The organism is Bacillus sp. Hm123 (assembly GCF_051842975.2).
Taxonomy (GTDB): Bacteria; Bacillota; Bacilli; order Bacillales; family Domibacillaceae; genus Bacillus_CE.
Map to the genome: position 1 here is coordinate 3,144,841 of NZ_CM200277.1, position 57,671 is coordinate 3,202,511.

The window sequence follows — 57,671 nt, forward strand, 5'->3', positions numbered from 1 at the left end:
CACCTACGCAGAAATCGGACGACAAATGAACAGAAGCATCAACAGCATCACTCGGCGCTATGAGCGAGTGGTGAGAGAAGTAGAAGTATAAACATACGAAGAATAACTCCTAACAAAGGCCGTCCGAAAGCTGTGTATCGGACGGCCTTTGTTGGTTTATAGCACTGACACTCTTAACCTAAATTATTTTCTTCTATTCCATCTGGATTGCTACGGAGGTCCTCACCATTCTGGGGGTGAAAATACAAAGACTTATGAAATGCGCTAAACAATAAAAAGCCAAAGCAAAGCTGCCTTGACTTTATGTTTAATATCCAATTTTGCATATAAACACCTATGACGATGCGGAACAGTCCTTACTAGCAGAAAGTCTAAAGACTAAACTTCTACTGTGTATCTAATCATTCGTCAACAGGGACACGGTATCTGTCCCTATGTCCTGGAAATGCTCCCACGCCTTCTGAATATGCTTTTCTTTAAAAATATTTTTCTTTCTTTCGTTCCAATTATGGACTTCTTCGATTATATTTTTAACGTCCTCTGTCGCTTCTGGCTTTTCATTGATTACCCAATGAACCGTTGAAAGCAATTCTAAACCATAGGGAGTTTCAAACCCTTGAATGATATCCCGTACCTTTTCCAAATGTTCAAACGCTTCCCGCTCACCCTTTAAAAACTGTTCGGCTTGTTTTATTGCATCATTAATTAAATAAATTTCAGCATCCCGGCTCCTATCACCAAAACCTCGAATAAAATGACCATCTAAACGTTGCAATACATGGTTAAGGTTGTCTGCATAGGGACCGAATTTTCCTTTTTCAAATCTTAGTCTTAGCGGCTCACCAACTACTTGGAGGAAATAAGCCAATTTTTGAATTTCTAATAAGGACAATCTATATCCTGGTATCGAATAGTCGTTCATCAGCATTAAGAATAACGCTCTTGATCTTGTCATTTTCGGACGACCTGTTCCAATTTTTATTTCATCTGGTTTCGGACTTCCTGCTGGTTCATATAGATGCACTTCCACGTCTTGCAATTTCTCAAAAGCTGATTCTATTTCGAGCCGTACATCAGACCATTTCAAGCCACCATTCCCGCACCCTAACGGTGGAACCGCAATAGATTTTATACTTAATTCTTCGATCACCTTTAATGAACCTCCCCCACCTATCGCTTCGCACTTGAGGTAGTGGTTTCTTGTCTATCCCCTCGATATCAGAAGCTGGACGATGTCCATAGGTGTACACGACACCCTCGTCTTTCTCGGGGACTGACGCTCCCATATGGAAGCAGTGGTCTTGACGCAAGAAGTCTCTCGACGGATTGCTGCCACTGTAAGCAACAGAGAGAGAATCAAAGACACGGCCATCTCCCTCTGGGGCGGTTCTGCCCATCTACTACGCCTGTACAGGACGTAGATACGTGATGTTAGTTAGCATCACTTCTCGAAACTTCCCGTGCAAATATTGGGATAAGATATTCGCTGCACCGTGGACATCCCGATGCCGTTCATAGCCGCAAGAGCAGTGATAGTTTCGTGAACGGACTTTGTTTCGTTTTCCACAAGCAGGGCATGCTTGCGTCGTGTAGGCTTCGTTTTCTTTTGATAAGGAGACGCCAACCGCTTCTAATTTATAAACCAACTGTTTCTTGAGTTTTCCAAAGCTCCAGTTGCTGAGTTTTTGGTTCACTTGTTTGGAGCGGGGGCGTTTTCGTTTTTTGTTTCGCTTGCTTGTGTGTCGCTGGACGCCTTCCGCATCGCCAAGAGCAACATGCCCGACTTTTTGTTCCACGCACCAGTTCACAAAAGCATGAGTCGTCTTATGCAAGAGATCCCCTAACTGTCGTTCGCTTTTGGAGAGAATGTACTTTTTTGTTCGATTGTATTGGCGCCATTTTCTCGACCCTTTTTGACATCGGCTCATGAGAATTTGCAGCTCTCTCACTTTTTTGTTTCGCAACCGATGAACGCTGCGCATCTTCCTCCCCGAAATCACTAGCGCTTGTCCGCTCGTACTGACGGCGGCAATCGTATGAATCTCACCTGGATCAATCGCAGCTGTATGCCCATCTTGAATCGGTACAGGCTCGACGCCGTCTTCATACGACAAACAAGCATGCCACCGACCGTCATAGACGAGTTCTACTTCTTTGATCACGCCAGTCGGAACCGAGGCAAGCTTCAACACGAGCGGTGCCTGTTGTTTTCCCTGCCATCTTCCTAAGCTAAGTAGTAGTTTCCGTCCCTCTAAAACGAAAGATTTGTCGACCCATTTAGGAGGAAACACAAACTTTTCCTTGTATGGATACCGGATGGACTTGTTCATTTTCCGAGCTTGGTGAACCCCTTCTCGGGCACGCAAAAACTTGTGGCACACCGCTTGGATCGTCTGACTGTGAAGAGGATACAAGCCTTTGAGTTCAGCTTGAAGGTCACTTTTGTTAATCCACTTGCCGTGAATCCGGTAATAATACCGAGCCAACTGCACACAGTCATTCCAAATCGTTCCGCAAATTCGACGTAGATGAAACAACTGTTGAAGCGTGGACTGTGGCACTCTAAAGCCCGTTTTCAACGTTCGATACATGAGATCCCCCTCCTTTGTCATCATTATAAACAGAATGCATGTTCCCATCAAGAGCAAATGGAAAATTCCATCCTTTTTTCTTTCGACAAAGTTCGGGAGGTCCTCAACGAAACGCTTTTCGACTGTGCCGAACCGAGATTCATCCCCTCCCTACTCGCTGGGCTGTGCCCTTCACGCTCCTTGAGGAAGAGGACTTCTCTCGGATTATGTTAAAATCAGTAATATGATAGAGCAACTTTTCATTAGACATTCTCTGCACATCCACATCATTATAAAATAAGTACACTTTGTTCCTGTATTCAATAACTCTTGCCTATGTTCTATTATACAAATTTCATATCATTTGACTTTATTATATCATGGTTGAGGGTGAACACAAACATACGCTCGTATTAAAAACAAGACTACCTTGACTTTACGTTTAATATCCAATTTTGCATATAAGCCCCTATGTTGACGTTAAGCGAGACAGGGGACCTGACCCTACACTCCTTTCAACCCATGGTAAAATAAGGGTATAAGAAAGGTGGAGAGGAGATTGAAAAAAACTATTCTGGCTTTACCCTTTACTCTTTTTGCTTTGGTAGGTTGTACAAATGATAATGTGACTAATGATATTTACTTAATTCCAGAAGATTATGAGGGGTATGTATACGCCTTATATAACGTAAAAGATGCGCCTGAAATTAAAAAAGAAGGCGATTATAAAGTATATCTTATAAATGATGAAGGCTACTATGCTACTTCTACTCCAGATATGGATTACGGGATAGTGACTGATAAATACTACTATGTAGATTCGAATGGGAAAAGGACGAAGATTGACGAAGAATGCATTAGAGGACTGGGGACAGGCAGTTTTGAAAATGACCCGGACAGTCCTGACAATATTAACATTCATTATACTGGGATTGAAGTAACAAAAGATGGATGTGGTCAAGAGTTCACACAATCTGGTAATGGCATGAATCATGCAGATTTAGATCCCGTTCTTGCGGAAGTAGCGAAAAAACATTACGGGGTAGAGTTGATGGATAGTGATTAAGTGATTTTAGCTACGTTTCCATTTCGAACCGAACAACAGAACGTCCCCTAGCCGAAATAATAAAAATCCTCCCAGCAACACTTGATTTGATATCAATTTACATTTAATATATCTAGGTATATTTAATTATAACTAATCATAATTACTTATAACCAAACACAACAACTAGAGTTCACCGGCGATATTTTCATGCCTGATGGAATGACTTTTGTTAAAACAGCTGAGGAGAAAGGGCATATCCAAACGATCGAAGGCCCTATCGCTTACCATACACCCGTCGTTATCACACCGAAAGATAACCCAGCGAATATTCAATCTATCTATGACCTTGCCAATGAAGACGTTGAATTAATTGTACCTGAGCTGGAATCAACAGCGTTAGAGAAAACAGCGAAAAAAATCTTTGAAAACGCCAAGCTTGGCGCAGAAATTGAAAAGCAAATTCTTACATCGGTAGAAACCGGACCAAAAGTAGCTGCTACGTTGCAACTTGGACAAGGGAATGCCGCTCTTGCCGAATATAGCGCTTGGTCGAAGCAGAAAGATCAGTTTCACCTCGTTGAAATCGATCCAGCTATCAATTTAGTCGATGAAATTCCGTGTGCGACGACTACATACTCCGAACAGCCAGAAACAGCAGAACAATTTGCTAAATTTGCAGCCGACAAAGGACCAGAAGTATTCGAAAGCACGGGTATAAACCGATGGCAGATCAACGTTCCTTTATCTGAATGGCAAGAAACAAAACACCAAGTAGGCGATCAAATCATGCTCTACATTCACAAAAAAGATATTTTATTTTTTCACAAGGAAGGAGAATTAACATGACCATCACACTAGAAGCCATCGGCACGATCTACACCCCTTTTACAGAGGCGAAAGGAATGCCGATTCAAGCAGTCGCAGCTAAAGAAGCAGAAGGGTATATCGAACTAAACGAAGAGCTCGTTCCTGGCCTAAAAGATATCGAGGAGTTTTCTCACCTAACGCTCATTTATCACTTACATTTAGTCACAGATATCTCATTGGAAGTGAAACCCTTCCTTGATAACCAATCCCACGGCGTGTTCGCTACCCGTTACCCGAGACGCCCGAATAAAATCGGCTTATCCACCGTCCGATTACAAAGGGTGGAAGGCAACCGCCTATACATCTCTGAAGTCGATATACTCAACGAAACACCACTGTTAGACATTAAACCGTTTGTTCCTCAGTTTGATCATCGAGAAACCGATCGAATCGGCTGGTTTGAAGAGAAAGTTGGAAAAGTTGATTGTACGACGGCTTATGAGGGGGAGTGAATAGGAAACTGCCAGCATCTCCATTCGATGCTGGCAGTTTTTCATTGGTAATGAAATCTATTTCCAACCCATTAACTGTTCTACTTTCGCACGATCAACTTTTCCATTAGTCATAAATACATTGGGAATACCTCGTCCATAAACTCTAATATTCCCCGCTCCAAATAAAGATAATAACCGCTTATACATGTCACTCAGCTCTCCTGAATGGTTTTTCATAAAACCTTTCATATCTTCATGAAACATCCAAACTGATCAACCTAATACTAAGATGAATGTTTGAATAAATCATTAATTAATATATGTCGTTTTAATTGGCTTTCAAAGGGACTACATCTACAGCATTCTAGTGAACTTACCTTTTTGACTTTATAATAAAGGTCTTCTAAGCGAACTAATTGATATGCATTTAACTCAGAAGCTTTTAGCCTTTTACCAGTGTTATGGTAGTATTTTTGATATAGCTTCTTTCTAATCCAACAATCTAGAGCGCGTAATTGCTGAACATCTGTTATTATAGAAAAATAATTAAACCAGCTTCTTTTTGCCTCATGAAGATTGCAACGTTGACAAGTTCTCAACTCAATAGCTTCATTTCCTAACAACTTATATGTGAGTTTAGAAATAATAGGATTTAACTCTTTACTACTTTGAAATAAGTTTGTTTCATGAATAATTTTATTTAATCTATATTTAAAGTTATTTATGTTAGCTTTCTTTATACGAACACCTGAAGGAGAAATCGAAAAGCCAACAAAATTCACAATTTCACCCTTTTCTTTCAGATCAATTCGTTTAGTTTTTTCTTTACTTGGATGCAACGTTAGTTTCATTTCACTTAATTTTCTACTAGTTAACTCTTGAATCTTGGTCACGTTTTCTATATTTCTAGTTAAAATAACAAAGTCATCTGCATATCGTATATATTTTAAATCAAATTTTCTTGAAAGTTCTGTCATTATCCAAATGTCAAATGAATGAAGAAATAAATTAGCTAATAATCCTGATAACACTCCACCTTGTGGAATACCTTGTGTTCTAATCGTACGAATTGGTTTTTTATTGTGGAAACTCTTATAATCTCCTTTATAATGTTCCCATTTTACTCGGTCAACTGAAATAAACCTCTTGAAATATGTGTGCAGTAAATTATTTTCTTTCCCTAATAACTTCTCTACTCTTACTAACAAATCTTCATGAGGTATACAGTCAAAGAATTTCTCGATATCAGCGTCCAATACAGCAGTATACCCTTGTTTAACATATTTATATAAAAGCTGTGCTGCATCAGGCGCCGACTTTCCTCTCCTATACGCAAAACTCACATTAGACACTTCGTTAAACAAGGCTTCTGCCTGATCATTTACTGCTTTATACATTATTCTCTGCATTAAGACATCCCTAATACATGAAATTGAAATTGTGCGTACTTCTTTTTTGTGTTTAGCAGAGTCTGCCGAGTTTTTAGGTATCTCTACCTCACGAAATGGTTTAAAAAAATAGCTCCCTTTTCGTACTCGGTTAGATATATGTAAACACTCTTGCTTAATATTTTCCTCAAAAGATTCCCATTTCACACCATCTGCCCCGACTTGAATCTTTATCTTAGGTGGAATTAAAAGATCATCTGTCTTTATTTTTTTATAAAGATAAAATTCTTCTTCTAATAGCCCTGGCATCGATAATGAAAGCAGTTGTTGATCAACTTTCATTGAATCCCCCCATAAAAAAATCCCCTTCTCTTTTATAGCGGCGTTAGAAGGGGAGATATATCAGCCGCGCCTCTAGCTGTTATACTAGAGTAGATTCCTTAAAAGATTACAAGGATGAATTAACTGTGTGATTTATCAAGACCATGATTAGTTCCATCCTCCAATTGTTATCTGGTATGTCTAGTGATAATCCTAGCATAGCAGAAACAAGTGACCCTTAGTAAATAGGGCATACTAATGTATCGACTAAAGCCTTATGCATCTAGTCTCACTAATACCATTCTGTCATAATATTAAGGGAATTTCAATTTTTAAACGGTAGCTTTTTTAAGCTGTTCAAAGTTTTTCACTTCTACGCTCGCTTGACTTCCCTGCAACTTTAAAACATATTCCATTTTAAATTTCCCTGGAATAGTTGATTTTTTCAACTTATCAAACATATCGAAATCGTTGAACCAAGCACTTAGAGGATTGTACCCAACAATGTTTTCATCCTTGTTATATTCTGAATAATAATATACTTTAGTTCCTTGTATCCGTGTCCCTTCATCATTAGTAAAGCTCACTTTTTTTACGCCAATTACTTCTACTTCGATGGAATCCATAGTCTCTCCTCTTTCTTAAAAATAATCTTTTTTCTAAAACAGCTTAGTATTTTAACACCGGTATTCACAGCAGATATATGGATAATTCAACAATGGATGTAGTAATACTCGATTGTTTATGGTATATGATATCTCTAAACCTTAACCATTTTTCTGCCCATGACTTCTTTAGAACTATTTCTATTATAGTTCATTTTACTCATTATTCTTCTATCTATCGTTCGACATTTTCTGATAATTTATTTAAAACAACTGATTTATAACTCTGCTCTAAAAACTAAATAAAGAGGTCAGACCCTATTCGGACTCTGCCCCCTTATATCAGTTAACCTTTAGTTAAAATTCATCATATAAAAATAAAATCAAATTGAAATTTCAGCAATCAATGTATCACATTTTCCTAAAGCAGCCAATTGATTTTCATATTCTTTCTCTAAAAGCGGACTATTAATAAAGTTCCATTGTTGATGTCCACCTGGCTTTTCTTTTGCTAACCAGTATAAATGATTACTTAAAGGATAACGCTGAATTTGCTTAATATAATTCACTTTATAACCAGCTTTTATAAATAATTCATTCAAAGTTTTAGCATTAAATAAAAACAGATGACAACTCCAATATGTAAAGTTGGCAAAAGCACTACTATTAAATAATGTTAACAAAGCATCGTCAGAATTAGGTACTTCAATAACTATCTTTCCATTTGGTTTTAAATACCTTTTCAATTGCTCTAGCATGTTTAGCGGATCAGAGAAGTGTTCAAGGACATGGAATAATGTAATATAATCAAATGTTTCTTTTACATCTTCTATGTTCTTGTAGCATTTTACTCCTTCATTATTAATAACTTTATTTAAATGATTATCTAACTCAACGCCTGCAATGTATTCTGTTTTATTCTTCAGAAAATGGAGTAAACCTCCGCCTCCACAACCAAAGTCTAATAACGTCTTATTTAATATTTGATCTTGTATATACAATGCTCTTCGTTTGTCATCCTTATAAGAGTTATTACGATACTTCTGTATCTCTATTTTCCCATCCATCATACCGGATTGTTCATAGAACTGGTCATTTATGTGATCAAATGATGATAGGAATACTAAACTACAGTTTTTACATTCCATTACCTTTAATTCTTCAGAATCCCTTACTCGACCATGTCTTTCAACAATATGTTCAGAATCACATAAATAACATCCATCACTTATTTTCATTTTTCCAACCTTCCATATTTATCCTCATAACGGATAATATCATCTTCACCAAAGTAACTTCCTAGTTGAACTTCTGAAATCATTAAAGGGTTAGTAGATGATGTATTTTTAACCCTATGTTTGCACCCTGTTGGAATGTAGACATAAGTTCCTTCATAAACTGGCTTTATACTCTCACCAATTGTCATCATACCTTCACCTTTTATGATCACCCAGTGTTCCTCACGCTTTTTGTGCTCTTGTAAACTCAGTTCTTGATTTGGATTAACTTGAATGATTTTTGCTCTAGAATATTCACTTAAAAACACTGTCTTATAATAACCCCAAGGTCGATCATAAATTTCCTGATCTATTTTCTTGTCATCTAAAAGCGAGAAATCAAAATGAAGGTCCCACTCTATTCCTTCAAGTAAAGCCGTATGAAGTTGATTTTTTGTTAAAACATTGGTTAATTTATTCTCATTATTTACAATTGGCAAAAATTCTATTTTAGGCGACTTAAAAAAACTAACTATTTTTTCAAAAGGATCATTTTCGTATAAAAAACCGAAATCATTTGAAATAATTTTAGAAATGGGAGAACCTAGACCTTCTCCTTTTAAAAGAAGCCTCCTAATATCTCCATCTGTAATAGTACCTTTAACTATTTGAAGATCATCAACTACTATGACAAATCCCTTTTTATTTTTTTCAATTTGTGCTAATGCATCATATATTGTTTTAGAGCAATTCAGCAAATAAGAATTTAAATTCATTATTGTCAAGGTTGGTAGGGCAACAGTATATCTGCTATTTCCCTAACAGCCCCTTGTCCTCCTTCTCTGGTTGTTACATAATCAACAATTTGCTTGACTTCGGCTGTAGCATCAGCCACAGAAAAAGCCACCCCCACTTTTTTTAGTAAAGGAATGTCATTTAAATCGTCTCCTACATAAGCTACTTGGTCAAAACTTAAATTATACTTCTCTAGTAGTTCTTCCATTGCTCTGACTTTATCATCACATCCCAAATAAACATGAGAAATATTTAACTTTTCTGCTCTTTTTTTAACTATTGGCGAATCTTCACCTGTAAGAATTGCTACAATAACTTCAGCTTTTTTTAATAAACTTAAACCCATTCCATCCTTAGTATTAAACTTTTTCAACGTATCTCCTTCACTAGAATAGTACATTCCTGCATCTGTCAACACTCCATCACAATCAGTAGCAAATAGTTTGATCTTTTGGAGCCTTTTATCTAGAGAAATAGATTGTTTTTTACGTAAAAGTTGCTCTACAATTAACCAATCTTCAGGTTCATCAATCTCAAAGTATGTTTCTTCAGGCATTTCATAATATCCGATATTTCCTGAAATTCTAGTTTTAGACGTTAACAAAGCCTTTAATGTAGTTATATAAAAAGCTCCATTTTCAACTAAATATCCATCAAATTCCTGCCTTCTGGGGCGACTTTCTGGATTATAATTTATCGGGTTCACTATTCCACTGTCAGTTTCTCTCCAAATAAAACGTTTTTGGCGAACTAAAGATAACAAACTATCATAGTCATTTTTAAAAAAGTGTTCACACGCTTCATCTAACTGATACCACTCTAATAATGGGCTAGTGGCCTGAATAAGAATAACATTTTCAAACTCCGCTTGATTCGCAAATTCTAAAAGAACTGATTCAGTTGATGCCGTATCTGTTGCATTTTGAGGGTTTCGATCAATATACTTGAGCTTATTATAGTCATTCTTGTCATATTGTTGAATACAATGTCTTATTTCTTCACTATCTGTACTGATAATTACTTCATCAATATATTTGCAATTAATAGCAGCATCAATTGTCCAATATACTAAAGGACGACCATTTATCTCTTTAATGTTTTTTAAAGGGATAGACTTGCTACCTCCTCTTACTGGAATAAACGCAACCGTCTTCCCCATTACTTAATCACCTGATACTTTAATTTTTTCCGTTGTACCAGCTCTATATCCAAAATTTCTTCAGACTTATACTGAAGAGCTTCATTCACATCATGTAAGTCCTCGATTAACTTCTTTAATTCTTCTGGCTCAAGTGATGCAGTATGATCCGTACCTTTCCACATTTTATTTAAAGTAAAATGACGTTCAAACCATTCTGCTCCTAGAGTAAACGCAGCAACATCTATAGCGGTACCGAGGTGATGACCTGAGAATCCAATTGATTTTACTACATCTCCAAACTTTTCAATCAACCTTGTAATTTCTTTCAAACGAATATCTTGATAAGGTACTGGATAACCAGAAGTACAGTTATATAAAACAACATCTTTATTACGTTTTTTCTCAACAAAAAAGGAAATAAGCTCATCTATTTCTTTATATGTAGTCATACCAGTAGAAACGTGAATTTCTCCATCATAATTATCACAGAGCCATCCAATCATTTCATAATGATTGTTCAATGCAGAAGGAATTTTAATCATATCCGGCTTTAAAGTGGCTATTTCTTTAGCTGAAGTCAAATCCCATACTGATGTGCTATATACAATATTAAATTGCTCACAATACTCTTTTAATTCCTTATGTTGCTCTAAAGTTAATTCTAAAAATTCCCTGTGTTCTCCATATGTGTCTCCATATGAATTTTTAGGATTAGGGTGTGGTGCATTATATTGTTCTTCAGAAAGTAACTCTTTGTTGTTACGTTTCTGGAATTTCACAACATCAGCTTTACAATAAACTGCCGCTATATTAATCATTTGTTTGGCAATCTCCATGCTACCTTTATGGTTACATCCTATTTCTGCAATTACTTTCGGGTTCATCTTTAACATCCTCTCCACAATTACAATATATTTTGTTCTTTGAGCCAGTCTTTTAATAATAAATATACTTCATTCTTTTCTTCGTATACTTTACTTAGGGAATTTTTATATGCCTGATGTAAGGTAGTTAAATATTCATCATCGTCAACTTTGTTCATTTCTTCAATTAACTTCTCAAAAAACAATGGTTCTGTAATATTTATAGCTCTATGTGGTAAACCAATTTCCTCATACATATCCCCTGATTTAGGAAGTGTAGCAATTCCTAGTGTCGGAATCCCCATAGATATCGCACACACATTGGTATGAAATCTCATCCCGAATATGGCTTCACATTCTTTATAATATTTAATTGTTTCTATTTCTTGTCCCTGTATTATTGGAGTTATAGAAATCCTAGTTCTTAAGTTCCTTTCACTTATAGTTTCTATAATATCAACAAATACTTTATAATCAGTTTGAATATGAGCGATAAAATAAATATTGTAATTTGAATTCAATAAAAAACTTTGTATAACCCCCCCTATTTTCTCTATAAAATAATCATATGTCACCTTTGAATACCGAAATTCTTTTAAATCAAATGCAAAATTAAAACCAATAGATTTGACTTTCTTAACTGGCTGATACTGTTTAATTTTATCAAGTTCACTTACAAAAAATCCGTGATCAGGAATTTTAAAGATTCGTTCTGAACATTTAGGGTAAAGTTTTTTTATAGTTGTGTAAGATCCATCATTTCTAACAGTTATAAAAATATTATCTTTTTTTGTTATTCCTTCTAAGAAAAGACCAAACTTTCGGATTACCTCGTTTGATGGATTTCTACTTATATCTACGCCTATAGCATTAATAAAGATTGGTGTATTAATCTGGGCCAATACTTCACAACTTATATCTAATGAGGTTCCTGTAGCAGAGTAATCCCAACATAAATCAAAAAAACCTCCTCCTCCTATAATTAGCAAATCGTACTTATTGGCGAGATCCGCAAATTCATTATCAAATTTCATTTCTCTCCAATTTTTATAGAACTTTCTCATTTCCAATTGTTTTATTTTTACTTCTTTATTAAATATTTTTCGAATTTGAGAGTAAAATCCTTCATGGTTTGCTATATCACCAATATTTCCAGAAAAACTCGCTAAATGTAATATTTCAACTGTCATATATAACACTCTCTTTAAATAATATTTTTTATAATAAGTTCTTTAATCAAATAGTTTAACTGTATCCTTTTTATTAATAAAAGTAATTAATTCTCTATAATAAGTTTCCACAAACTCAAAATGTCTATAACAATCTATCAAAAAAGGGCCGAAAATTTGAATAACAAATTTCCCCTTCTTTTTTATATTTCTTTCAAAGTGTATCTCTTTAGATTTTTTTCTAAGTTGTTGTATTTGAACCCGCATCATTGGTTCGATAAACATTTTAAAGAATAAATTTTGTTGTAACTTATTAAATTCATTGTCAAACTGTTTTATGCTTCTACTAAGTTGGTTCATTTGATAAACATTTATTTCTTTTTCCATTTTTTTCACAAAACTTAGAGTTCCTTTAATCAAAACTTTACATATTTCCCTTTCTCTCTCTAGTAATTCCTTTTGTTTTTGCACTCCTTCATAATCATATTGATTATGAGCTCTCCACCAGTTAGAAACAACGGGGCTACTTCTTTTAGATAAACCATTTACAATTACATCTGTTAACGACATAAAAGTCGTTCCTTCAATATGTGCTCCACCTTTTGTTGTATTAACAACTTCTGTGTAGTTAAATCTATTTATATGCATTTCCAATTGTTTCTTCATTGAAAAATACATAGAAGATGTGTACATTTCCATGCCATTCACATCTTTAACTGTTATTAAATCTTTTTTCTCCTCTTCTGTTAATTCATTTGTAATATGACTATATTTAATCCCGTTCGCAAATCGCATATTATTTTTAAACCCTAAATTTTGCCCTACTAAAATGATCTGATTAAAGCCCATTAAATTCAATAATTCAAAAACTACTACTGCTATAGAAGGAGCATCATGCACTATATCAGAACTTTTAATTTCCTTCACTAAACTAGGGGCTATAGTATCTTGACTTGTAATCATATGTAGCATAGGACCTGGGTAATCGAGTAACGTTTCAAAGCCTACTGAACTTCCAAAAACAAGTGGTATCCCGGTGATATTACGATCTTTAATGATCTTTATAACATTTTGATTACGTTCCTTAGGATCATACGTACAAGCGGCATCTGGATAAATATCATGCTCGATTAACGAATTAATCGCCGACCCCACCGAGAATATATAAGCTAATCCATGTTCCTTAATATATCGTAAATTCTCAAACTCCTCCGATAGCGACGGACCTGCTGCAACAATAATAGCTGCCTTCCCCTCAAAAGCACTTCTATCTACATCATGCAAAATATTAGGTGTTTGCATCACTTTCGGAAAGTTTTTAATCGAATTGATCGTCCATCGTTTTTGAAAAGAGACTTCAGCTGCTAAGTTCCCTCTTTTATTCTGCAATAGCTCTTTCATCGTCTCCATCACGATTTTCAACTCTTCAGCGTACAACTTTTCGTAGACGGGAAGTGTGTATATATATATATCACTTCCTGCTAGCTGATAAAGGTTTTGGATATGTGAGCGAATTTGTTCATTATCTGTTGTTGTAAATACTTTGTGTAGCTGCTCCCCACATAAGTCATTTATATTTTGATGAGAGAAGAACTGAACTAGCGCATCTTGATTCGGTTCATAAATGGAATAATTCATATCCGGATATTCATTTAATAACGCTTGAATCTGATATCCGAGCCCTGCACCGAAAAATAGCACATGTTTCGTATTTTCTGGAATTTCCTTTTGTTTATGTAATCGTTCCACTTCTTTCTCGGGATCATACTTACTATAAACATATTGAGTTTTCTCATCGACCGTTAGTTTTAACGTCGGTAATCCTCTTTTTGAAGGTTCAATGACAGCCGCCTCTATATGTTCCTCTCGTTCAGCTAACATCTCCAACAACGGCCGATTTCGCAGTCGTAAATAGTTTCTGTTATCAATTAAGATCATGACGCATTCCTTCTGTATCAATGATTTGTTTCACCTTTTGGGCAATTGTTTCAAAAGCCGGCAACACTTCATATTGCAACATATCCGCAATAAGGACGGTATCCGTGTTTTCTAATGCTTCTTCAAGGTTACCTAGTTCCGCCTGTAAATTAGTTGTCGTTGTAAGTATTTCCTCCCAATCAGATGGGCAGGCAACAGATTGCGTCACTGTATCAGTTGCCATTGCTAACCACTGCATTCCTTCCAATAAATTGCTCAATTCAGACCAACTTGTCGTTGATGGATGATTATAAAATTCATCCGCTACAGCTGTAATATGAGATACCGCACGTTCTGTATATTCTTCTGCAGACAACAACAAGTCATTAATGAATTGTTGCGCCGGTATAGCGACAACTGTCAATTCATCGATTCTCTCTAAGTTGTTCATCAGAAAGATTTCTGGCTCCTCTAACACTTCCTCGCCATCTGCAATGAAGTGGTTGAAGTAATATTGATCGTGTAATAGTTCGTTAATTTGTTCAATGACTTCGTCTACAGAAATCGTCTGTTGGCACTTAATCATTTGTTCGTTAAAAAGGAGTTTCATCGTTGTTCCCCCAATAAATTTGTTCTAAATAAAAACTTTCTTCCTATTATATCGACAGAAATCTACTTTTTTAAATGTCACAGCTAGTGAAACTTCATTTCTTCTTCACTACTTTTCTATTATAATTAGGAGAAAAGGAGAGGTAAACATGAAGATTACCATCGTAGAAACTAGAACCGTACCGACTATAAAAATAGAAGATAACGGAAAACTCATGACGTTTCATAGTAAATATGACCCTTTGCGTGAAGCGAAAATTTGGAGTGAAAATGCCAGCAAACATGTAAAAAAAGATGAAAACATCGTCGTCATCGGTCTAGGTGCCGGATATCACATCCAAGCACTTGCTAATTTATTACCGAATCAATCGATCACGGTGATTGAATTTAACGATACGTTTTTCCATTGGTTTAAGAGCAGTCCTTTTCATGAGTTGGTTGCAAACCTCCCTAATGTTTCCGTTAAGTCATTCACCCAGCTTCCATTGATGGCACAGACAAATTTATTTTCTGACATTCGCTCAACAAACTTACTCATTCATAAACATGGTTTAGATATCTTTCCGAATGAATTAGGAAATGTGAAAGCGGTATTGGATCATATCAAACTTCAAAATGGATCACTCCAGCATCAAATTGAAAATATGAAGACAAATTTTGAAAAAAACATCGCACTCAACGACCAGGGAACTCACAAACTGATGAATAGACATAAAGATAAGCCAATGATCTTAGTTTCAGCAGACCCTTCCTTAAATAAGCAACTGCCTTTACTCAAACAAATTAGAACAGAACAGACATCTATCATCGGGGCAGTAGCAACAGCCATTAAACCACTCATGCAGCACGGAGTTACTCCTGACTTTTTCCGTTATCATTGATGCCAACGAAGCAACCTATACGCAATTAACAGACATTTCTCTACCTAAAACACCACTATTCTATTTAAGTACAGCTTATCACGAGACCGTGATGCTAAATAAAGGCCCTCGACGAATTTTATGGCAAAAAGGTTTTGAAGAAGCAGAAAAAATAGCTGCTTTGAAACAAGAACCTACAATTCAAACCGGAGGATCTGTCGCAACAGCTTTACTCGATGTCATGGTTCAGCTAGGAGGAGAAAGCATTGCCTTAATTGGACAAGACTTAGCTTTCACTGATGGTAAAAGCCACTCCAATCAAGCGCATGCCCAAAAAGAAATGAAACAAACGAAAGCCTCTGAAAAAGTGTTAAATTACGACCGCACAGGCGAAGTATACACAGCAAAAAATTTAACGATCTATCGCAAATGGTTTGAATCATTCGCTAAAAATCATCCTCACCTACACTTATACAATTGCACTGAAGGAGGAGCGTACATTCACAATTGGGAGCACATTCGCTTGCAAGATTATTATTTAAAGTATAAACAATAAAAGGAAGGGATATCTTCTCTTCCTTTTATTGCATAAATAATAATAATCGCTTACAATAAGAACATACGTTTCATAAGAGAGGTAGGATAACATGGAATTATACGGATTAAGCAGTATACAACAAAATGTATTAATCGCTAGTATCATTGGGGACGGCGAGATCACTAAACTATATAAAGGAGCTCGAAGGAAAAATAATAGCTATCGTGAGCACTATGGTGTTAATCAAAGAGCTTATCGAGAGTGGAAACAATCTTTAATCCCACAATTATTCTATTTAACTCCTAAAAGCCAAACTTTACGATCTCGCTCACTTTCATTATTCACTCAATTGTATCCATACTTCTATCAAGAAAGTGGTCAGAAGCAAATTCCTACTCAATTATTACCTGATTGTACCTCACCTTATTTTCTGGCTATCCTTTACATGGATGATGGCACATTATCTATCACAAAAAGAATCAACCACCGCAAACAAAAAATTTATTTAACTCCAGCCATTACGTTAGCTCTACAAAATTATCCTAGACACCAATTGGAGATTTTACGCTGTCATATTGAAAATACGTTTAATCTTTCTTTTAAATATGTCATGGTGCCAGACGGATACCACTACGCCTTAAAATTCACATCTGTTAAAGATACTTTCGCCTTTTTATGTTGTATAGAAGCCATTAGCTTCCCTTGCCCTAGTATGTATTACAAAACGAATTGGACTTGGCGCTTTAATCATGAAAAGCAATTACTCACAACGCAATATCCGAATTATGAAGTAATAACTACGGATTCCGAAAGATATAAGCCCTATTCGGAAGAAGAAGTATCCTTGTTGACTTCAATGAAAACAAAAGGTGCTACAACTAAGCAAATAGCTAAAAAACTGAATCGCACCTATTGGTCAGTCACCTATAAAATTAAAGAACTACGCCGCAAAAGTCTTTTATGAAAGGTGACTTAAAAAACCGGCTTTCCCAAAAAGGAAAACCGGTTTTCTAATAAAATTAACGAAGAAGTTGAAGAACTCCTTGTGGTTGTTGATTGGCTTGCTTTGCCGCTATGCCTTTCGGTCACAGAATAGACTATATCTTCACCCGATTACTATTACAGTCAACTATACACTTTAAACTGTCAACTGCCTTTCGCCGGGGCTGGGCACTTCGAACAGCGTTTGCTGCCCTACGAGATTCATCATCATAGCTTAAAGCCTTAAATGGTATTCTCTAGTCGTTGAACCTTCTCCAGAGTTTCCTCACAGGAGCTTGGCTGCTGATTATCCATTGTTTCATCCTCATCATTTTCACACCTTCACGCTTACCGTTTCCAGTTACGTTGTAGTTAAAGAGGCTTTAGGAAGTTCCAGCAATTCACCCAGTGATCCTCTTATCCGTTACCAGATAAGACGCCCTTAAATCAATTATCTCAAAAGTTGTAATACTCCTTGAGGCATTTGATTCGATTGAGCTAGCATTGCTTGAGATGCTTGCGCAAGGATAGAGTTCTTAGTTTGGTTCATCATTTCTTTCGCCATCGTGCGAACATTTGCTTTCACAAATGACCAGACTATATCTTCACCCTCTAACGATCTAGTAGGGGTCGGGCACTTCGGATTCACAATGCTGATGATACATTGTTTCACCTACGGATTTCATCATCATAGCGTTCGCCTTAGATGGTTTATCCTAGTCGTTGAACCTTCTCCAAAGTTTCCTTACAGGAGCTTGGCTGCTGATTGCCCAATCTTTCTTCTTCTTAAACCCTTCGCACTTGCCGTTTCCAGCTATGCTGTGGGGAAGAAAGCTTTAAGGGGGTTCCAGCAATTCACCCGATTGTAATCTCTAGCCGTTACCAGCTAGGACGACTGTGCTTGTCACTACTTAAGCAGCTAAAGCATAATCTACGTCACGGATACGAGATTCCGCAGCAGTTAAGTTTTCAGAAGATGTTCCTAAGTTGTTGATAGTGTGCTCTAAACGATTTTGGTACGCACCAAGTTTAGAACGTTGAGCAGAAACTTGTTCGATAGCATCGTTAACTACAGTAATAGCCGTGTCAGCAGAAGTTTGGTCTAAAATACCACCAGATGTAGCACCACTAGCAGTTTTCAAGTCAGATAATTTACTAGAACCACTACCAGTAGAACCAAGACGCGCACTATCCATAGAATCAATTGTTAATTCGATATTTTGACCTTCGTTAGCTCCAATATGGAAAGTAAACGACTGACTGCTACCAGTGAATGTTCCACTCGCATTTTTTGCACCTAATAGGTTTTTAGTATTGAATTCAGTATTTCCAGCAATACGATCAATCTCATCGATTAACTCGTTCATTTCTTTTTGAAGTTCGCCACGGTCAGTATCTGTATTTGTATCATTCGAAGATTGTACTGCTAGTTCACGCATACGTTGAAGGATAGAGTGAGTTTCGTTTAATGCACCTTCAGCTGTTTGGATTAAAGAGATACCGTCTTGCGCGTTTTTAGAAGCCATGTCTAAACCGCGGATTTGTCCACGCATTTTTTCAGAGATTGCTAGACCAGCAGCGTCATCTCCTGCACGGTTGATACGAAGACCTGAAGATAATTTCTCCATAGATTTAGATTGTGCACCATTTGCACTGTTTAATTGGCGGTACGTGTTAAGAGCCGCGATATTATGATTGATTCTCATAATGAAAATTCCTCCTTGAGTATGTAGTTCACGTCCTTGTGAACTGTGATTTTTTACGGATTGTTCAGGTCGGCCGCCCTGTCCTGTCCGTTATATTGTTAATATCGGAGGTTGGGGAATTTATTTAATAGTTTAAGAGAATTTTTTTTATCTTTTTTTATTTTGTGGCGAAAGCGTGAAGAAATGAGAAAAAGAACCTCACAATGGAAGTTCTTGATTTTCTTCATCATTTATTTTTTCGGTAGCAAGTTAAATAAATCTTTCACTCCAGCGGAAGCCGACGCATTTTCTTCTTGAATCGCTAGATACACTTCTTTTCGATGGATGTCGACATGCTTCGGTGCGTCGATGCCAAGTTTGACTTTGTCTCCTTGGACGCTAATGACGGTAATTTCGATGTCGTCGCTGATTCGGATAGACTCTCCTGATTTTCTTGTGAGTACTAGCATCGTCGGTCACTCCTTTTCGGCGCCGACTGGGAAAATGGAATGACGAGTTTCATATCGGCTGTCGTTTAGAATGACTTGCTTTGCTCGTTGGTTCGTTGTGTTGATAATGATTGGTGCTTTTAAGTTGGCTGTTGTTTGTTCGAATGGTTCTTGGACAGTGAGAATCGTATAGACCGCTGCATCTTCTGCTTTTTCCAATTTCAATGCTTCAACGACGGGTTCGTCAAGTTGAATATCATAGTCTGGGAAGAAAGAAAAGGGGCTAGTGATCACAAAACCAAGTGCCGGCGTGTTCGTTGATTGCAAAACAAAAAATACATCGTTTTCTGGAAAAGCTAACAATATGAATTGATTTTCTTCCGCAAAGCCCGGAATACTTTGATTAAATGTCCAAATGTCTTCTTCGTTAATTTCGACTTGTCCGTGGTATTTTGTTTTGATGATCATCATTTCACGTTCCTTTGTTTATATTTCTTGCTCGTAGTTGATGCCTTTATATTTTAAATTGACAAAATCAATGTCAACAGAAGGGTTTTGCTTCATTGACACATGAACCTTCCCTGGCTGATAGTCGTGAATTGGTTTTTGCGGTCTTGTGTTATTAATGACTTTATTTGTTTTCACATCAATATGCACTTGACCAGGTTGATAATCTATTTTCACGCTGCCGTGCGATGGAATCCAGCCGATATTAAATTGACGTTCTGGCCCCTCGGCATTGCGTTTCGCTTGTTCGACAAGCGGATTCCCACCATTCTCAATCCTCATTAGTTCGTCACCTTCAGCAGCAACACGCGCTAGACTCTCAAACCAATCTTGATAGCCTAATTGAGCAAACTCTTCTATTCGTTTCGCCACGCTTTTCAAGTCCATGTCTTCCCGCGCTTTCGTTTGATCAATTGAAAGCTTGGAGGGTGTCCGTTCAATCGTGAGCTCCGCTGGCGACTGCTGTAAATCAAGTTCGGCGAGCGGTTGTTCAATCGATTGAACAGGCTTTTGAATATCGAGCGCAATTTGTGCTCGTTGCGATGTCATTCGAATTTGTGCTAATTGCATAAGATCACCTCGTTTAGAAAAGAATGAAAGCGCCTGTCTTCTTCTGCCTTTCACATGTGGCAGAGAAGACAGGCGCTTTTACTAATTTATCGTAAGAAGTCCATTAATGTTGGCTGAATAATACGAGAACCGACACCAAGAGCAGCTCGGTGTAGTACTTCTTGTGTTTTCAGTTCCGTAATAACGACTTCCATATCCGCATCTTCATTTTCGGACATGATTCGTTTAGCAATGATTTCTTGCTCATCTACACGCTTTTCCATCAGTTCAATCCGGTTAAGGCTAGCACCCATTTTAGCTCGTTCAAACGTCACCGCATCCATATGAGTATCTAGTTTACTTAAATAGCCATCCAACTCGTCGCCTGTCTTCCCACTTGTCAAATCATTAGAAAGAGCTTGAAGGTCTGTAAAAAAGTCTTCCGTGAATACTTCTTTCGGATTGGCATTCACTTGAATGACAACTCCTTTAGATAATTCAATTTTGACAGCATTTGAATTGTCAGAAACAGTTGGAGGACTAGTGGATGCGTCGACAGGCTTGTTGAGCGTATCTGTCCCATTAAATAAGTATTTATCTCCAAATTTCGTGTTAGCTATTTCTTCCAAATGTTCGGTCAACTGCTTAATTTCCTTCTCGATCGATTCACGTTGACCTTCTTCATATGAATCGTTACTCGCTTGAACCGTCAATTCGCGAATACGGTGCAGCGCTTGTGTCGCTTGATCAAGCGCGGCGTCCGTATTTTCAACCCAGTTATAGGCTTCACCGAAATTTCGCTTATATTGCTCGACTTCTAATACCGTCGTCCGGTACGACATCCCTTTCATCGCAATTATCGGATCATCCGATGGCTTTGTAATCTTCTTCCCTGTATTCATTTGATCTTGAAATTTTCCCAATCTTTCATAACTATTCGAAAGATGCCGCAACATATTATTCGATAACATTGATTGTGTAATACGCATTGTTATTCACCTACTTATTTATTATCTTCCTACAACACCCATGCCATTAATCACTTTGTCAAGCATTTCATCAACGACGGTAATATTTCTAGCAGCCGCATTATAAGCATGCTGATATTTGATCAAATTCGTCATTTCTTCGTCTAATGAAACCGAACTAATCGATTGTCGACTCCCTTCGATCATCATCACTGAAGCAATACTACTTTTCAATTGGCGATTAGCCGCTCTAGCTTGTACCCCTAAGCTGCCAATTGTCCCTTCGAAGAAAGAGATAATACCGGCATCATGCTGCACATTAGCAAGGTTAAGAGCATTTTCTCCGTCACCGGCATCCCCATTTGAAGAGGCAGCTATTTTAGAAGAATCGACAATTACCACAGAAATATCGCTAGCTCCTTCACTGACACTGAAAAATGGCCCACCTTGATCACCGTTTAAATCTATTCCGTCATCATGTACGTCATTAAATGCCGTAGCAAAGTCTTTAGCCATTTTATCTAAGGCATCAAGCATTTTCGGATAATCATTATTATTTGCCTCTACTAGAGCTTTAAATTGCCCTTCAGAGTCAAGAGTTGATCCGTTAGCAGATATTGTAATATTCCCATCAGCGTCCTCAGCCATCGTTAATTGATTAATAGTGGAAGTATTAGCATCAATAAGCGGTATTTTCGTTCCATCCGCATTCACAACATTAATATTGTATAAACCATCAGCTATCGCAAGGTTGGCTCCACCAGATTCTACTTTCTCTACTTCAATATTCAGATGTTGCGATAACTCATCGACTAACCGATCTCGGTCATCATACAAATCATTCGGTAAATAACCATGCGTTTCAACATCTTTAATCTGTTGATTCAGGTCATTGATTCGCGTAAGGATCGAATTCACATCTTTAACTGTTGTCTCAGCTTGATATCCCAAATCTTCTCTAATCTCAGTAATAGAACTATGTAGATGATGAAATGTGTCAGCAACTGCTTGAGCGCTTTCTAATACAACCACTCGAGCCCCTTCATTTTCTGGATTCGTACTTAAAATCTCTAATGATTTCCAAAATTCACCCATTACTTTTGAAAGACCGTTTTCACTTGGTTCATTCAGAACGTTCTCCAATTTACTTAAGGAATCCGCTCGAGACTGCCAGTATCCAAGGTCACTGTTTTTTCCACGAAATTGCAAATCTAAAAAGTCATTCCGTATCCGCTGCACAGATCCTGCTTCCACCCCGGTTCCCATTTGTCCAGGGATTTGTGGGCGGTTCATGCCTACACTCGGATAAGGTGTTGTCGTTTGGAAGTTGATTCGTTGGCGTGTATAACCTGGTGTATTGGCGTTTGAGATGTTATGACCGGTTGTGTATAAAGCGCTTTGCTGTGTGAACATGCCGCGTTTAGCTGTTTCTAAACCGGAAAAAGTAGATCGCATACTAAAAAACCTCCTATGTTTCATTAGTCTTCATTAGAAAAAGCGGTGTGTGATTCACCACTATTATTGTTTATGCTTGCGAGTCAAACATTGAACGTTTTTGTTGTCCATTTTGTCCTTGGGTTGGATGACTATACGTTGGTTGTTCTGGTTGTGGTCGCATGAGGCTCATGCTCATGTTGACGAACTGTAATGATTGATAGATGAGTTGCTGGTTGAGCTCATTTTGTTCTTTGAGTTTTGTGACGTTTACCGCTAGTTGTTCTTTTAATGCTTGGAGTTTGAGTTTTTCCTGTTCAGTTACGACTTGTTGACAGTCAGTAATTGTGGCGTCTGTTTTCCTTGTTAGTGCTGTCGCTAATTTTTGCCGTTCTTGTTCCATCGTGTTGATGGCAGCGACGTATTTCTGCTCGTCCTTGAGCAATTGATCGAGTCCGTTCATGTCGTTTTGTTTCATAATGTCCGTTTTCTTTTCTGCTAACGCATAGAGCATCTCATGTAGGCGATTCATTGTATCTAGTACGTCAATTAACTTTGGTGCAGACATAATGTCTCCCTCTGCTTTCTTGGCTATGGCCACTAGTTATTCATGGTTTTCTAAAGAAATCGAGCAGTCCTTTGGCGATCTGTTCCGGATTCGGTTGATACTCTCCAGCGGTCACTTGCTGTTTGAGGAAAGAAACTTTCTCTTTCCGCGCTTCTAACAATTTAGAAGCTTCTTGCATTTCCTTGGCAGTTGATGAAATTTCGAGCTTATCTGGTTGCATTCCGGAAAACTTCTTCGCTCCTTCTTGCTTGTTCAGCTGCTTTTGGTATGGATTGATTCCGGATACGCCTGTTGGATGAATTTTCAATGCATATCCCTCGCTTTCTAATGTCCCTTTTCTACTATTTTTCCTTTATATCGGCAGATTAAAATGAAAGTTTAGTGCGCTTTACTTATTTAGAACTTTCTTTTATTGACCGCATAGTACGTCGCACGACGCTCACTTTCTTGTTTCTCTTGTTGAAACTCTTCTTCTCGCTTCAGTTGTTTAATATCGTCCTCAATTTGCTGTGTACATTTTGCACAGAGATTTCCTTTATGAATAATCGATCCGCAACGGTCGCACGGATAGCCCATATTCGGAAAATGAGTGGCATGAAGACGACCTTTCTTCATCCATTTATGAATCAATTCTTCTTCGACTCCTGTTACCTCAACAACACGTTCAATCGTCGCCGCTCGATTTTCACGTTGTCGTAAAAATTTATATACTTTTTCATACATTCCTTCTTCTTCTTTCGCACATTTCGAACATACGTCACGAAAGGCATTGTTCATATATAATTCGCCGCAACGGGGACAGTTCACGATTTCACTCATATTTATTCCTCCAACTACTTTTTTCTCTATGATATATCTATCCTCGAACGAGTGTAAAGGAGCGGATTTCCTTAGCTCCTGCTTCTTTCATTAACTTGGCTGCCTGTCTAAGTGTAGTACCTGTAGTATATATATCGTCAAAAATTAATATTTTTTTATTTTGACAAGCATTTTTTTCAATTAAGCGAAACACTTGTGAAGCATTGATACGCTCCATTCGAGATTTCTTTGACTGCTTTTCTGTATGCACTCGCTCCATCATTTCCGTAACGTCGAGCCCTGCTTCTATTGCTAATGCCTTCGCTTGGTTAAATCCTCGTTCTTGAAGGCGCTCATCACTTAATGGAATCACCGTCGCTTCATCATAGTCTAGCGTTTGAACCAATCGGCGAATATCTGCCGCAAAGCTACGAGCGAGCACGTAATCACCGCGATATTTAAAACGAGCCACCCATTCTTTCATTGGCTTATTGTAGATAAATAACGAACTATTTTGTGCTAGCACATCAGAAAATTGCGGGTCCTGCTCCCAGCGCAGACAATCTTGGCACAAGCCGTCTTTTTTATATTTCTCATCCAGTTCAGCAAGTGGTCGCGAGCATATTTGACAACGCTCACCTTCAATGAGTTGAAACGTGGCTTGACATTTGTCGCACAGCTCAGCCGCCTCTACCCCTAAAAATTGGCGCCAATTCAATTGTAGCCTCGTCTCCTGTTGGCATAATAAACATCGACTCATCTGTCAATCAGCCCCCTACTTCGTCCTTCCTTGTTCATCGCTTCAATATGAGCAATCGCCCGTAGCATTGCTTTCGTACGACCAAAGTGAAAAAAGGTAACGACCCCATCCGGGAAATCCGCACTGCGCCCAACCCGACCAGCAATTTGAACGAGTGCACTTTCGGTGAAAATATCATCCTCGGCACCGATCACCGCTACATCAATATTCGGAAAGGTCACGCCTCGTTCCAAAATCGTTGTCGTCAAAAGAAAGGGAAGCTGTTTTTCGCGCATGAGAGCGACTTTCTCCTTTCTATTCGGATCTTCGGCATAGACGGCTTGAATGCGTGGGTCCAACTGCTGAAAAAGCGGAAGTGCTTGTTCCATTACATCAATATGAGGGAAAAAGAGCAGCGCTTGTTTGTTTAAGGTGAACCGAGATTTCATCCATTCCGCTATTTTCGGAGGGATATTGCCTTTTAAGAAGGATTTTTGCCAGCGGCCGCACCAACGCATTTCGGGGACTGGAAGTGGATAACGATGAAAGCGAGCGGGGATTTTCGTATGCTGTCTTTTTCCTGCTTGGCATTCCAATTGCCATTGTTCATTCGGCGTGGCGGTTAAGTAAATGAGGGCAGAGAGGGGCTTGCGAGCTTTGTCGACCGCAAATTGTAGCGTGGGATCATAGGAGTACGGGAAGGCATCGACTTCATCAACAATCATCACATCAAATGCCTCTTGAAAACGAAACAGCTGATGAGTCGTTGTGACAACGAGGGAGCTGTATTTATGGCGATCGGGGCTACCGCCGTACAAAGCTGAGATTTCGATTGCGGGAAATACTTTTTGTAGCCTCGGGGCCAATTCAAGCACGACATCCGTTCTTGGGGTAGCGATGCAGACTCGCTTTTGTTCTTTGAGAGCGGCTTCAATGCCACGAAATAACACCTCTGTTTTTCCTGCGCCACAGACCGCCCAGATAAGCGTGTCACTTTGTTGCTGAACAGCTTCGACGACCGCATCAGAGGCTGTAAGCTGCCCTTTCGATAACTTTCCTTCCCAATGTAAGCGGCCATTCTCACGCTTCATTGGTGTTGGCCCTATCCAGCGCACGAGCCGAGAGCATTCAGACACACGCCCCATCATGAGGCAATTGCGGCAGTACGTACAACTTTGACCACAGCGGGCACACGGGAAAGCGGCAAAAAGGAACGGCTCGTTGTTTCCGCAGCGTGAACAGCGATACAGATTGTTTTCTTTAGAAACACCTTGGATAAATGCAACGGGTTGATCTTCGAGGGGAAAAGGAATTTCTTCTTCGAGGAGTAATCGGCCGGAGAGGAAGAAAGCTTGTTCTTCGTTCATATTGTCAGCTCCTTATTAATTGAAGGTTGGGGTTACAATTCTATTATAAAGGAAATAAGTAGGAGGGTCATGTTAATTTTATGTGAGGGAGGTGTCGAGAAGATTCTTCGACTTTACAGAGGCTTTCTTTGGCCTTTGCTAACTTTCTTTGACCTTACAGCTGCTTTCTTCCACCTTCGCAAAATCATCAGTAATCTAAACAGCTTTCCCAACAAACCGAAAGATCAAAATGAGCCATCCCTCTATTTAATGGAGAAATGGCTCGTTCGTTTTTATGGCTGGGACAAGGAATCTGCCCCCTAGTCCCTCGGTCCCCAACCTAAGCCAAGGGAGCCTTCACCAAGATGGGTGCCGATGACTGGGCCGAAGTAGCTGATGTCGAATTCAGCTTCGGGAAAGCGTTTTTGTAGCGTGTCGCGCAATTCTTTTGCTTCTTGTTCGCGATTGGCATGAATAATGACGGCCTTGAGTGGTATTCCTTTTTTATATTCCTCTTCGAATAAGTCACCGATGCGTTTTAATGCTTTTTTGCTTGTGCGAATTTTTTCGAATGGAACGATCAGTTTATCAACAAAATGAAGAACGGGTTTTACTTGTAATAATCCACCGATGAAAGCTTGAGCGCCATTTAGGCGACCGCCACGTTTCAAGTGGTTTAAGTCATCTACCATGAAATACGCACCAACAGTTGGTCTCATCGCTTCAAGAACTGCGATAATTTCTTCTGGTCCTTTGCCTTCGTTAGCTAATTGTGCCGCTCGCAAAACATAAAAAGCTTGAGGCGCACAACTCAGTTCTGAATCGAAGGAATAAACGTTGAGCCCTTCGACCATGTCTCCAGCAGCGATCGACGTTTGGAATGTACCGCTAATACCGCTTGATAAATACACACCCACGACTGCATCATGTTCTTTTGCTAACTCTTCATATAATTTCACAAAGTAACCGATTGGCGGCTGTGAAGTAGTCGGAAACTTCTCCTCTTCACGAACTTTTTCGTAAAATTGCTCACTCGTAATATCTAATTCTTCACGATATGTGTCTTGTCCGATAATCACACTTAATGGGATCATATGTATGTTTAACTGGTCGCGCAATTCTTTCGGAAGATAGGCTGTACTATCCGTTACAATTGCCGTTTTCATATTTATACCTACCTTATTTTTAAATTTGACGTTAGAAATGCCATGTTCTTCTTATTTTATAAGAAAACAATCGCTTTTGCACGATTTTATTATTGCAAACGACAGAAAGGCTGCCCAAAAGAGCCGAGTCATTTGGAAACAGCCTTGTCTTTCCTTACTTTTTAATTAATACAGCGGTAAATGTGACAGGACCATTTAGAAAAACATCGTCTCCATCTGGTTCTAATGTCACCGTGTATGTCAAGTTGCGGTCATTAGCATGAATGACATCTACATGAGCTAACGGCTCTACGACTTGGTCATCATTACCCGCCTTATCAATTTCAATTTTAGCTAAATAAATTTCTTCGCCTGGGATACATACCGTTGGGCTGCCTTTATAGATTCTCATTAATACTTCACGGAATTTATGATCATCATTGTCTAACCCGAAAACACCGTTTAACCAGACAAGATTTCCTTTTTTCACTTCATCTAAGGTAACTGAGGCTACAGGAGTTTGAACGTTTTTCCATAATTTACAGCGGTTGGACACTGATTTGTTGGAATCTAGTGTATAAAACTCAAAATCAACGAAACTGGCTTGTTGATTCTTTTTAGAATGATCGTTCCATTCCTGCTCATGATGTCCACTACACTTTTTACACATCATTGTCACCTCCTTTCTTATTACTTCTAGTAAATGCAAGAAAGGAAGAATTTGAATGAGTTAAAAGTTTAATAGGCTAAAAAATGGTTATTAATATTACTTTTAACAGAAACAAGCTGTTCTTGTTTAAGAACAGCTTGTTTCTGTTAAAAAATTTCCGTCCACTCGTTGCGCTTGTCAAGCATGTTGCGAGCGATCGCTTTTGCTCCTTCTAAGCTATGACTCGCCGCCCAACCACATTGAACTTCGTTGCAAGCAGGTACCTCTGTTGCCGCTAGCACATCTTGCAATGTTCGTTCGACAATTCGTAAAACATCTTCATAATCGCCATGATTAATGACGGATAAATAATAACCCGTTTGGCATCCCATTGGACTAATATCGACAATCTTCTCCGAATGATTCCGGCTGAACTCTGCCATCATATGCTCGAGCGAGTGAAGAGCCGGCATGTCCATATGCTCCTTGTTCGGTTGACAAAAGCGAAGGTCATATTTATGAATTCGATCTCCGTTTACTCCTTCTTTCACACCTGCTAAGCGAATGTATGGAGCCTTCACCTTTGTATGGTCAAGATTAAAGCTTTCCACATTCATTTGCTGCCGATCCGTCATTCCTTCCACTCCTTTGATTATGAATTGTCTTTATCCCGCATTAACGGGCTGTAAAACCCCTCTGATTGAAGTTTCACTTTATTATAACAATTTTCAGACATTATTGCATAGCGGACAAAGCGGCTTGTTTCCATCCTTCTTCTTCCTTTTTAAACGTCATTACTTGGCGCGTCTCATCTTCAATTTCTTTTCCTGTCTCTAAATCCTTCGTTACTGACTTCATAACGATAAATATATGAGCTTCTTGCTCTTCTTCATCATACTTAATAATTTTCGTATGCTGCGGCTCCATATGTATATCAAAAGCGTCGAAATATTTTTTGACATATTTCCGCTCTTCTTCTAAATCTCGAGATTCTTTAGAAATGGTATGAATGTAAGTCTCTAAATCTTTCGCATTAAATGCTGAAATATGCTGCTCAAACGCTGCCATAATCTCCTCTTTTATTTCGGGAGGTAAGTTTTTCGCTTCCTCAATCGGTTGCTTAACCGTCTGATTTTCTGTTTCATTCGTTTCTTCCACTTGCTTTGATTCTTCCTTTTTTCCCCCCGCTCCACAGCCGACAAGTGTAGTGCTGATGAGCAGAGCAAGAGCGATCGTTTTCAACCTTAACACGTTCATCCACGTCCTTTCCGCACGATTCAGTCACGAACTCTTTTTCATGACAAAAAGACCGCCCACCCGGACGATCTTTTCTTCAATTATCTTACTTCGACCCAGCCTTTTTTAATGGCGGTAACGACGGCCTGCGTCCGGTCATTAACGTTCATTTTTTGCAGGATGTTACTAACGTGGTTTTTCACCGTTTTTTCACTGATGTATAGCGCATCTCCAATGCCGCGGTTGCTTTTTCCGTCGGCTAGAAGTTGCAGTACTTCACATTCACGACGTGTGAGTAAATGAAGTGGACGGCGCACTTCTACTTGTTGGAAGCCCTTACCTTTTCCTTCATCATTTGCTAGACGGCGATAGTCTTTAATAAGATTATGAGTCACGCGTGGATGCAAGTAAGATCCGCCTTCTGAAACAACTTTGACTGCTTCAATTAAAGCATCCGCATCCATTTCTTTTAATAAATAGCCCATAGCTCCTGATTTTAAAGCATGTGTGACGTAGTTCTCATCATCGTGAATGCTCAAAATGATCACTTTCGTATTTGGAAACTTGTCCACAAGCGTACGTGTTGCTTCTACTCCGTTAACTTCCGGCATATTAATATCCATTAACACAACGTCTGGACTATGTTCGATAACAAGCTTCATCGCTTCCGATCCGTCATCTCCTTCAGCTACTACATCAAAGGATTCTTCAAATTCTAAAATCCGCTTAACTCCCTCACGAAATAATTGATGATCATCGATAATAACGATTTTTGTTTTCATCTTTTCTCCCCCTCTATACAATGCTATTCCAAAATAGGAATACTAATCATAACTACAGTTCCTTTGTTTGGTTTGGATTGAATCGAAAGTTCTCCCTCTAGAAGCTCTAGTCGTTCCTTCATCCCAATGATGCCAAATGACTCTTTCTTTATCTCAGTGACATCGAACCCTTTTCCATCATCTTTCACGACAGCTAGTACATTCTGTTTATTGATTTCTAACTTGACAGTGATCTGAGTTGCTTCGGCATGCTTCAAAGCATTCTGGACAGATTCTTGTATGAGTCGGAACAAGGCTACCTCTAATTTGGCTGGCAAGCGTTTTTCGCCCCCCAAATTGACGAAATGGATTTGTGTCGATTTATTTAATGATTGTATATATTCTTCAATGGTTACTAAATATTTTTTTATCGTTGGGATTAAACCTAAATCATCTAAAGCCATAGGGCGTAAATCATAGATAATCCTTCTCACTTCGTACAATGCAGAACGAACCATTTTCCTTAAACTACGAAGTTCTTGAAACGCTTCTTCTATATCGCGTTCTTTATATAGTTTCTCTATTAAGTCTGATCGCAATAGAACGTTCGCCATCATTTGAGCGGGACCGTCGTGAATTTCTCTTGATAGCCTCTTTCTTTCCTCCTCTTGAGCCTCCATAATCCGAAACCCAAACTCCTGTTTCAAACGAGCATCTTCTAACACTTCGCCAATCTTCTTCATATCTTGATTCAAGTAGTTTAAAACAACTGATACTTGTGTGACAAGATGTTCCGCTCGCTGAATCGTGGACTCAACAGAGACCAATCTTCTTTCTAAATCATTTCGCTTTTCAATGAGCTGCTTCTCGCTTTGGCGTGAAATTAGTAACTTTAATTGCAAGTCATGTGCTCTTTCATACGTCTCGCGAACAAACTCTTCAGAATAAGCGTGAAAATTCTTACTCACTTCCGCGAGCCTTTTGCGCGCCATACTTACTTTCAATTCAAGTTGCTCCTGCTCATCGATTAGTGTATGTACTTGATCACGAACAGTATTTAGTTCAACAAGTAAGATTTGATAATCCTTTCTACTTTGTTCTGCAATAGTGAAAATTTCTCCTTTACTATTGTCCACGGTTTCGATGATTTTTTTTAATATCGTATCTAAAACGGCTATATTGTTATTTGTATTAAACATAGAACGTCCTTCCTCCGACAATACCATTTTACCTGTATCTCTACATTTTCACTAGAAAGAACAGACGGTTTTATGGAAATTTAATCAAAAAGGCATATAAGTATCATATTTGTAACACGCAAGTAGGTCTTAAGACTTTACAATTACAAACAAAACCCATACTTATTATGTAACCATTATGACCTAAAATAAAACATATATACTTTGAAGTGATGACGATTGTATTATAACATGTAAACTTTTAACTTAGCTTAAAGTTGCATGACCTTTTGATTAAAAATTGATGTCAACGGAGATAGCTCTTTTTTCTTTTTCTATTTTTATATATTATAAGTGTAATTCATTTCCTAATTACTAGTCACAAAAATCGAAAATGATATTTTTTTCATATGAATTGGAGGCAGATCCATTGTTATCTCAATATTATACAGTTAAAGGCTACGGTGAACATGAAATCATTATACAAAAATCACGGTTTATTGCCTACATTAGTCGAGCCGAATCGGAAGAAGAAGCACAGCAATTTATCGCAGACATCAAAAAACAACATTGGAACGCTACGCATAATTGCTCCGCTTATATGATCGGAGAAACCAATTCGATTCAAAAAGCAAACGATGATGGCGAACCGAGCGGAACAGCTGGTGTTCCGATGCTTGAAGTATTAAAAAAACGAAACTTAAAAGACACCGTCGTTGTTGTTACCCGTTACTTCGGTGGCATTAAATTAGGAACGGGCGGATTAATTCGCGCATACGGTAAAGCAACGTCTGAAGGAATTACAGTAACCGGTGTCGTTGAACGTCGTCTCATGCAAATTATGAAAACGACGATTGACTATACTTGGCTCGGCAAAATCGAAAACGAATTGCGCTCGTCCATTTACACGATTAAAGATATTCATTATTTGGATACCGTCGAAATCGAAACTTTCGTCAAAGAAAACGAAAAAGAGGCATTTATTCAGTGGATGACGGAATTAACAAATGGACAAGCCGTCATTGACGAAGGCGAAGTACTTTACCAAGAACAACCAGTTGACAACAATTAAGAAAATAAAATTTACTGTTAAATCTAATCATAGTAAAATAAAGTGTGGGTTATTTGATCAAAACACGATGCATCATATTGAAATTAGCTATTCCCTTAGCAAGATTAATTACTGAAGGAGCTTAGGAAAATTTATGCCAACCGAAAGACAACGTATGCAAAGGCACAAGAGGCAAAAAAGAAAACGTCGCCTTGTGTTTCTACTGCTACTCCCGCTATTGTTTCTTACATTCACTGCCGCTGGTTATGGCGCCTTTTTATACAAAAAGGCCGAATCCGTTTTCAAAGATTCCTACCTCGATGACGGCCGTCACAAGTCTGAACTTCGCGATGCCAAAGTCCATCCATTAAAAGATAATATATCTATATTATTTATCGGAGTAGATGAGAGCGAATCACGAGAAAAAGAATTCGGAGGAAAAACACGTTCAGACGCTTTAATGCTAGCCACATTAAACATTGAAGATAAATCGATCAAATTAGTCAGCATTCCTCGCGACTCTTACGTACATGTTCCAGAGGTTGGATACGAAACAAAGATCAATCACGCTCATTTTTACGGCGGTCCAAAAGCTACAATTGAGACCGTAGAAGATTTGTTAGAGATTCCCGTTGATTATTACATCCGTATGAACTTTTACGCGTTTATTGATGTAGTTGATGCACTAGGTGGCATTACATTTGATGTTCCATACGAACTCAAAGAAAAAGATTCGAACGATATTCATAATGCCGTCCAGTTAGAGCCTGGAAAGCAAGAATTAGATGGCGAAGAAGCATTAGCAGTTGCACGTACTCGTAAATACGATAATGATATCGAGCGCGGGAAACGTCAACAGCAGCTACTTGAAGCGATTGCGAAAGAAGCTCTTTCTATCAACTCCATTACAAAATACGATGAAATTCTAGATGCAGTTGGCTCTAACATGCGAACAAATATGACATTTGGGGAAATGAAGTCCCTAATTGAATATGGAAAATCTGGTAGCCTACAATTTGAAACGATTACGTTAAAAGGAACAGATGGAAAAGATAGGAACAATAAATATATTTATGAATTAGATGAACTTGAATTAGAGGTCATCAAAAAAGAGCTGTCGAGACATCTTGGATTAGAGGAATAAATAAACAAAACAGTACCGAAACGCGGTACTGTTTTTTCTATTCACCATCTATATGAATCTATTACTATCTCAACTCAAACAAAAAAAGCAGTCGAAATCAATCGACCGCTTTTTTGTTTTATATTAATTCTTTTTGACTCGAACGCGCATCAAATTCATTAACGGCTTATAATTGGAACCAACAAGCCCGACACTTTCGACAAACAATTCAATTGCCACAACTAAAACGGCGATAAGGACGATCGCGCCCCAAATCGTTGCCATCGTAAAAATCACCGCGGCCAAGCCAAACATTGAGGCGATCGCATAGATAATCATAACCGTCTGCTTATGCGTATAGCCCATACGCAGCAAACAATGATGCAAATGCGATTTATCTGGCGCAGATAACGGTTGCTTATTCACTTTCCGTCTAATGATCGCAAAGAATGTATCTGTAATCGGCACACCGAGAATAATGATCGGAATGATTAATGAAACGACCGTTACATTTTTGAATCCGAGCAAAGCGAGCACGGAAATAATATAGCCTAAAAATAGCGCTCCTGTGTCTCCCATAAAGATCTTTGCCGGATGAAAGTTATAATGCAAAAATCCAAGCGTGCTTCCTAACACAAGCAAAGCGACACTCATTACATATAAATCACCTTTCATATAGGCCATTAAACTAATGGTAAACAAAGCAATTGATGACACACCAGCGGCTAGTCCATCTAGTCCATCAATTAAATTAATTGCATTCGTAATGCCGACAATCCAAAGAATCGTCAGTGGAATACTAAAGTAGCCAAATTCCATTTGACCACCGAACGGAAGGTTAATATCTTCCATCTGCACACCACCATACACAACGACGACAAGTGCAGCAAGTAGCTGTCCAGCAAGCTTGACTTTAGCCGATAATTCAAAGCGATCATCTAGCACTCCTGTAATAATAATGATCACACCACCAAGAATGATCGCAAAATTGAAATCCGCTTGCGGTTGTAGCACGAACATTCCAATCATGAAGCTAATAAAAATCGCTAATCCTCCCATTCGGGGCATAATTCTCTGGTGTACTTTACGATAATTCGGTTTGTCCACTGCACCAACAGCAATCGCCAATTTCTTGACAAGCGGCGTAATCGCTAACGATGCGATTAAACAAATCACAAAGGCAAGGGCAACCATGTAGTACCTCCTTAAATAATGAGCAAATGGATATATTTTATCTAAAAAACATTGAAGTCAATATCATTATTTTTTACAGCATGAAATGATTTTACAGCAACTCATCTTACATTTTCTCATAAACTGTTTTTTTTTCAACAATTTAATTGTAAATTTTTCAGTTACAAACATTTTACAATTGTATTTCCCTTTTGAATGTCCGTAATAAAACATGACTTTCGCTAAACAAAAATAGCTTTCAAAATTGTCACGTACCTCCCGTTATGATAGTCAATCGTTACGGATTTTGGTAAGATTAAATAATGATTTGAATTGATTTTCTAGTGAATTACTCTAAGGGAGCGTAAAAATACATGATTTCGTTTTTTAAAAAATTAAGCGATTCAAACGATCAGCGCTTAAAACAATATTATAAACTCGTTGACCAAATAAATGCATTAGAAACGACTTTCGAAGGACTTACGGATGATGAATTAGCTCAGAAAACGGTGAACTTTAAAGAAAGATTAACTAATGGAGAAACGATCGATGACATTAAAGTTGAAGCATTCGCTACAGTACGAGAAGCATCTAAACGCATACTTGGCATGAGGCATTATGACGTACAGTTGATTGGTGGCCTTGTACTAACGGATGCCAATATTGCTGAAATGCCTACAGGAGAAGGAAAAACACTTGTCGCTTCGCTTCCAAGCTATTTGCGCGCCCTTGAAGAAAAAGGCGTTCATGTTATTACGGTCAACGAGTATTTAGCAGAACGTGACCGCCAAACGATTGGACCGCTTCATGAATTTCTCGGCCTAACTGTTGGATTAAATCTCCCGTTGATGGACCCTGATCAAAAACAAGCGGCTTACCAAGCGGATATTACATACGGAGTTGGAACTGAATTTGGCTTTGACTATTTAAGAGATAATATGGTGTGGCATCCGACTCAGCGCGTGCAACGTCCCTATCATTTCGCCATCATCGATGAAGTCGATAGCGTATTAATTGATGAAGCTAAAACCCCCCTCATCATTGCTGGAAAGATGCCGGGAAGCTCCGAACTTCATTATATTGGCGCGCGAGTAGCGAAACGATTTAAGCGCGATGAAGATTATAACTTAGATGATGAAACAAAAGCTGTTAGCCTTACCGATCAAGGTATTGAAAAAGTAGAAGAAGCATTTGGTGTAGATAATTTATATGAGCTTGAACATCAAACGCTTTATCACTATATGATTCAAGCTGTACGTGCCCATGTGATGTTCACACGAGATGTAGACTATATCATTAAAGACGGGAAGATTTTACTTGTGGATATGTTTACAGGTCGGACGATGGAAGGTCGCTCGTTAAGCGATGGGCTGCACCAAGCGCTTGAAGCAAAAGAAGGGCTTGAAATCACCGACGAAAATAAGACACAAGCATCCATTACGATCCAGAATTACTTCCGTATGTATCCTCATCTTTCCGGAATGACAGGGACAGCGAAAACGGAAGAAAAAGAATTTGAGCAAGTATACAATATGATGGTCATTCAAATTCCAACAAATCGACCGAAACAACGAGTAGATATGCCCGATCACGTCTTTTCGACATCCGATCAAAAATATCAAGCAGTTACGGAAGAAGTAACCAAACGACACAAACTGGGACAGCCGGTACTTGTAGGAACAACTTCGATTCTACAATCTGAAAAAGTGGCTGAACACTTTACAGAAGCTGGACTAACCTTTGAATTATTAAACGCCAAAAGCGTTGAACAAGAAGTCGAGCTAATCTCAAAAGCAGGACAAAAAGGGCAAATTACGATCGCCACCAATATGGCAGGGCGTGGAACCGATATTCTCTTAGGTGACGGTGTCGCTGAGCTTGGAGGACTTCATGTCATTGGAACAGAGCGTCATGAAAGTCGCCGCGTCGATAATCAGCTAAAAGGACGTTCTGGACGTCAAGGAGATCCTGGCTCCAGCCAATTCTTTATTTCCTTAGCAGACGATATGTTCAGACGCTTCGCTAAAGAAGAATTAGAGAAGATGGAAAAGAAGCTAGACATCGATGAAAACGGCCTTGTGCTAAACAAGAAAATTCATGAATTTGTTGATCGCACTCAACGCATTGTAGAAGGCGCCAACTTCGCGATGAGAGAATATAACTTGAAACTAGATGATGTGATTAACGAGCAACGCAATATTATTTATGGCCTTAGAAACAAAATGGTCAACGAAGAAGAAATATTTGACCATTTCCTTAACGCTGTCAAGCAAGCGAGCTTCGATGAGGTGGAGCACATTTGTCATGAAGACCTAGAAATAGACGAATGGGATTTAAAACAGCTGAAAATCAATGTGGAATCCATTCTCGGAGGACACTCCATTTCCTTGCCTGAAGACATTGCAAACAGAGAAGAAATTCAACAAATCGTCAAGCAAGCAGCTGACAACTATTGCGAAGAATTACAATCGTTAGCCGAGCCTTCTTGGGATGACTATATTAAACAAATTACTCTCTCGAATATTGATCGCTTATGGGTAAGCCACATCGAAAATATGACGAGACTGAAAGAAGGCATCGGCCTTCGCTATTACCAACAAGAAGATCCAATGCGAATTTATGCGCGTGAAGGGCTTGAAATCTTCACGACGATGCACCATCAACTACAAAAAAACATCGCTATTCAATTCGGTTCATTTGTGAACGAACTAACTAAAAAGGAGTAGTCATCTTATGTTATCTTTTTTCAAAAAGAAAAGTAATGATAAAAGCAAATTAAAAAACGACGGACTCGAAAGCACTGTCCCATCCAGTGAATTAACGAACAGTGACACTCAAGAATCAACAGAAGAAATCGAAACGCCGCTTTCGCTTCATCCAGCAGCGACGATCTCGAAGGAACAAATGTATGTGTTGCGCTTTTTAAATAATGAACTGCCATTGTTAAAAGCAAATCAGCTATCTTTATCAGGAATCGAATGGGAGGAACAACCGGAAGGGCTAGCGGTTTCTGCTTTCGTCCGCAACTCGGTTGATAAAGACCTTCAACTAGGAGAAACTAGGTTATTACTAATGAATGAACAGCAACAAGTGAAAGCAAAGCATCTATTTAACATGAAAGAGATTGGTAGTCTACCAGCGCAAAGCAGTCGCCCATGGACATTCATTTTCCCAACTGAAACAATCGCTTCATCCATCGATTTAGCGAAGGAAAATTGGACGCTTGCATTCGATTTAACATCGACAAAGCATGAATTAGACTTAGCTCCTTCATGGGAGGAAGCTTTGCCGGAAGCGCAAAAAGAACAGCTACGAAAAGTCGTAGCAGAACTCGGAGATCCTGGCAAAAACGAACTCAACTTTACTGGCCTACAAGCCAAGTTCGCAGACGACGGTCAATTTCATGTTACTTTGTTAATGCGCAACGGCTATGAGAAGAACTTGAAGATCGAACAGCTTCCACTGCAAGTATTAGATCATCAAAAGGAAGTCATCGCAGAAGGACAGTTCACATTCGAGGATTTCGAAATCAAAGCGAACACAACGAAGCCATGGACCGTCATTTTCCATAAAGAGCTAGTGACGAAAGAACAGCCAGATTTAACGACTTGGAGCGTTCGAGTAAAAGGGTAGTTTCCGAGGATAAATCGATGATATTATATCCAAGATATGAAATTTTTTCTTGTGAATATAAGTAGATATGTTACAATAAAAGTGTAGTTTTCCGTTTTGTAAGTTATCGATAATATAGCGGCAACGGTTGGTGGTGGCCCGAAAGCATCTGCTCTTTGTAGCAGATGCTTTTTTTTGCACAAAAAAAGATGCAGACATATTTGCCTACATCCTTTCTAGTTGATTAGTAAAACCGTTTGAAGCTATCAAATCTCTGTTTAAAATAGGAATTATCTAAACTAGTAATAGTAATCCCTTGCGATGAGCTTGCTTGAATAAATTGATTGTTTCCAAGATAAATTCCCATATGTGAGATCCCTTTTTTATACGTGTTCTTAAAAAAGACGAGGTCTCCAGGCTGAGGGTTAGAAACGAAATAAGAGCGGCTATAATACCCTTCCGTATTCGTTCTAGGCAACTTCTTCCCGGCTTGGTTAAATACATAATAAATGTAGCCGCTGCAATCGAAGCCAGACGGTTGCTTGCCTCCCCACACGTACGGCACACCCATATGCTTTTTCGCTTCAGCAAGCAAACGAGCCACCGAAAAAGACCCACCGGATGGCTGTTCAGGCTTATTGACAACAGGTGGCTTCCCACCGTCGGCTGTCACCTTTAATGTTTGACCAACATAAATACTATCGGAACTTAAACCGTTTAACTGCTTCAATTGCTGCACACTCATATTAAACAGAATCGCTATCAAACTTAAAGAATCTCCATTTTTCACCACATATGAACCGCTAGACGTCGGCGGTTTTGGCTTTGAAGTTGGTGGCTTCGGTTTTGGTACAGGCGATTGACCACTTACTTTCAACTTTTGCCCAACGTAAATGATATGCGAGTTCAAACCGTTCAACTGCATTAATTGCGTTACACTCATTTTGTGCAATGCCGCAATTTTACTTAAAGAGTCTCCACTTTTAACTGTATATGTATTCGATGTAGCTGGCGGTTTGCTTGGTGGCTTCGATTGAGGTGGTGTTCCACTCACCTTCAATTTTTGTCCTACGTAAATGATATGCGAGTTCAAACCGTTCAACTGCATTAATTGCGTTACACTCATTTTGTGCAATGCTGCAATCTTACTTAAAGAGTCTCCACTTTTAACTATATATGTATTCGATGTAGCTGGCGGTTTGCTCGGTGGCTTCGGTTGAGGTGGTGTTCCACTCACCTTCAATTTTTGTCCTACGTAAATAATATGCGAGTTCAAACCATTCAACTGCATTAATTGCGTTACACTCATTTTGTGCAATGCCGCAATCTTACTTAAAGAGTCTCCACTTTTAACTGTATATGTGTTCGATGTAGCCGATGGTTTGCTTGGCGGCTTCGATTGAGAGGGTTTCCCACTTACCTTTAGTTTTTGTCCGACATAGATCATATGCGAGTTCAAGCCATTTAGCTGCATTAATTGCGTTACACTCATTTTGTACTTGGCTGCGATCTTACTTAAAGAGTCGCCGCTTTGGACCGCATATGTCGAAGCAGCTGCTGTCATCAAAGGTTTCTGCTCGCTAACAGAAGGAGCCTGTTCAGGGGATGCTTGACCGCTAACAATCAACTTCTGACCTTCATAAATGTTCGTTGACTTTAATCCGTTCAACTCTTGCAATTGAGCAACACTCATATTATAGATGGTAGCAATCGCAAACAGCGAGTCCCCTCCTTGAACAGTGTACACCTTTGTCCTAGAGACTTGTTTTGACACAGAAGCACTTGTTACTTGCTCTTCTTCAACCAGCAAAGGTTCGCTAATCACCTTCAATGTTTGATCGGCATACAGTTGATCACTATTCAATTCATTTATTTTCTTTAGAACTTCTAAATCGACATTATATGTTTTGGCAATGCTCTCCAGCGTCTCACCAGGCTTAACCACATGATTTTCCGCTGCTTCTACCGCTGTCACAGCACCGGCTGAAATCATCACTGCTGTCGATAAGGTGAATAGAGTTTTTTTCATTTCGACTCTCCTCTCAGATGAAGCTTCTTGAACGAATCACTTTTTTATTTATATCGACCCGCTTCGGATAGACTTAATACACATCTAGCCTTAAGAATCTTTATACCTATAATACTCCTTTAAAATTTACATTTATATTCATTTGAGTATGATAAAAGATATAAATAAGCATCATGTGAATCGATTGATAACGAGCATTTATTTTATTGTAAAAGTCCTATTCCAACTTGTTTTTTCCAATCGAATAGTACTAGATGCCCGTTGCTACATTTACTATACAAAAAAAGACAGCCATCAACAAATCATTGATAGCCGTCTCTTTCTTCTTTATTTAGCTTGTAAAAAAACATTTCGACTCGCTTCGATCGCTAATTTGCTTCCTCCCTGTCCGTTTACTCCTTCGACCATCAGAGCTAACATCAACGTAGGGTTGTTCTGATCATAAGCGACAAATAAGCCGTTTTCTTTTCCTTTTGTTCCTTGAGTGGCTTTTAACTCAGCTGTACCCGTTTTTCCAGCTAACGCTAAGCTTGGCACATCGGCTGACTTCGCCGTTCCCTTTTGAACGACGAGTCGCAAATCTTGTTGCAACATCTTAGCATCCTCTACTGTCAACAAGTTTTTTTTCCATTGTTTTGGCGGTGTGTTGGCCAATAACTGCGGCTTCATCATCGTTCCATCATTGACAATCGCTCCATATACCGAAGCGAGATGAAGCATGCTCGTTAATACTTCACCTTGACCGTAGCCTGTGTCACTTAACAATAGTTCTTTATTCAAATCCCCACTATTTGAAATTTGTGATTTTCGAATCGGATAGTCGAATGGTAACTTTTCGCTAAAACCGAGTGCTTTCATACCCGATACCATTTTTTCTGGACCAATTTCTAGTGCTGTTTGGGCAAAGTAAATATTATCGGAATACATGAGTGCTTCTTGTAAGTTAACCGGCTGACCGATATCCTTTACCCGTGTAACTCGATAACTTCCCCATGAAGCATCCTTTTGCCATTGTAGCCCTTGAATATCTCGCTCCTTTTTCGGGTCAAGCGTCCCCTCTTTTAAACCGATTGCTACGGTCAACGGCTTGATTGTCGAACCAGGTGAATAAGTCGCCGCAAATCGATTGAGCAGCGGCTTCTTCGGATCGCTTTCTAATTCTTTGTAACGTTCATTGCTTACACCACGCACAAATTCATTCGGGTCAAATGCTGGAGAGCTTGCGAGCGTTAACACCTCTCCTGTTGTCGGATGAACAGCGGCGGCAGTACCCGGCATCCCTTTGAACTGCTCATAGACATTTTTTTGCAGTTCCGCATCGATTGCTACTTTAACATCTTTTCCGTTTTGAGCTGCTGTTTCAGCTAACGTCACCGGCTCTGCTTTCGGTTTTGCAATATAAATTCGATGCCCGTTCTTTTCCTTCAATTCCTCCTCTAATAGCTGCTCCAATCCGCGTTTGCCAATTTGGTCATGCTCTGTATACCCTTTATCCTTTAGCTTTTTCAGCTCATCTCCATTAACGGCGCCAATGTAGCCTGTTAAATGAGCGGCCGCTTCTTTATACGGATACTCACGCATTGATATTGCTTCCACCGTCGCCCCAGGTAGTTCCCGAAGCTTGTCTACCGTTTGTTGCTCGCTATAAGCTAGCTTCTTCAACGGAACAAAATAGCCTGGCTGTACCCAGCTTTGCTTCAGCTGTTCGTCAATAAATTGCGGCTCAATCTGAAGCAACTGAGCGACGTTCGCTTTCGCCTCAGCATTCTCATCGATTTCCCCCGCACTTATCCCCGCCATATAACCGCGACCATTGATCGCTAAAGAGTTTCCATTACGGTCAAAAATTTGCCCGCGTTTCCCCTTTAACGTTTCAATGCGAATCTTATCGCCTTCATCTAATTCAGGAAAAATATACGTCGTATCCCAATCAACGAACCAGTTTTCTTCCTCTTCTGTTTCTTTCCGCTTTAAGACAGCGGTCTTCTCAAAGCTGATCGGTCCCGCTAGCGTATCCATCTCCACCTTGATCGGAATCTCCGCTCGCTTTTTCTCTCCCCAATCTTTCTCCTCTTTGGCAAGGGAAGTGACTTTAAAGTTCTTCACCTCTAAATCTTCATAAATCGCTTGATAGCGCTCGCTAAAATCCTTCTCCTTCACTTTTTCTTTCACAGTAGGAGAGACATACGTTTTGTACATGCTATTAAACTTTTGTTGATTCCATAGCTTGACATATTCATTAAGACGCTCTTCTGGAGAAGGCATCCGATTGCAGGCCGCAAGACTGAACAGCAACAAGAATAGTCCAATCATCCATATGTATTTCTTCATCTTTTCACCTCGAAGTTTTTGTGATCACATCTGACCTCTTCTTATTATAACAGGAAAAATCTAGTTGTTTATAGCTAGTTTTTTCGCATGCGATACGTAGCTATGCAACACCATGCCAAGAACAATCAACAGCATACCCATCCAAGAAACAGCAGTTGGCAACGGCGCCGCTAAAAGAACAGCTTCTCCTGCGACAGCAAACAGCACTTCAAGCGATTGCGTCGCCTCAACCGCTCCTAGCTTCTGCATATTTCCTCGTACAAGATCAGTTGCTGCAAAAAATAGTACCGTAGCAAATACACCAGAAAAAAGAGCGACAAGTCCAGACTGCATCACTTGATTTTCACTTGGCCAGCCAACCGTCGTCACTGCATATACAGACAAAAGCAACCAAAACGGCAAGCTAGCAAGCGTCATTCCAAGCACACGTTGATAGGCATCTAACCGGTTCGAACAGACGTCCATCATTTTTCGATTTCCAAGCGGATAAGCAAAGGATGCCACAATAATAGGCAGTGTACATAAAAGAACCGCTTGCCACGAAAGGCTTTGGGCGTGTTCGATTTGCATAAGAGCAACACCAACTAAAATAACCAATGACATCGCAAGTCCACGAATCGGAATTTCACCTCGTTGTTTCGTCATGCCATTTGCTGTCTGTATCGTAACCAAAAACAGCGGCGCTAGCAAAGAACCAGAAATAATCGTGATTTGCCACGTTCCTGCAATTAGCCAGCCAGGCCCGTAAGCAGCTGCAAAGCATAATGGAGCGTAGAAAAAGCCGAAACCAACGATGCTCCATAACAACCAGCTTAAAGGATTTTTCTTCATTTCTTGAAAAAGAGGATGCAACCCTTTTCTAGCTGCAACAACAATAAGCAACAGTGGCACCATAAACAAATAGCGCAAGGACGCACTCCACATCCAAGAGCCTCCGTCTACTTCCATTAATCGATTTAATACAAACGTAAAAGCAAAGAAAAATGCAGATAGTATTCCTAATATAATTGGTCTCATCTAACTCCCCCATTCCAAAAGAGACTACATACAATATACCGAATATTTGAAAATTAATAAAAACAAAAAAGCGCCGGCAAAAAGAAATTCTTTTCACCAGCCGCTTTTCGTTGATTATGCCCAATAAGCAACTGAGCGCTTTTTCAGCATTTCACGGTTTTGTTCAGTTGTTTCTTAGTCAATCTCTCCTTCATCAAATACAAACACAATCGGCTCTTTTCTTGATTTAAAAAATAGCAACAGACAAATATCCATGACAGCCCTAAATGCTTCCTATATAATGAAACAGTTAAAAATTTAAATTGTGAGGTTTTCTTCTTGTCTAAAGCACAAAATTGGTTATCGTTAAACTTTTTTACTTTTTTCTTTACTTGGGGAATTTTCATACCGTATTGGACGGCTTGGTTAATTTCGAGTAAAGGATTAACAATCGAATCAGCAAGTACCGTCATTGCGGTTGGCTTGCTCGTTCGTTCATTTTCTACCTTTTTTATTTTCCCTGCTTTAAGCAGTAAATTCCCGATCGGTCTATTAATGAAGGGATTGGCTATTGCAAGTATTGTTTTGCTCTATTTATTTATCCCGTTTGATTCGTTTTATGCGATGATTTTGGCGATGACGTTGTTTAGCCTTGTGTATCCGCTCATGATGCCATTGACGGAGAGCATCGGGGCGATCATGATGCAAAGCGAACGCATTAACTATGGAAAAAGCCGCTCTTTTGGGTCTATCGGTTACACGATTGGTTTACTACTGATTGGAGCTGTCACGGCCTATTGGGGAGAGGAAGCGATCATTTATGTGATGTTTGCCGGCTGCCTGCTCGTCGTCATTTCGGCATTTTATCGCACGCCTGCCTCCTTACAGGAAAAATCTGAGACAACCTCTGTCCCGTTTCGCTCACTACTTCAATCGAAGCGTTTTGTGATCGCCATGATCATTTGTGTATTAATTCAAGGTGCTCATGCCTCGTACTACAATTACGGCTTTTTATATTCACAGCATTTGGGCGTAAATAATACGTGGAGCGGCGTCATATTAAATATTGCCGTCATTTCAGAAATTATCTTTTTTATGATGGCGGATCGATTAATGAAAAATGTTCATGTGTCTTCGATGTTCCTTGTCGCTGCACTTGCTTCGGTCGTTCGGTGGACATTGTTATTCGTCTTTCCGAACGTACCTGTATATATTTTCACGCAGCTACTTCATTCGTTAACATTCGGGCTTGCTCATTTCGCCTTTATTCGTTTGCTCTATCAAGAATTTTCCAGTCGTGAAATTCCTACGGCTCAAGGGATTTACGCATCGCTCGGAATGGGGCTTAGCACGTCTTTATTAACCTTTGCGGGCGGCTATTTATACAAGGAAACACCGGGACTCGCTTTTCTAGGAATGACCGTTGTGATCATCCCTGCTATTTTCCTTAGTCTCTATATGAAAAAAAATTACGATTCTCCTCTAGAAAATCGGTGAAAATGCTTTCAAAACCTGTTTTTTCCCTTATACTTAAGAGGATACACACGTCAAAGGAGAGGACAAACGTAATGAAAATTGTAAAAGCTGAAGTATACGGCATTCATTTGCCGCTAAAATCACCATTTATTATTTCTTATGCTACTTTTCATCACATGCCTTCGATCATTGTGAAATTAGAAGCAGATAACGGCCTCATCGGTTGGGGAGAAGCGGTGCCAGATGAACATGTAACAGGGGAAAGCTTCCACGGCACACTTGAGATTTTGAAACATGTACTTTTACCAATGGTTATGGGGAAAAATCCATTTCAAATTGAACAGATCCATCATATAATGAACAAACGAATTATTGCGAACCCGGCAGCTAAAGCAGCAATCGATATCGCTTGCTATGATTTAATGGGGAAAGCAACAGAATTACCGGTATACGATTTAATCGGTGGTCGCGCTCACGAAGAACTAACATATCCGAAAGTATTAAGTATTGAAGAGCCTGAAGTAATGGCTAACAAAGCACGTGAAGCGATCGAAGCTGGCTTTAAATCACTAAAGTTAAAAGTTGGAATCGATACACAAATGGATGTGGCACGAATTGCTGCTGTCCGTGAAGCGGTTGGAGCCGACGTTCCAATTCGTGTCGATGCGAACCAAGGCTGGCACGTCTACTCTAAAGCAGTCCAAGCAATGAAACAACTTGAACCATTACAGCTATCTTGGTTAGAACAACCAATTCGCATCGGCGACATCGACGGATTAGCTCAATTAAAACGTCAATCAACAACGCCATTAATGGCTGATGAATCGCTTCAAACAGGCGAACAACTTATGGAAATGATCAAAAAAGAAGCCGTTGATAAAATCAATATTAAATTAATGAAGTCTGGCGGTATCTTCCCTGCCATTCATATTGCGAAAGCAGCAGAATATGCGGGAATTGACTGCCAAATCGGCTCCATGGTCGAGTCATCAATCGGATCAGCAGCCGGCTACCATACAGCGATGGCTAGAAAGAATATTACAAGCACTGAATTAACTGGACCAATTTTATTCAGCAAAGATATCGGTGATTTGCATTATGATGTGCCATTTGTTCGCCTGAATGAAAAACCAGGTCTTGGACTGACAATTGACGAAGACATGTTACAGGAATTAACAGTCACGAAATTTGACGTTCAATAAGGAGAGGTCTCACTTGAGTAAAACCGACACCAAGCTAGAAAATCGTCTGTTTGATATTTTTAATCATTTGCATACTCACGCAGAAATTAGTTGGGAAGAAACGAAAACAACGGCTTATATTGCTGACTTACTTCGGTCTGAGGGGGTCTCTGTGTCGACCTTTGATGACTGCACTGGACTCGTTGCTGAAATCGGCTCCGGCAAACCAGTGATTGCTGTTCGCGCTGATATCGATGCGCTCTGGCAAGAAGTGAACGGAGTCTTTCAAGCGAATCATTCATGCGGTCATGATGCGCATATGTCGATCGTGATCGGCACGATTTTACAATTAAAAGAGCAACTGACGAAAGGCTGCGTTCGCTTCATTTTTCAACCGGCGGAAGAAACCGGTGGTGGGGCGCTAAAAATGGTGGAAAAAGGAGTCGTCGATGATGCGGATTATTTGTTCGGCATTCATTTACGTCCAGTTGAAGAACTGCCATTCGGCAAAATTTCACCGTCGATTCATCACGGAGCGGTAACGTTTTTACAAGGAAAAATCGAAGGGCACGATGCTCACGGTGCCCGCCCGCATCAAAACGTCAATGCCATTGATATTATTTCTACGCTCAATGAGCAAACAAAATTGATTCAATATTCGCCATTCGAAGTCTATTCTGCCAAAATGACGCATGTCGAAGCTGGTAGCCAAAACTATAACATCATTCCTGGCTCCGCTAAATTCGGAATGGATTTACGGGCACAGAAGAATGCGGTTTTGCAAGATATGCAGAAGAAAGTGGAACAGAAAATCGAGCAGATTTGCCAGCTTTACGGTGTGAACATCAGCTATGAATGGCTTGATTTCACCCCGGGTGCGGAAGTGTCAGCTGAAGCAGAAGAATGGCTCCGCCGAGGAATTATCGAAACAGGCGGCATCGATATGCTAGCTGAACCCGTGATCACGTCTGGAAGTGATGATTTTCATTTCTATACGATTAAACGACCACATTTAAAAGCGTCGATGATGGGCATCGGAGCCGACTTAAAGCCTGGCTTACACCACCCCAATATGACCTTTGACAAAAACGCGCTAAAACTTGGCGTTGACGCCTTAACAAACACTGTGTTACTCGCGTTAAAATAAAAAAGGTGGAGAAAAACAAATCGTTTTTCTCCACCTTTTTTTGCGGTAGGAGTCTTACTGCCCGTTAATGCGGGATAACAGTTGGGTCGTGATCGCTAAAATCGGTAATTCCAATAATGGGCCTATAACTAACGTCAAAGCGATTAAAGGCTGATCTGGAAATGCCGTCATAGCAATCGCTAAAGCGATAGGTGAATTCCTTGCTAAAATCGTTAAGGTTAAACTGATTCTGTCGGAGTTCAGGAACCCCATACGTTGGCCAACCTTTTGGCTAACGAAGAAGTTTACAATGAAAAACAAAAGAATAGGTATAGAAATTTGCCACATTAATTCTAAATGATCCAGCAATAATTGTCCTTGTGAAGCAAACATAGCAACGATTGCAACGCTTAGCAAAATCATCGGTAACACGCTAAGATTGGATATAAGCGTTTCTCTTAACTGTTGCTTATTTCTCAAGAGGAATTTTGTTAGAAAAGCTAAAACTAATGGTAGGAATAAAACCGTTAAAATACTTTCTACTAGAAAAGAAAATTCTATCACTCCTGTCGTTCCACCAAAAATAAGAAGGTAAAATGGCAGCAAAATGACCTGTAAAATTAAGTTTAAAGGTAAGATAGCTGTTGATAACGCCACATTCCCTTTCGCTATCCCAGTAAAAATTAAGTACCAATCTGTACATGGTGTGACCATCAGCATAATGAAGCCGATATATAAAGCCGGAGTATCACCTAAAAATAACAAGGCAAGTAGCCATGCTAACATAGGTGTCCAAAGAAAGTTAATGATCAGCGAAGTGTATGTAAACTTCCTATTTTTAAAAGCTTCCCTAATTTCTTCAATGGGAATCTGTAAGAAAGTAATATACAACATAGATACTAATAAAGGGACAATGACTATTTCCGCATTAGCTCTTATTAGCTCTACTTGCCCTATACCTATCCCAATAATGACTGCTGAAAAAATAATAAGAGTATATAATTTTTCAAATAAGTTCATTACGTACCACAACCTACTAAAAATAATTTAAAGCACATATAATTTTACCATGGTTTAACTTTATAGTGAATTTTACTCACATGAATATTAGACAATAAAAAAAGGATAGATGTAAACAGTATGCTTACCTGTTCATCTATCCTTTCCTTTTACCAGATTAAATGTAATCATAGCTCTTGCTGTCACATTAAAGTGGGAGTCTTACAACCCGTTAATGCGGGATTAATCTAAAATAGTTATATTAACTGTGCGTACGCCCCATTGATTAGCTTCTGCTTTTGTAGGAACATGCAAATCAATTTTATTCCCTTTAATAGCGCCACCTGTATCTCCAGCAATCGCTGTTCCGTAACCTTCTACATGTACTTTTGATCCTAGTGGAATCACGTTCGGATCAACGGCAATCACTTTCGCATTGCGATTGGCATTTAAATCAATACCTGTTGCAGTAACTCCTGAACAGCCGTTACATTGTGCTGTATACGCTGTTGCAGTAACCGTCATCGATTGTCCTTGTACGTTAGATGAAGCGGCTTTAGCTGGTGCTTTTTGAGCAGGTGCTGGCTGTGTAGATGCTTGCGCCGCTGGCTTCGATGCCTGCTCGACTTTCGCATTACCAGAAACCGCTAATTGATCTCCTGGATGAATCAAATGAGAAGATAAGCCATTTAATGCTTTTAATGAGCTAACAGACAAACCATGAGCTGCAGCAATTTTTCCTAAAGTATCTCCAGCTTTAACCGTGTAAGTGCCGTTGCTTGATTGAACTGGTGTTGCTGCAGATGAACCACCCTTAACTTCTAATGTTTGTTTAGGGAAGATCAAGTCTGAAGAAAGGCTGTTCCAGCTCTTTAATTGTTGAACAGTTGTGCCGTTCTTTTGTGAGATGCCCCAAAGTGTATCCCCTTTTTGTACTGTATATGTTTGCGCTGATGCTGCTGTACTAAAAAGGCCTCCGCCAATCACTGTAGTAGCTGCTAGTGCAATGATCTGTTTTTTCATAATAGAAAACCTCCAAATTGTTCTCATGAATGGCTAACGCCCGTGAGAATCTTTTTTATTCGGTCCATTGGTCAAAGTAACAATCTATTTATATATAAATGCGTCCGGCATCTCGCCTTTCGCTAACATGACCCATTGTATCACGCAAGTAACCTGTAATGTTTTTAAGAAGTTATTACTCTTTCGTGTGTGTTTATGACGAAAGGGTTACAAAGGCGTCATTCTTTTCTATTTGTCATCTTGATGAAATAGTTCAGATTGTTTCTAGCTTTTCGACAACGTGACTGTAAAAAAAAGAAACCCAAGAACAAATGGATTTCTAGTAAACTGAGAAGTTATTATTTTAAAACTTTAATTTTTACTTTACGAACGCCCCAACTATACGCTCTCTTTTTTGTTGGCATATGGACGTCAATTCGATTCCCTTTAATAGCGCCGCCTTTATCACCAGCAATCGCTTCACCATATCCTTCTACATATACCTTTGACCCAAGTGGAATCACTCTAGGATCAACTGCAATCACTTTCGCATATGGATTCTTTTTTAAATTGATTCCTGTAGCTGTAATACCGGAGCAACCTCTACAGTAAGCTGTGTAAGCACTCGCTCGAACCGTCAATTCCTTCACTACTTTTTGGTTTGTTGGCTTTGATGGTTTAGCAGGCTTTGATGCAGCAGCCGTAGAATCCGTATTGGAAACTATTAATTTAGTACCTGAATATAACATATTAGATTTCAAGTTGTTCCATTTCTTAATTTGAGAAACTGTTGTTTTATATTTTTGGGAAATGCTCCACAATGTATCTCCACGTTTTACTGTATGAGTCGTAGTTGCTGCTTCAGCAGTTGAAGCACTAAAGACTAGCGCGGCAAAAATAAACGACATAATCGTTTTCTTCACGAATAAAGCCCTCCTTAATTTTGAACATAGTCCACATTCTACCATGATATTATAACGAGCATATTACACAAAGATGTTTCTTTCATTACACTAACATTTCATAAGATTGAATTTTCTGATAGATAATACACCGACAAACTGTTTAGTCTATTGATTTCTATCAATTTACTGTTCATATTCCACTAAAATAATTGTCATCCTCTTGTCATATTTCATCTATTGTGAAAGGCACTTTTATACGCCTTTATTATTAACAGTCATTAGATTATAATTGACTAGTGTCAAATGATTACAGATAATAAGGAAAGATGTCATTTCATTTTATTTATTGGGGGATTTTCACGATGATTTATCAACTGCAGCTAGTCAAAGGGCTGTTGCGACCAACAGATAGCTTCTATCGTCTCGGACAAGCAGAAGCAATCCGCGGGTTATGGAGCCGCTTATCTTTGTTAGTATTTTTTAGTATATTCATTTCGTTTATAAGCGGCTACTTAGGCATTCAAGCAGAGCCTGTTTCTACATATATAACGGAAGTGAATCCAACTATTTTCGAGTGGAAAAAAATGCTTTTCGCTATTGGAGCAGCCGTATGGGGTCTGATCTATCCACTAGTAGTCGTTTTTATTCCGACTCTATTATTCTGGACGTTTTTAGAAGTCGATTTTCGTAAATTAATGACTTTACAAATATTTGTCTACTTGATTTATTTAATAGAATTTTGCCTATTAATCGGGTTACAACTTTTCTTAGCGATTCCAAAAACATCTTCACCATTCACTTTAGGTGTACTTGCTCAACATATCACGGATAATCAAATCATCATTCACTTCTTTAGTTGCATTTCATTATTTCAATTATGGGCCGTTGCCCTTCAGTACCGCTTTTTAAAAAAGGTATCTACGAAAAGCTCACGCTATGTTTTTTTATTAATCATGATCATTACATTAGTCTTTTGGGTATTCTCAGCATTATTTACGTCAATTCATATCGAGCGATTATTTTAATATGCGAGGAGGTGTCAAAGCATGAACGTGAAACGACTGAAACGCAACGCTTTCATTATAGGGAGCATTCTATTCGTTGCCAGCAACTTGTATTTAACATTTAAAGAAGATAGTAAAGCAGAACGTACACAGTGGGTCACTGAATGGAATCCTTCGGCTGTGAAAGACGTCACTGAATCCTTTCAAACGGCTGGTGTGATCACTACCGCTGAAGTGACACCCGTCTATTTCAATCGCGATCAAGGAAGCTTTCAAAAATTTTTAGTTGAAGAAGGACAAGTCATTAATGCTGGCGATCCGCTATTTGAATACTCCTCTGTTGACCTTGAACGCCAATTAACAAAACTCGAAGCGGACAAAGCCGAAGCCCAACAAAAAATCGGATTCGTCGAACAGCAAATCTCCCAATTTGAAGGAATTTTAAATGATTTAGAAAGAGAAACACGAAGAACGAGAGATAAGGATAGAGATGATAAAGACGAAGACAACGGCTTAAGCGCGATCACGATGATGGAAAAGGAAATTATCGATCAAGAAACTAAGAAGAAAAACCTCGAAGAAGAAGTTCGTAAGTACGAGAAGCTCATTTCTCAGCTTGAATCGAATAAAAGCAACTTAGTCGTGAAAAGTGAAGTTGAAGGCATTGTTAAAAACATTGACGAAAAGCTAAACAATCCACTAATTACGCTTCATTCACCAAGCCCAGCTGTCCAAGGAGTACTTACTGAACAGCAAATGAGAAAAGTATCGGAAGGGTTGCAAATAAAAGCGGCTGTTGCCCCGCTATCATTACAGCTAGAGGGATCGATCTCAAGTCTGCAGAAGTTCCCGGAAAAAGAGCCCGCCGTGAACCGAAAAAGTCTATATCCATTTACAGCGCAACTCAATCAAACAGGAGATGCACAAACTGCTGACTTGCTTCCAGGAATGAAATCGAACGTCACGATCATTACAAACGAAGCGCTTCAGGCGATCACTGTACCGAAGTCTAGCGTCGTCAAAACGAAGAAAAAATCCTATGTATATGTCCTGAACAAAAAAGGACTAATTGAAAAGAGAAATATCCAAGCAGGACTGCTCGTGAACGGTGTCCAAGAAGTACAAAATGGTTTACAAAAAGGGGAAATGGTCATAACAGACCCTAGCAAACTACAAACAACAAAAGCCCACTTCACGACACCGATCCAAAAAGATTTACTCAAAAAGAAACCATTTAAACAGCTATCAACAAAAGAAAGAATCAAATTCATCCTCATGGGGGCATTGTCTTAACAGCACCTAGAGCTGAACACCAAAAACAGGTTCCGTCATCATTTCGGAACCTGTTTTTTTATATACTTTATTTCACTATTAATTTATACGGTTGCGCTGAAGCTCTTCCTTGTGTTTCACTTACTTCGATAAAGTACTTACCTTTTTTCAAGTGAATAGACGCAACTTCTTCGTCACCGCTTCCATAGTGATCGAAACTCGCCACGCGAGCACCTTTCTCGTTATAAATTTCTACCTTGCCATCGAGACCTCTTTCCATTTGTAGCGTAATGTTATAGCGTTTATCTTTCGTTACATTTAAACCGAAGTGATCTACATCACCAAATGGAATTTCAGCATTCATATAGCCGTTCGTATACAAATAATCCTTCGCCTTTCTCAACGTAAGTGGCTTTTGTGGCACATGGTTAACGACTTTGCCATCGCCATCTCTTAAACTACTTTTCATTTCTGACAGCTTCACTTCATAAGGAAGTAAATTCGGCTGAGTTGACATGAGAGAGCTAACCTGTACAAAGTAACCTGCATGTTTCTTTGCCTTAAACGCTAAATCTACAGATGTCTCAAAATTCATGCTAAACAAATTTGGGCCGAACGGAACATGTTTCAACAATTCTTCATCATCAAGTATTTTATCGCCGTTTGTATCCTCTATTAGCATACCGCTGAAAATCACTGGCTGACGTAAATCATAAGGGATTTTCGCTTTTTGAGCCGGTGTGACATTTGCCTGCTTAATACTTAAGCGATGAACTTTCTCCGCTTCCCCATTTTTAAAGTAATAATAATCGACATCTCCTGCATGAATGAAGTAATTTTTATACGTTGTACCTTGCTTAATGTTTGCTGCTTTTTCTTGACTATTTTGATCCGTGTCAGACTCTTTAGGAACATCAGCGACCTTTTTTGTACGAATCGTGTACGGATCACCAGAAATATTATACGTCGAATTCGCCACACGCAGGATGTATTCCTCGCCTGCTTTCAATGCGACCGTCGTTTTATTCGCCTGCTGTCCTCCACTTAACAACGCCAAAATCACGCTTAGTACGTCTTCTCCGCCCTCGGTAACTGGGAGTAAAGCATCGATGTCTTCATTATATTGTAAAATGGTCCCCATCGGCATCTGGCTAGATCCTTTCACAATATCTAGTTCATACACACCACTCGTTGTCGGGACAAATTTATAGTGATCTTCGTCTCCCTCCACTTGGAAGTAGCCACGTTGCTCTTTTCCAAGGGTATATGGAAGCGCATTTGCTAAAATATCTTTATCCGCATTGTATTCAGCGATCATTTCTTCTGTAAATTCTGCTTGATCTTCTGCTTTCTCTTCTACATACGTTTGTGGATCAATCGTGCCATTTTCTAAGCTTTCTTCTAAATCCTCTGCGATTGGCCAGCCATCTTCATCAGCCGGAAGCTGTTTTTCCTCTACCTTTAATTGATATGGAAAAGCTGATGCAGCGGCAGGTCCAAGGTCAATACTGCCACCACCCATTCCAAGTAGAGCCAAAATAGAACCCATTTCTCCATCCATCATCGTCGACTCATTCGTAACGGTGATTTTATAATCAACTCCTGGTACGGCTTTAAACGACAGCACTTCACCTTTACTCGATCCGTTGTCATTAGCCATCACCACTTCTTCTTCTCCACCTTCTTCATCCACTACCATTGATACACTTAATGCCGCGTTCACACCTGGTATATCTGATAATGAAATCGAAAGAACTTTTGGCTCATCAACAGCAAAGCTGAAATAATCATGATCAGGTGTTTCTTGCTCCGCTGGGAATAACGTGAAATCTTTTTTCTCATATGGGAGAGACGTAATTTTCACTGGATTCTCAGACGTATCAGCATCCGCTTGTAGTGCTGAAACTGTGTTTGCCGTCAATGTGTATGTTGACTGACCCGCACGATGATAATTGCCGTTGACGTCCTTCACACCGATTACTAGCGTTCCTTTTTCTGCAGCTGTGTATAAATAAGCTTCTTTCTCACCTGCACGGCTTTCATTATGCTCGATGAACATGCCTTCTTCCGCACCTTCAGGGATAAAATAAAACTCCATGCCATAATCGTAAGAGTCAGCACCTTCTAGCATCGTTTGCACATGTTCATTTTCATTTACATCGACTTTGTACCAGTGCATTTCACCTGGTGATTGAATGTGACCTTTAAACACATTGTCGCCATTCTTTAAAGGCTTCGCTGATTTTAAGATCGCTTCCTCTGAATGATCAGGTTGTGCTGGGAGCTTCTTCGGATCTAACTTCAAAGCAGCAACCGGGTTAATCAGTCCATTTGCGAAGGTTGTGTCGTATCCTTTTGCTCCAAGGTCTGTCGCTGTTGTTTCTAATATATTCTCAACGTCATATGACGTAAGATTTGGATATTTTGATTTTAATAGTGAAGCAACCCCTGCAACTACTGGGGAAGCCATTGATGTTCCTGTTAACGTGGCATAACTAGAGCCCTTCCCTGATTCATACCCTGTGTTGTAAATGTCTTCTCCTGGTGCAACGACATCAACTGATGGACCGAAATTAGAGCTGTCAGACAGCGTTTTATGACGATCCACATTTCCCACACTAATAACGCCAGGATAAGCGGCAGGATAAGCATACACATCCGTTGATTCATTTCCAGCAGCTGCTACAACAACAATTCCTGCATCAATCGCTTGCTGAATCGCGTCTTCCACTAGCGGAGAAGAGCCAAAGCCACCGAGGCTTAAATTAATGACATCGACTTTTTTAGAGACCGCATAAAGAATTCCTTCCGCGATCGTATAATCATTAGCATTTGCTTTTCCGTTAAACACATCGACCGGTAAAATTTTGGCATTCGGATTGACACCATGTCCGCCAAGTCCATTATTTGCTTTAGAAGCAATGATGCCGGCAACATGCGTTCCATGCATATCACGTAAGGGGGTTCTTGATGGATCTGCCGCGTTATAAGGTGGAAGCAGTTGACCTTGTAAGTCAGGATGCTTATAATCAACGCCTCCATCCACGACTGCCACGGTTACTTTATGTTTGCCAGCTTGCTTGATTGCTTGATCAATATTTAACATCGGCAAATGATACATTTTCGATTTTTTCGGATCACCAAGGGCCGGGGCAAATTGCTTATATTTCACACTCGGGCTGATGGATTCAACTGTTTTCTCGTTTTGATAAACTTTTACAACGTCATTAAATTTTTTTGATTTCGGTATGTAGATGACATCATAACCAAGCTGTGGAAGTGAGCGTACAAGCTTTACTCCTGCTTTTTTATGCACTTGCTTGGCGATCGGTTTATTGTACTTAATCACAAATGTATTAGCATTAAGGAATTCTTCCATTTCTTTATTTGCTTTGTACATTTCAACCTGCTTCTTCGCTTCATTTCCTGGAAGAGAAGCTGATTTCGCTGCTTGCTGAAATTTATTCACATCCTCCGCATGGATTGATGTGCTCGAACTCGAAGCCATCGCTCCCGCTGGAAATACCATAACTGCAGATATGCCCAATGCTAAAGCGCGTTTCCAATTGTTTTTCATGAATATAATCCTCCTGCTGTTTTTTGCTTACTTTCATTTTAACGTATTAGTCACGAAAAAGTTTCATTTTTTTAATATTTTTGTAATAAATTTAATCAAAAGTTAAAGAATAGTAATATTCCAAACAAAAAAAGCCTGACTCTGATCCATCCAATCTGCTTAAAGATTGAATAGTTAGAGTCAGGCTTTTACATGAGATAGCTGCGATTAAATCACGCGGAATGTTACCATCCCATCGATTTTGCTCATTTTTTCTTGTAAGCCAGGGATAACATCGCCATTTACTTTATTATCAATGTCAATAATCGTATAAGCGTAGTCACCTCTGCTTCTATTGACCATGTCAGCAATGTTTAAGTTGTACTCAGATAAAGCGCCCGTAATTTGTCCTACCATGTTCGGGACATTTTTATGGAACGCTGTTACGCGACGTTTACCTGTGAAAGGTAAAGAAGCGTTCGGTAAGTTCACAGAGTTTTTAATATTTCCTGTTTCCAAATATTCCTTCACTTGACGAGAAGCCATGATTGCACAATTCTCTTCTGATTCCTTCGTAGATGCTCCGAGGTGAGGAATTGGTACGACATTGTTCATTTTTAAAATATTTTCGTTCGGGAAGTCCGTAATATATTTCCCTACAATACCTTTTTCAATTGCTACTGCCATGTCTTCTTCGTTCACTAGTCCTCCACGAGAGAAGTTTAAAATATGAACGCCTGGTTTCATCATACCGAAAGATGCTTCATTGAACATACCTTTCGTATCTTCCGTTAACGGTACGTGAACCGTAATGTAGTCAGCTGCTGCAAACAGCTGATCCATCGTCATCGCACGTTGCACGTTACGAGAAAGATTCCAAGCTGTATCAACAGAGATGAATGGGTCGAATCCGATCACATCCATATCAAGATCAAGTGCATCATTAGCGACAAGTGCCCCAATCGCACCTAATCCGATGACGCCTAATGTTTTTCCTTTAATTTCTTTTCCGACAAATTGCTTCTTGCCTGCTTCCACAAGCTTTGGCACTTCATCACCTTTGTCAGCTAATGTTTTCGTCCATTCTACGCCGGCAAATAAATTACGAGAAGAGGCCATTAACGTCGTAAGAACTAGCTCTTTTACCGCATTGGCATTGGCACCTGGCGTGTTAAATACAACGATTCCGCGCTCTGTGCAAGCTTCCACCGGGATATTGTTGACACCAGCTCCGGCACGTGCGATCGCTTTCGTGTTTTCGTCAATCTCCATATTGTGCATATTGAAGCTACGAAGCACAATCGCATCTGGATTTACGCTGTCGTTATCAATCGTAAACGCCTCTTTATTGAATACATTTAAGCCACATTCGGCGATATTATTTAATGTTTTAATGGTATACACGGTTATGGTCTCCCCTTTTACTTATGTTTGCTTTCGAATTGTTTCATAAAGTCAACAAGTGCTTGCACACCCGCAACTGGCATCGCATTATAAACA

The 57,671-nt window shown here is 39.2% G+C and carries 56 protein-coding genes (2 of these 56 only partly in view); 16 read left to right on the forward strand and 40 right to left on the reverse strand.

Annotated features, from left to right (window positions below):
• Positions 1 to 91 carry the 3' portion of a helix-turn-helix domain-containing protein gene (locus ACSVDJ_RS16540; protein ID WP_439167330.1) on the forward strand. Its footprint begins 497 nt before the window's first position, so 91 of the gene's 588 nt are visible here — the last part of the coding sequence; its start codon lies beyond the left edge, outside the window; the stop codon is at positions 89 to 91.
• A gap of 306 nt (positions 92 to 397) precedes the next feature.
• Here the strand turns inward: ACSVDJ_RS16540 and darG are convergent, their stop codons facing one another.
• Both darG and ACSVDJ_RS16550 read right to left on the reverse strand, forming a co-directional pair.
• On the reverse strand, positions 398 to 1,150 hold the full coding sequence (gene darG / locus ACSVDJ_RS16545; protein ID WP_439167331.1) for a type II toxin-antitoxin system antitoxin DNA ADP-ribosyl glycohydrolase DarG: 753 nt from the start codon (positions 1,148 to 1,150) through the stop codon (positions 398 to 400).
• Positions 1,151 to 1,400: 250 nt separating this feature from the next.
• Entirely contained in the window at positions 1,401 to 2,591 is a 1,191-nt protein-coding gene (locus tag ACSVDJ_RS16550) for an RNA-guided endonuclease InsQ/TnpB family protein (protein WP_439167332.1), read from the reverse strand.
• 538 nt (positions 2,592 to 3,129) lie between these two features.
• Here ACSVDJ_RS16550 and ACSVDJ_RS16555 point away from each other — a divergent pair.
• The 3 genes from ACSVDJ_RS16555 (at position 3,130) to tsaA (ending at position 4,937) form a co-directional block, all read left to right on the forward strand.
• Complete coding sequence (locus tag ACSVDJ_RS16555) at positions 3,130 to 3,636, forward strand: DUF6843 domain-containing protein (protein WP_439167333.1); 507 nt, start codon at positions 3,130 to 3,132, stop codon at positions 3,634 to 3,636.
• Positions 3,637 to 3,777: 141 nt separating this feature from the next.
• Complete coding sequence (locus ACSVDJ_RS16560; RefSeq protein ID WP_439167909.1) at positions 3,778 to 4,464, forward strand: substrate-binding domain-containing protein; 687 nt, start codon at positions 3,778 to 3,780, stop codon at positions 4,462 to 4,464.
• Positions 4,461 to 4,937 (forward strand): tRNA (N6-threonylcarbamoyladenosine(37)-N6)-methyltransferase TrmO, encoded by a 477-nt coding sequence (tsaA, locus tag ACSVDJ_RS16565; RefSeq protein ID WP_439167335.1) that lies wholly within the window; start codon positions 4,461 to 4,463, stop codon positions 4,935 to 4,937. The genes ACSVDJ_RS16560 and tsaA overlap by 4 nt, the downstream gene beginning before the upstream one ends.
• A gap of 57 nt (positions 4,938 to 4,994) precedes the next feature.
• Here the strand turns inward: tsaA and ACSVDJ_RS16570 are convergent, their stop codons facing one another.
• From ACSVDJ_RS16570 to ACSVDJ_RS16615, 10 genes are all read right to left on the reverse strand, one after another.
• Complete coding sequence (locus tag ACSVDJ_RS16570; RefSeq protein ID WP_439167336.1) at positions 4,995 to 5,126, reverse strand: hypothetical protein; 132 nt, start codon at positions 5,124 to 5,126, stop codon at positions 4,995 to 4,997.
• Between the two features lie 77 nt (positions 5,127 to 5,203).
• Positions 5,204 to 6,649, reverse strand: coding sequence for a reverse transcriptase domain-containing protein (locus ACSVDJ_RS16575; protein WP_439167337.1), 1,446 nt, complete (start codon positions 6,647 to 6,649; stop codon positions 5,204 to 5,206).
• A 311-nt stretch (positions 6,650 to 6,960) separates the two neighbouring features.
• Entirely contained in the window at positions 6,961 to 7,254 is a 294-nt protein-coding gene (locus ACSVDJ_RS16580) for a hypothetical protein (protein ID WP_439167338.1), read from the reverse strand.
• Between the two features lie 362 nt (positions 7,255 to 7,616).
• Complete coding sequence (locus ACSVDJ_RS16585) at positions 7,617 to 8,471, reverse strand: class I SAM-dependent methyltransferase (RefSeq protein ID WP_439167339.1); 855 nt, start codon at positions 8,469 to 8,471, stop codon at positions 7,617 to 7,619.
• Positions 8,468 to 9,226, reverse strand: a complete 759-nt coding sequence (locus ACSVDJ_RS16590; protein ID WP_439167340.1) for a cupin domain-containing protein — start codon at positions 9,224 to 9,226, stop codon at positions 8,468 to 8,470. Before ACSVDJ_RS16590 ends, ACSVDJ_RS16585 begins: the two co-directional genes overlap by 4 nt.
• Before the next feature lie 5 nt (positions 9,227 to 9,231).
• Positions 9,232 to 10,404: an HAD-IIIA family hydrolase gene (locus tag ACSVDJ_RS16595; protein WP_439167342.1), complete on the reverse strand. Its 1,173-nt coding sequence runs from the start codon at positions 10,402 to 10,404 to the stop codon at positions 9,232 to 9,234.
• Positions 10,404 to 11,270 (reverse strand): N-acetylneuraminate synthase family protein, encoded by an 867-nt coding sequence (locus ACSVDJ_RS16600; RefSeq protein WP_439167344.1) that lies wholly within the window; start codon positions 11,268 to 11,270, stop codon positions 10,404 to 10,406. Before ACSVDJ_RS16600 ends, ACSVDJ_RS16595 begins: the two co-directional genes overlap by 1 nt.
• Positions 11,271 to 11,290: 20 nt before the next feature.
• Positions 11,291 to 12,439 carry a polysaccharide pyruvyl transferase family protein gene (locus ACSVDJ_RS16605; RefSeq protein ID WP_439167345.1) on the reverse strand — a complete coding sequence of 383 codons (1,149 nt, stop codon included), beginning with the start codon at positions 12,437 to 12,439 and terminating at the stop codon, positions 11,291 to 11,293.
• Between the two features lie 42 nt (positions 12,440 to 12,481).
• Positions 12,482 to 14,356 carry a motility associated factor glycosyltransferase family protein gene (locus tag ACSVDJ_RS16610; RefSeq protein WP_439167346.1) on the reverse strand — a complete coding sequence of 625 codons (1,875 nt, stop codon included), beginning with the start codon at positions 14,354 to 14,356 and terminating at the stop codon, positions 12,482 to 12,484.
• A complete protein-coding gene (locus tag ACSVDJ_RS16615) occupies positions 14,343 to 14,945 on the reverse strand; it encodes a DUF8042 domain-containing protein (protein ID WP_439167347.1) in 603 nt (200 codons plus the stop codon). Before ACSVDJ_RS16615 ends, ACSVDJ_RS16610 begins: the two co-directional genes overlap by 14 nt.
• Positions 14,946 to 15,093: 148 nt before the next feature.
• On the opposite strand from ACSVDJ_RS16615, the gene ACSVDJ_RS16620 reads away from it, so the two are divergent.
• The 3 genes from ACSVDJ_RS16620 (at position 15,094) to ACSVDJ_RS16630 (ending at position 17,306) form a co-directional block, all read left to right on the forward strand.
• Entirely contained in the window at positions 15,094 to 15,825 is a 732-nt protein-coding gene (locus tag ACSVDJ_RS16620) for a 6-hydroxymethylpterin diphosphokinase MptE-like protein (protein WP_439167349.1), read from the forward strand.
• A gap of 34 nt (positions 15,826 to 15,859) precedes the next feature.
• On the forward strand, positions 15,860 to 16,360 hold the full coding sequence (locus tag ACSVDJ_RS16625; protein ID WP_439167911.1) for a 6-hydroxymethylpterin diphosphokinase MptE-like protein: 501 nt from the start codon (positions 15,860 to 15,862) through the stop codon (positions 16,358 to 16,360).
• A 91-nt stretch (positions 16,361 to 16,451) separates the two neighbouring features.
• Entirely contained in the window at positions 16,452 to 17,306 is an 855-nt protein-coding gene (locus ACSVDJ_RS16630) for a DNA endonuclease (protein ID WP_439167350.1), read from the forward strand.
• A gap of 468 nt (positions 17,307 to 17,774) precedes the next feature.
• On the opposite strand, the gene ACSVDJ_RS16635 is transcribed toward ACSVDJ_RS16630, so the two are convergent.
• The 18 genes from ACSVDJ_RS16635 to ACSVDJ_RS16720 form a co-directional block, all read right to left on the reverse strand.
• Positions 17,775 to 17,909, reverse strand: a complete 135-nt coding sequence (locus ACSVDJ_RS16635; RefSeq protein ID WP_439167352.1) for a flagellin — start codon at positions 17,907 to 17,909, stop codon at positions 17,775 to 17,777.
• A gap of 325 nt (positions 17,910 to 18,234) precedes the next feature.
• A complete protein-coding gene (locus ACSVDJ_RS16640) occupies positions 18,235 to 19,029 on the reverse strand; it encodes a flagellin N-terminal helical domain-containing protein (protein ID WP_439167353.1) in 795 nt (264 codons plus the stop codon).
• A 230-nt stretch (positions 19,030 to 19,259) separates the two neighbouring features.
• Complete coding sequence (gene csrA / locus ACSVDJ_RS16645; protein WP_439167354.1) at positions 19,260 to 19,478, reverse strand: carbon storage regulator CsrA; 219 nt, start codon at positions 19,476 to 19,478, stop codon at positions 19,260 to 19,262.
• Between the two features lie 6 nt (positions 19,479 to 19,484).
• Positions 19,485 to 19,925, reverse strand: a complete 441-nt coding sequence (gene fliW / locus ACSVDJ_RS16650) for a flagellar assembly protein FliW (RefSeq protein WP_439167912.1) — start codon at positions 19,923 to 19,925, stop codon at positions 19,485 to 19,487.
• An 18-nt stretch (positions 19,926 to 19,943) separates the two neighbouring features.
• Positions 19,944 to 20,534: a DUF6470 family protein gene (locus ACSVDJ_RS16655; protein WP_439167355.1), complete on the reverse strand. Its 591-nt coding sequence runs from the start codon at positions 20,532 to 20,534 to the stop codon at positions 19,944 to 19,946.
• An 86-nt stretch (positions 20,535 to 20,620) separates the two neighbouring features.
• Positions 20,621 to 21,502 (reverse strand): flagellar hook-associated protein FlgL, encoded by an 882-nt coding sequence (flgL, locus tag ACSVDJ_RS16660; RefSeq protein ID WP_439167357.1) that lies wholly within the window; start codon positions 21,500 to 21,502, stop codon positions 20,621 to 20,623.
• A 21-nt stretch (positions 21,503 to 21,523) separates the two neighbouring features.
• On the reverse strand, positions 21,524 to 22,936 hold the full coding sequence (gene flgK, locus ACSVDJ_RS16665; protein WP_439167359.1) for a flagellar hook-associated protein FlgK: 1,413 nt from the start codon (positions 22,934 to 22,936) through the stop codon (positions 21,524 to 21,526).
• 70 nt (positions 22,937 to 23,006) lie between these two features.
• On the reverse strand, positions 23,007 to 23,483 hold the full coding sequence (locus tag ACSVDJ_RS16670; RefSeq protein WP_439167362.1) for a flagellar protein FlgN: 477 nt from the start codon (positions 23,481 to 23,483) through the stop codon (positions 23,007 to 23,009).
• A 40-nt stretch (positions 23,484 to 23,523) separates the two neighbouring features.
• Positions 23,524 to 23,790, reverse strand: a complete 267-nt coding sequence (gene flgM, locus ACSVDJ_RS16675; RefSeq protein WP_439167364.1) for a flagellar biosynthesis anti-sigma factor FlgM — start codon at positions 23,788 to 23,790, stop codon at positions 23,524 to 23,526.
• Positions 23,791 to 23,879: 89 nt separating this feature from the next.
• Entirely contained in the window at positions 23,880 to 24,302 is a 423-nt protein-coding gene (locus ACSVDJ_RS16680; protein ID WP_439167366.1) for a TIGR03826 family flagellar region protein, read from the reverse strand.
• A gap of 37 nt (positions 24,303 to 24,339) precedes the next feature.
• Entirely contained in the window at positions 24,340 to 25,041 is a 702-nt protein-coding gene (locus tag ACSVDJ_RS16685) for a ComF family protein (protein WP_439167368.1), read from the reverse strand.
• A complete protein-coding gene (locus ACSVDJ_RS16690) occupies positions 25,038 to 26,387 on the reverse strand; it encodes an ATP-dependent helicase ComFA (protein WP_439167370.1) in 1,350 nt (449 codons plus the stop codon). Before ACSVDJ_RS16690 ends, ACSVDJ_RS16685 begins: the two co-directional genes overlap by 4 nt.
• 299 nt (positions 26,388 to 26,686) lie before the next feature.
• Positions 26,687 to 27,532 carry a fatty acid kinase binding subunit FakB gene (fakB, locus tag ACSVDJ_RS16695; RefSeq protein WP_439167372.1) on the reverse strand — a complete coding sequence of 282 codons (846 nt, stop codon included), beginning with the start codon at positions 27,530 to 27,532 and terminating at the stop codon, positions 26,687 to 26,689.
• Between the two features lie 154 nt (positions 27,533 to 27,686).
• Positions 27,687 to 28,184 (reverse strand): hypothetical protein, encoded by a 498-nt coding sequence (locus ACSVDJ_RS16700; protein WP_439167374.1) that lies wholly within the window; start codon positions 28,182 to 28,184, stop codon positions 27,687 to 27,689.
• A gap of 143 nt (positions 28,185 to 28,327) precedes the next feature.
• On the reverse strand, positions 28,328 to 28,795 hold the full coding sequence (locus ACSVDJ_RS16705) for an S-ribosylhomocysteine lyase (RefSeq protein ID WP_439167376.1): 468 nt from the start codon (positions 28,793 to 28,795) through the stop codon (positions 28,328 to 28,330).
• 100 nt (positions 28,796 to 28,895) lie between these two features.
• Positions 28,896 to 29,417, reverse strand: a complete 522-nt coding sequence (locus ACSVDJ_RS16710; RefSeq protein ID WP_518619448.1) for a Cif family virulence factor — start codon at positions 29,415 to 29,417, stop codon at positions 28,896 to 28,898.
• An 80-nt stretch (positions 29,418 to 29,497) separates the two neighbouring features.
• Entirely contained in the window at positions 29,498 to 30,178 is a 681-nt protein-coding gene (locus ACSVDJ_RS16715; RefSeq protein ID WP_439167378.1) for a response regulator, read from the reverse strand.
• Between the two features lie 23 nt (positions 30,179 to 30,201).
• Positions 30,202 to 31,356: a sensor histidine kinase gene (locus ACSVDJ_RS16720; RefSeq protein WP_439167380.1), complete on the reverse strand. Its 1,155-nt coding sequence runs from the start codon at positions 31,354 to 31,356 to the stop codon at positions 30,202 to 30,204.
• 409 nt (positions 31,357 to 31,765) lie between these two features.
• Here ACSVDJ_RS16720 and ACSVDJ_RS16725 point away from each other — a divergent pair, with 409 nt between their 5' ends.
• Positions 31,766 to 32,407 carry a YigZ family protein gene (locus tag ACSVDJ_RS16725; protein ID WP_439167382.1) on the forward strand — a complete coding sequence of 214 codons (642 nt, stop codon included), beginning with the start codon at positions 31,766 to 31,768 and terminating at the stop codon, positions 32,405 to 32,407.
• A 133-nt stretch (positions 32,408 to 32,540) separates the two neighbouring features.
• Positions 32,541 to 33,530 carry an LCP family protein gene (locus ACSVDJ_RS16730; RefSeq protein ID WP_439167384.1) on the forward strand — a complete coding sequence of 330 codons (990 nt, stop codon included), beginning with the start codon at positions 32,541 to 32,543 and terminating at the stop codon, positions 33,528 to 33,530.
• A gap of 123 nt (positions 33,531 to 33,653) precedes the next feature.
• Here the strand turns inward: ACSVDJ_RS16730 and ACSVDJ_RS16735 are convergent, their stop codons facing one another.
• A complete protein-coding gene (locus ACSVDJ_RS16735) occupies positions 33,654 to 34,703 on the reverse strand; it encodes a glycosyltransferase family 4 protein (RefSeq protein WP_439167386.1) in 1,050 nt (349 codons plus the stop codon).
• A 353-nt stretch (positions 34,704 to 35,056) separates the two neighbouring features.
• Here ACSVDJ_RS16735 and secA2 point away from each other — a divergent pair, with 353 nt between their 5' ends.
• Positions 35,057 to 37,408 carry an accessory Sec system translocase SecA2 gene (gene secA2, locus ACSVDJ_RS16740; protein WP_439167388.1) on the forward strand — a complete coding sequence of 784 codons (2,352 nt, stop codon included), beginning with the start codon at positions 35,057 to 35,059 and terminating at the stop codon, positions 37,406 to 37,408.
• 7 nt (positions 37,409 to 37,415) lie between these two features.
• Positions 37,416 to 38,315 (forward strand): accessory Sec system S-layer assembly protein, encoded by a 900-nt coding sequence (locus ACSVDJ_RS16745; RefSeq protein WP_439167390.1) that lies wholly within the window; start codon positions 37,416 to 37,418, stop codon positions 38,313 to 38,315.
• A 223-nt stretch (positions 38,316 to 38,538) separates the two neighbouring features.
• On the opposite strand, the gene ACSVDJ_RS16750 is transcribed toward ACSVDJ_RS16745, so the two are convergent.
• The 3 genes from ACSVDJ_RS16750 to ACSVDJ_RS16760 all read right to left on the reverse strand — a co-directional run bounded on the left by ACSVDJ_RS16750 (position 38,539) and on the right by ACSVDJ_RS16760 (position 43,671).
• Positions 38,539 to 40,323, reverse strand: coding sequence for a C40 family peptidase (locus ACSVDJ_RS16750; protein ID WP_439167392.1), 1,785 nt, complete (start codon positions 40,321 to 40,323; stop codon positions 38,539 to 38,541).
• A 327-nt stretch (positions 40,324 to 40,650) separates the two neighbouring features.
• Entirely contained in the window at positions 40,651 to 42,654 is a 2,004-nt protein-coding gene (locus ACSVDJ_RS16755; protein ID WP_439167394.1) for a penicillin-binding transpeptidase domain-containing protein, read from the reverse strand.
• Positions 42,655 to 42,714: 60 nt separating this feature from the next.
• Positions 42,715 to 43,671 carry a DMT family transporter gene (locus tag ACSVDJ_RS16760; protein WP_439167396.1) on the reverse strand — a complete coding sequence of 319 codons (957 nt, stop codon included), beginning with the start codon at positions 43,669 to 43,671 and terminating at the stop codon, positions 42,715 to 42,717.
• Between the two features lie 318 nt (positions 43,672 to 43,989).
• Here ACSVDJ_RS16760 and ACSVDJ_RS16765 point away from each other — a divergent pair, with 318 nt between their 5' ends.
• The 3 genes from ACSVDJ_RS16765 to ACSVDJ_RS16775 all read left to right on the forward strand — a co-directional run bounded on the left by ACSVDJ_RS16765 (position 43,990) and on the right by ACSVDJ_RS16775 (position 47,454).
• A complete protein-coding gene (locus tag ACSVDJ_RS16765; protein ID WP_439167398.1) occupies positions 43,990 to 45,147 on the forward strand; it encodes a 3-phenylpropionate MFS transporter in 1,158 nt (385 codons plus the stop codon).
• Between the two features lie 71 nt (positions 45,148 to 45,218).
• Positions 45,219 to 46,328 carry a mandelate racemase/muconate lactonizing enzyme family protein gene (locus ACSVDJ_RS16770; RefSeq protein WP_439167399.1) on the forward strand — a complete coding sequence of 370 codons (1,110 nt, stop codon included), beginning with the start codon at positions 45,219 to 45,221 and terminating at the stop codon, positions 46,326 to 46,328.
• A gap of 13 nt (positions 46,329 to 46,341) precedes the next feature.
• Positions 46,342 to 47,454 (forward strand): M20 peptidase aminoacylase family protein, encoded by a 1,113-nt coding sequence (locus tag ACSVDJ_RS16775; protein ID WP_439167401.1) that lies wholly within the window; start codon positions 46,342 to 46,344, stop codon positions 47,452 to 47,454.
• 54 nt (positions 47,455 to 47,508) lie between these two features.
• On the opposite strand, the gene ACSVDJ_RS16780 is transcribed toward ACSVDJ_RS16775, so the two are convergent.
• The 3 genes from ACSVDJ_RS16780 to ACSVDJ_RS16790 all read right to left on the reverse strand — a co-directional run bounded on the left by ACSVDJ_RS16780 (position 47,509) and on the right by ACSVDJ_RS16790 (position 50,357).
• On the reverse strand, positions 47,509 to 48,453 hold the full coding sequence (locus ACSVDJ_RS16780) for an arsenic resistance protein (protein ID WP_439167403.1): 945 nt from the start codon (positions 48,451 to 48,453) through the stop codon (positions 47,509 to 47,511).
• A gap of 222 nt (positions 48,454 to 48,675) precedes the next feature.
• The gene (locus ACSVDJ_RS16785) at positions 48,676 to 49,455 is read right to left on the reverse strand and encodes a 3D domain-containing protein (RefSeq protein ID WP_439167405.1); all 780 of its coding nucleotides are present in this window, start codon (positions 49,453 to 49,455) and stop codon (positions 48,676 to 48,678) included.
• 338 nt (positions 49,456 to 49,793) lie between these two features.
• Positions 49,794 to 50,357, reverse strand: a complete 564-nt coding sequence (locus ACSVDJ_RS16790; RefSeq protein WP_439167407.1) for a 3D domain-containing protein — start codon at positions 50,355 to 50,357, stop codon at positions 49,794 to 49,796.
• 344 nt (positions 50,358 to 50,701) lie between these two features.
• Between ACSVDJ_RS16790 and ACSVDJ_RS16795 the strand changes: the two genes are divergently transcribed.
• Together ACSVDJ_RS16795 and ACSVDJ_RS16800 are read left to right on the forward strand one after the other, a co-directional pair.
• The gene (locus tag ACSVDJ_RS16795; protein WP_439167408.1) at positions 50,702 to 51,364 is read left to right on the forward strand and encodes a hypothetical protein; all 663 of its coding nucleotides are present in this window, start codon (positions 50,702 to 50,704) and stop codon (positions 51,362 to 51,364) included.
• 21 nt (positions 51,365 to 51,385) lie between these two features.
• Positions 51,386 to 52,636, forward strand: a complete 1,251-nt coding sequence (locus tag ACSVDJ_RS16800) for an efflux RND transporter periplasmic adaptor subunit (RefSeq protein ID WP_439167409.1) — start codon at positions 51,386 to 51,388, stop codon at positions 52,634 to 52,636.
• Between the two features lie 67 nt (positions 52,637 to 52,703).
• Here ACSVDJ_RS16800 and ACSVDJ_RS16805 read toward each other — a convergent pair whose 3' ends face one another.
• From ACSVDJ_RS16805 to serC, 3 genes are all read right to left on the reverse strand, one after another.
• On the reverse strand, positions 52,704 to 56,192 hold the full coding sequence (locus tag ACSVDJ_RS16805; protein ID WP_439167410.1) for a S8 family peptidase: 3,489 nt from the start codon (positions 56,190 to 56,192) through the stop codon (positions 52,704 to 52,706).
• A 207-nt stretch (positions 56,193 to 56,399) separates the two neighbouring features.
• Positions 56,400 to 57,581, reverse strand: coding sequence for a phosphoglycerate dehydrogenase (locus ACSVDJ_RS16810; protein ID WP_439167914.1), 1,182 nt, complete (start codon positions 57,579 to 57,581; stop codon positions 56,400 to 56,402).
• Between the two features lie 11 nt (positions 57,582 to 57,592).
• Positions 57,593 to 57,671: the final stretch of a 3-phosphoserine/phosphohydroxythreonine transaminase gene (gene serC / locus ACSVDJ_RS16815; protein WP_439167411.1), read on the reverse strand. Its footprint extends 1,004 nt past the window's final position; 79 of the gene's 1,083 nt are visible here — the last part of the coding sequence; its start codon lies beyond the right edge, outside the window; its stop codon occupies positions 57,593 to 57,595.

Bases quoted from the DNA above. Each gene is read 5' to 3' on its own strand.
- ACSVDJ_RS16550 (WP_439167332.1), bottom strand. From the start codon at position 2,591: ATGTATCGAACGTTGAAAACGGGCTTTAGAGTGCCACAGTCCACGCTT.
- tsaA (WP_439167335.1), top strand. From the start codon at position 4,461: ATGACCATCACACTAGAAGCCATCGGCACGATCTACACCCCTTTTACA.
- ACSVDJ_RS16570 (WP_439167336.1), bottom strand. From the start codon at position 5,126: ATGTATAAGCGGTTATTATCTTTATTTGGAGCGGGGAATATTAGAGTT.
- ACSVDJ_RS16575 (WP_439167337.1), bottom strand. From the start codon at position 6,649: ATGAAAGTTGATCAACAACTGCTTTCATTATCGATGCCAGGGCTATTA.
- ACSVDJ_RS16580 (WP_439167338.1), bottom strand. From the start codon at position 7,254: ATGGATTCCATCGAAGTAGAAGTAATTGGCGTAAAAAAAGTGAGCTTT.
- ACSVDJ_RS16585 (WP_439167339.1), bottom strand. From the start codon at position 8,471: ATGAAAATAAGTGATGGATGTTATTTATGTGATTCTGAACATATTGTT.
- ACSVDJ_RS16590 (WP_439167340.1), bottom strand. From the start codon at position 9,226: ATGAATTTAAATTCTTATTTGCTGAATTGCTCTAAAACAATATATGAT.
- ACSVDJ_RS16595 (WP_439167342.1), bottom strand. From the start codon at position 10,404: ATGGGGAAGACGGTTGCGTTTATTCCAGTAAGAGGAGGTAGCAAGTCT.
- ACSVDJ_RS16600 (WP_439167344.1), bottom strand. From the start codon at position 11,270: ATGAACCCGAAAGTAATTGCAGAAATAGGATGTAACCATAAAGGTAGC.
- ACSVDJ_RS16605 (WP_439167345.1), bottom strand. From the start codon at position 12,439: ATGACAGTTGAAATATTACATTTAGCGAGTTTTTCTGGAAATATTGGT.
- ACSVDJ_RS16610 (WP_439167346.1), bottom strand. From the start codon at position 14,356: ATGATCTTAATTGATAACAGAAACTATTTACGACTGCGAAATCGGCCG.
- ACSVDJ_RS16615 (WP_439167347.1), bottom strand. From the start codon at position 14,945: ATGAAACTCCTTTTTAACGAACAAATGATTAAGTGCCAACAGACGATT.
- ACSVDJ_RS16620 (WP_439167349.1), top strand. From the start codon at position 15,094: ATGAAGATTACCATCGTAGAAACTAGAACCGTACCGACTATAAAAATA.
- ACSVDJ_RS16630 (WP_439167350.1), top strand. From the start codon at position 16,452: ATGGAATTATACGGATTAAGCAGTATACAACAAAATGTATTAATCGCT.
- ACSVDJ_RS16640 (WP_439167353.1), bottom strand. From the start codon at position 19,029: ATGAGAATCAATCATAATATCGCGGCTCTTAACACGTACCGCCAATTA.
- csrA (WP_439167354.1), bottom strand. From the start codon at position 19,478: ATGCTAGTACTCACAAGAAAATCAGGAGAGTCTATCCGAATCAGCGAC.
- fliW (WP_439167912.1), bottom strand. From the start codon at position 19,925: ATGATCATCAAAACAAAATACCACGGACAAGTCGAAATTAACGAAGAA.
- ACSVDJ_RS16655 (WP_439167355.1), bottom strand. From the start codon at position 20,534: ATGCAATTAGCACAAATTCGAATGACATCGCAACGAGCACAAATTGCG.
- flgL (WP_439167357.1), bottom strand. From the start codon at position 21,502: ATGCGTATTACACAATCAATGTTATCGAATAATATGTTGCGGCATCTT.
- flgK (WP_439167359.1), bottom strand. From the start codon at position 22,936: ATGCGATCTACTTTTTCCGGTTTAGAAACAGCTAAACGCGGCATGTTC.
- ACSVDJ_RS16670 (WP_439167362.1), bottom strand. From the start codon at position 23,483: ATGTCTGCACCAAAGTTAATTGACGTACTAGATACAATGAATCGCCTA.
- ACSVDJ_RS16680 (WP_439167366.1), bottom strand. From the start codon at position 24,302: ATGAGTGAAATCGTGAACTGTCCCCGTTGCGGCGAATTATATATGAAC.
- ACSVDJ_RS16685 (WP_439167368.1), bottom strand. From the start codon at position 25,041: ATGAGTCGATGTTTATTATGCCAACAGGAGACGAGGCTACAATTGAAT.
- ACSVDJ_RS16690 (WP_439167370.1), bottom strand. From the start codon at position 26,387: ATGAACGAAGAACAAGCTTTCTTCCTCTCCGGCCGATTACTCCTCGAA.
- fakB (WP_439167372.1), bottom strand. From the start codon at position 27,532: ATGAAAACGGCAATTGTAACGGATAGTACAGCCTATCTTCCGAAAGAA.
- ACSVDJ_RS16700 (WP_439167374.1), bottom strand. From the start codon at position 28,184: ATGATGTGTAAAAAGTGTAGTGGACATCATGAGCAGGAATGGAACGAT.
- ACSVDJ_RS16705 (WP_439167376.1), bottom strand. From the start codon at position 28,795: ATGACGGATCGGCAGCAAATGAATGTGGAAAGCTTTAATCTTGACCAT.
- ACSVDJ_RS16710 (WP_518619448.1), bottom strand. From the start codon at position 29,417: ATGAACGTGTTAAGGTTGAAAACGATCGCTCTTGCTCTGCTCATCAGC.
- ACSVDJ_RS16715 (WP_439167378.1), bottom strand. From the start codon at position 30,178: ATGAAAACAAAAATCGTTATTATCGATGATCATCAATTATTTCGTGAG.
- ACSVDJ_RS16720 (WP_439167380.1), bottom strand. From the start codon at position 31,356: ATGTTTAATACAAATAACAATATAGCCGTTTTAGATACGATATTAAAA.
- ACSVDJ_RS16730 (WP_439167384.1), top strand. From the start codon at position 32,541: ATGCCAACCGAAAGACAACGTATGCAAAGGCACAAGAGGCAAAAAAGA.
- ACSVDJ_RS16735 (WP_439167386.1), bottom strand. From the start codon at position 34,703: ATGGTTGCCCTTGCCTTTGTGATTTGTTTAATCGCATCGTTAGCGATT.
- secA2 (WP_439167388.1), top strand. From the start codon at position 35,057: ATGATTTCGTTTTTTAAAAAATTAAGCGATTCAAACGATCAGCGCTTA.
- ACSVDJ_RS16745 (WP_439167390.1), top strand. From the start codon at position 37,416: ATGTTATCTTTTTTCAAAAAGAAAAGTAATGATAAAAGCAAATTAAAA.
- ACSVDJ_RS16750 (WP_439167392.1), bottom strand. From the start codon at position 40,323: ATGAAAAAAACTCTATTCACCTTATCGACAGCAGTGATGATTTCAGCC.
- ACSVDJ_RS16755 (WP_439167394.1), bottom strand. From the start codon at position 42,654: ATGAAGAAATACATATGGATGATTGGACTATTCTTGTTGCTGTTCAGT.
- ACSVDJ_RS16760 (WP_439167396.1), bottom strand. From the start codon at position 43,671: ATGAGACCAATTATATTAGGAATACTATCTGCATTTTTCTTTGCTTTT.
- ACSVDJ_RS16770 (WP_439167399.1), top strand. From the start codon at position 45,219: ATGAAAATTGTAAAAGCTGAAGTATACGGCATTCATTTGCCGCTAAAA.
- ACSVDJ_RS16780 (WP_439167403.1), bottom strand. From the start codon at position 48,453: ATGAACTTATTTGAAAAATTATATACTCTTATTATTTTTTCAGCAGTC.
- ACSVDJ_RS16785 (WP_439167405.1), bottom strand. From the start codon at position 49,455: ATGAAAAAACAGATCATTGCACTAGCAGCTACTACAGTGATTGGCGGA.
- ACSVDJ_RS16795 (WP_439167408.1), top strand. From the start codon at position 50,702: ATGATTTATCAACTGCAGCTAGTCAAAGGGCTGTTGCGACCAACAGAT.
- ACSVDJ_RS16800 (WP_439167409.1), top strand. From the start codon at position 51,386: ATGAACGTGAAACGACTGAAACGCAACGCTTTCATTATAGGGAGCATT.
- ACSVDJ_RS16805 (WP_439167410.1), bottom strand. From the start codon at position 56,192: ATGAAAAACAATTGGAAACGCGCTTTAGCATTGGGCATATCTGCAGTT.